The sequence below is a fragment of the Colwellia sp. C2M11 genome, assembly GCF_018860915.1.
In the GTDB taxonomy this organism is placed as follows: domain Bacteria; phylum Pseudomonadota; class Gammaproteobacteria; order Enterobacterales; family Alteromonadaceae; genus Colwellia.
In genome coordinates this window covers 1-57,671 of sequence record NZ_JAHKQD010000019.1, presented here as the reverse complement: position 1 = coordinate 57,671, position 57,671 = coordinate 1, and the positions used below count along the sequence as shown (strand labels likewise).

At 37.2% G+C, this 57,671-nt stretch carries 44 protein-coding genes (1 of these 44 running past the window's edge); 38 read left to right on the top strand and 6 right to left on the bottom strand.

Annotation, left to right across the window (positions count from 1 at the left end):
- The 6 genes from galU to KO509_RS06850 all read left to right on the top strand — a co-directional run.
- Positions 1-709, top strand: the 3' portion of a protein-coding gene (gene galU / locus KO509_RS06875; RefSeq protein WP_215972550.1) for a UTP--glucose-1-phosphate uridylyltransferase GalU. Its footprint begins 191 nt before the window's first position; the window shows 709 of its 900 coding nt (coding positions 192-900); the start codon falls outside the window, past its left edge; the stop codon is at positions 707-709.
- A gap of 119 nt (positions 710-828) precedes the next feature.
- A complete protein-coding gene (gene pgi, locus KO509_RS06870; protein WP_215972549.1) occupies positions 829-2,511 on the top strand; it encodes a glucose-6-phosphate isomerase in 1,683 nt (560 codons plus the stop codon).
- 272 nt (positions 2,512-2,783) lie between these two features.
- A complete protein-coding gene (locus KO509_RS06865) occupies positions 2,784-3,167 on the top strand; it encodes a response regulator (RefSeq protein ID WP_215972548.1) in 384 nt (127 codons plus the stop codon).
- A 136-nt stretch (positions 3,168-3,303) separates the two neighbouring features.
- Positions 3,304-3,849 (top strand): adenine phosphoribosyltransferase, encoded by a 546-nt coding sequence (gene apt, locus KO509_RS06860; protein ID WP_215972547.1) that lies wholly within the window; start codon positions 3,304-3,306, stop codon positions 3,847-3,849.
- 6 nt (positions 3,850-3,855) lie between these two features.
- Positions 3,856-6,081 (top strand): DNA polymerase III subunit gamma/tau, encoded by a 2,226-nt coding sequence (gene dnaX / locus KO509_RS06855; protein ID WP_215972546.1) that lies wholly within the window; start codon positions 3,856-3,858, stop codon positions 6,079-6,081.
- Between the two features lie 107 nt (positions 6,082-6,188).
- Complete coding sequence (locus tag KO509_RS06850; RefSeq protein ID WP_215972545.1) at positions 6,189-6,515, top strand: YbaB/EbfC family nucleoid-associated protein; 327 nt, start codon at positions 6,189-6,191, stop codon at positions 6,513-6,515.
- Between the two features lie 450 nt (positions 6,516-6,965).
- On the opposite strand, the gene KO509_RS06845 is transcribed toward KO509_RS06850, so the two are convergent.
- A complete protein-coding gene (locus tag KO509_RS06845; RefSeq protein ID WP_215972544.1) occupies positions 6,966-8,135 on the bottom strand; it encodes a hypothetical protein in 1,170 nt (389 codons plus the stop codon).
- Positions 8,136-8,584: 449 nt separating this feature from the next.
- Between KO509_RS06845 and KO509_RS06840 the strand changes: the two genes are divergently transcribed.
- Both KO509_RS06840 and KO509_RS06835 read left to right on the top strand, forming a co-directional pair.
- Positions 8,585-9,619, top strand: coding sequence for a YHYH protein (locus KO509_RS06840; protein ID WP_215972543.1), 1,035 nt, complete (start codon positions 8,585-8,587; stop codon positions 9,617-9,619).
- Positions 9,616-9,930: a hypothetical protein gene (locus tag KO509_RS06835; RefSeq protein WP_215972542.1), complete on the top strand. Its 315-nt coding sequence runs from the start codon at positions 9,616-9,618 to the stop codon at positions 9,928-9,930. Before KO509_RS06840 ends, KO509_RS06835 begins: the two co-directional genes overlap by 4 nt.
- A 96-nt stretch (positions 9,931-10,026) precedes the next feature.
- Here the strand turns inward: KO509_RS06835 and KO509_RS06830 are convergent, their stop codons facing one another.
- On the bottom strand, positions 10,027-10,917 hold the full coding sequence (locus KO509_RS06830; RefSeq protein WP_215972541.1) for a DNA-binding response regulator: 891 nt from the start codon (positions 10,915-10,917) through the stop codon (positions 10,027-10,029).
- Entirely contained in the window at positions 10,910-14,278 is a 3,369-nt protein-coding gene (locus KO509_RS06825) for an ATP-binding protein (RefSeq protein WP_215972540.1), read from the bottom strand. The genes KO509_RS06830 and KO509_RS06825 overlap by 8 nt, the downstream gene beginning before the upstream one ends.
- A gap of 340 nt (positions 14,279-14,618) precedes the next feature.
- Here KO509_RS06825 and KO509_RS06820 point away from each other — a divergent pair, with 340 nt between their 5' ends.
- From KO509_RS06820 to KO509_RS06745, 16 genes are all read left to right on the top strand, one after another.
- Positions 14,619-15,557: a porin gene (locus KO509_RS06820; protein WP_215972539.1), complete on the top strand. Its 939-nt coding sequence runs from the start codon at positions 14,619-14,621 to the stop codon at positions 15,555-15,557.
- Positions 15,558-15,675: 118 nt separating this feature from the next.
- Positions 15,676-16,959, top strand: a complete 1,284-nt coding sequence (urtA, locus tag KO509_RS06815) for an urea ABC transporter substrate-binding protein (RefSeq protein WP_215972538.1) — start codon at positions 15,676-15,678, stop codon at positions 16,957-16,959.
- A gap of 189 nt (positions 16,960-17,148) precedes the next feature.
- Entirely contained in the window at positions 17,149-18,795 is a 1,647-nt protein-coding gene (urtB, locus tag KO509_RS06810) for an urea ABC transporter permease subunit UrtB (RefSeq protein WP_215972537.1), read from the top strand.
- 62 nt (positions 18,796-18,857) lie between these two features.
- Entirely contained in the window at positions 18,858-20,030 is a 1,173-nt protein-coding gene (urtC, locus tag KO509_RS06805; RefSeq protein ID WP_215972555.1) for an urea ABC transporter permease subunit UrtC, read from the top strand.
- Positions 20,030-20,893, top strand: a complete 864-nt coding sequence (urtD, locus tag KO509_RS06800) for an urea ABC transporter ATP-binding protein UrtD (protein WP_215972536.1) — start codon at positions 20,030-20,032, stop codon at positions 20,891-20,893. The genes urtC and urtD overlap by 1 nt, the downstream gene beginning before the upstream one ends.
- A complete protein-coding gene (gene urtE / locus KO509_RS06795; protein WP_159821339.1) occupies positions 20,893-21,588 on the top strand; it encodes an urea ABC transporter ATP-binding subunit UrtE in 696 nt (231 codons plus the stop codon). Before urtD ends, urtE begins: the two co-directional genes overlap by 1 nt.
- A 116-nt stretch (positions 21,589-21,704) precedes the next feature.
- Positions 21,705-22,661, top strand: a complete 957-nt coding sequence (locus KO509_RS06790) for an urease accessory protein UreD (RefSeq protein ID WP_215972535.1) — start codon at positions 21,705-21,707, stop codon at positions 22,659-22,661.
- A 57-nt stretch (positions 22,662-22,718) separates the two neighbouring features.
- Positions 22,719-23,021, top strand: coding sequence for an urease subunit gamma (gene ureA / locus KO509_RS06785; RefSeq protein WP_215972534.1), 303 nt, complete (start codon positions 22,719-22,721; stop codon positions 23,019-23,021).
- A gap of 64 nt (positions 23,022-23,085) precedes the next feature.
- Entirely contained in the window at positions 23,086-23,403 is a 318-nt protein-coding gene (locus KO509_RS06780) for an urease subunit beta (RefSeq protein ID WP_215972554.1), read from the top strand.
- A 1-nt stretch (position 23,404) separates the two neighbouring features.
- Positions 23,405-25,108 (top strand): urease subunit alpha, encoded by a 1,704-nt coding sequence (gene ureC / locus KO509_RS06775; protein ID WP_215972533.1) that lies wholly within the window; start codon positions 23,405-23,407, stop codon positions 25,106-25,108.
- Between the two features lie 73 nt (positions 25,109-25,181).
- The gene (locus KO509_RS06770) at positions 25,182-25,640 is read left to right on the top strand and encodes an urease accessory protein UreE (RefSeq protein ID WP_215972532.1); all 459 of its coding nucleotides are present in this window, start codon (positions 25,182-25,184) and stop codon (positions 25,638-25,640) included.
- Entirely contained in the window at positions 25,630-26,367 is a 738-nt protein-coding gene (locus KO509_RS06765; protein ID WP_215972531.1) for an urease accessory UreF family protein, read from the top strand. Before KO509_RS06770 ends, KO509_RS06765 begins: the two co-directional genes overlap by 11 nt.
- Positions 26,368-26,483: 116 nt before the next feature.
- Positions 26,484-27,095, top strand: a complete 612-nt coding sequence (gene ureG / locus KO509_RS06760; RefSeq protein ID WP_215972530.1) for an urease accessory protein UreG — start codon at positions 26,484-26,486, stop codon at positions 27,093-27,095.
- A 114-nt stretch (positions 27,096-27,209) separates the two neighbouring features.
- A complete protein-coding gene (locus KO509_RS06755) occupies positions 27,210-27,398 on the top strand; it encodes a hypothetical protein (RefSeq protein ID WP_215972529.1) in 189 nt (62 codons plus the stop codon).
- 667 nt (positions 27,399-28,065) lie between these two features.
- Positions 28,066-31,188, top strand: coding sequence for a TonB-dependent receptor (locus KO509_RS06750; protein WP_215972528.1), 3,123 nt, complete (start codon positions 28,066-28,068; stop codon positions 31,186-31,188).
- A gap of 544 nt (positions 31,189-31,732) precedes the next feature.
- A complete protein-coding gene (locus KO509_RS06745; protein WP_215972527.1) occupies positions 31,733-32,614 on the top strand; it encodes an NAD(P)-dependent oxidoreductase in 882 nt (293 codons plus the stop codon).
- A 1,069-nt stretch (positions 32,615-33,683) separates the two neighbouring features.
- On the opposite strand, the gene KO509_RS06740 is transcribed toward KO509_RS06745, so the two are convergent.
- Entirely contained in the window at positions 33,684-34,418 is a 735-nt protein-coding gene (locus KO509_RS06740) for a FadR/GntR family transcriptional regulator (RefSeq protein ID WP_215972526.1), read from the bottom strand.
- 341 nt (positions 34,419-34,759) lie between these two features.
- Here KO509_RS06740 and KO509_RS06735 point away from each other — a divergent pair, with 341 nt between their 5' ends.
- From KO509_RS06735 to KO509_RS06710, 6 genes are all read left to right on the top strand, one after another.
- Positions 34,760-38,053 carry a TonB-dependent receptor gene (locus KO509_RS06735; RefSeq protein ID WP_215972525.1) on the top strand — a complete coding sequence of 1,098 codons (3,294 nt, stop codon included), beginning with the start codon at positions 34,760-34,762 and terminating at the stop codon, positions 38,051-38,053.
- Positions 38,054-38,147: 94 nt separating this feature from the next.
- Entirely contained in the window at positions 38,148-40,412 is a 2,265-nt protein-coding gene (locus tag KO509_RS06730) for a chondroitinase-B domain-containing protein (protein ID WP_252727429.1), read from the top strand.
- A 12-nt stretch (positions 40,413-40,424) separates the two neighbouring features.
- Positions 40,425-42,677 carry a heparinase II/III family protein gene (locus tag KO509_RS06725; RefSeq protein WP_215972524.1) on the top strand — a complete coding sequence of 751 codons (2,253 nt, stop codon included), beginning with the start codon at positions 40,425-40,427 and terminating at the stop codon, positions 42,675-42,677.
- A 12-nt stretch (positions 42,678-42,689) separates the two neighbouring features.
- Positions 42,690-43,085 (top strand): cupin domain-containing protein, encoded by a 396-nt coding sequence (locus tag KO509_RS06720; protein ID WP_159821326.1) that lies wholly within the window; start codon positions 42,690-42,692, stop codon positions 43,083-43,085.
- Between the two features lie 2 nt (positions 43,086-43,087).
- Positions 43,088-44,386 carry an MFS transporter gene (locus tag KO509_RS06715; RefSeq protein ID WP_215972523.1) on the top strand — a complete coding sequence of 433 codons (1,299 nt, stop codon included), beginning with the start codon at positions 43,088-43,090 and terminating at the stop codon, positions 44,384-44,386.
- Positions 44,387-44,470: 84 nt separating this feature from the next.
- A complete protein-coding gene (locus KO509_RS06710; RefSeq protein ID WP_215972522.1) occupies positions 44,471-45,415 on the top strand; it encodes a sugar kinase in 945 nt (314 codons plus the stop codon).
- A 77-nt stretch (positions 45,416-45,492) separates the two neighbouring features.
- Here KO509_RS06710 and KO509_RS06705 read toward each other — a convergent pair whose 3' ends face one another.
- Complete coding sequence (locus KO509_RS06705) at positions 45,493-46,110, bottom strand: hypothetical protein (protein WP_215972521.1); 618 nt, start codon at positions 46,108-46,110, stop codon at positions 45,493-45,495.
- A gap of 245 nt (positions 46,111-46,355) precedes the next feature.
- On the opposite strand from KO509_RS06705, the gene KO509_RS06700 reads away from it, so the two are divergent.
- The 7 genes from KO509_RS06700 (at position 46,356) to KO509_RS06670 (ending at position 55,498) form a co-directional block, all read left to right on the top strand.
- Complete coding sequence (locus KO509_RS06700) at positions 46,356-47,177, top strand: M90 family metallopeptidase (RefSeq protein ID WP_215972520.1); 822 nt, start codon at positions 46,356-46,358, stop codon at positions 47,175-47,177.
- Between the two features lie 182 nt (positions 47,178-47,359).
- Positions 47,360-49,303, top strand: coding sequence for an AsmA family protein (locus tag KO509_RS06695; protein ID WP_215972519.1), 1,944 nt, complete (start codon positions 47,360-47,362; stop codon positions 49,301-49,303).
- A 101-nt stretch (positions 49,304-49,404) separates the two neighbouring features.
- Positions 49,405-50,073 (top strand): DsbA family protein, encoded by a 669-nt coding sequence (locus tag KO509_RS06690; protein WP_215972518.1) that lies wholly within the window; start codon positions 49,405-49,407, stop codon positions 50,071-50,073.
- 201 nt (positions 50,074-50,274) lie between these two features.
- Positions 50,275-51,879 (top strand): ABC-F family ATPase, encoded by a 1,605-nt coding sequence (locus KO509_RS06685; RefSeq protein ID WP_215972517.1) that lies wholly within the window; start codon positions 50,275-50,277, stop codon positions 51,877-51,879.
- 4 nt (positions 51,880-51,883) lie between these two features.
- Positions 51,884-52,744 (top strand): PA4780 family RIO1-like protein kinase, encoded by an 861-nt coding sequence (locus tag KO509_RS06680; protein WP_215972516.1) that lies wholly within the window; start codon positions 51,884-51,886, stop codon positions 52,742-52,744.
- 256 nt (positions 52,745-53,000) lie between these two features.
- Positions 53,001-54,125: a DUF3083 family protein gene (locus KO509_RS06675; RefSeq protein ID WP_215972515.1), complete on the top strand. Its 1,125-nt coding sequence runs from the start codon at positions 53,001-53,003 to the stop codon at positions 54,123-54,125.
- Positions 54,126-54,337: 212 nt separating this feature from the next.
- Entirely contained in the window at positions 54,338-55,498 is a 1,161-nt protein-coding gene (locus tag KO509_RS06670) for an AraC family transcriptional regulator (RefSeq protein WP_215972514.1), read from the top strand.
- A gap of 83 nt (positions 55,499-55,581) precedes the next feature.
- On the opposite strand, the gene KO509_RS06665 is transcribed toward KO509_RS06670, so the two are convergent.
- On the bottom strand, positions 55,582-56,292 hold the full coding sequence (locus KO509_RS06665; RefSeq protein WP_215972552.1) for a DUF642 domain-containing protein: 711 nt from the start codon (positions 56,290-56,292) through the stop codon (positions 55,582-55,584).
- Between the two features lie 234 nt (positions 56,293-56,526).
- Here KO509_RS06665 and KO509_RS06660 point away from each other — a divergent pair, with 234 nt between their 5' ends.
- Positions 56,527-57,273, top strand: a complete 747-nt coding sequence (locus KO509_RS06660) for an AsmA family protein (protein WP_215972513.1) — start codon at positions 56,527-56,529, stop codon at positions 57,271-57,273.
- Positions 57,274-57,671 lie beyond the last annotated feature (398 nt).

Here is a 57,671-nt window from a genome sequence, read left to right as displayed (position 1 = left end):
CATTGAAAATCATTTTGATAAATCATTTGAGCTTGAAACAACATTAGAAAAGCGTGTTAAACGTCAATTACTTAAAGAGATTCAAGCGATCTGCCCTAAAGATGTCACTATCTTGCATGTTCGCCAAGGGGAAGCAAAAGGGCTTGGGCACGCGGTATTAAAAGCACGTCCTATTATTGGCGAAGAGCCATTTGTGGTTGTGTTACCTGATGTTATTTTAGATGATGCTTCTGCTAATTTAAAAACAGAGAATTTAGCTGCAATGCTTAACCGTTATAAAGACGTTGGCGGTTATAGTCAAATTATGGTTGAACCTGTACCTATGGAGCAAGTTAGTAGTTATGGTGTGGTTGATTGCGGTGGCGTTGATTTAGCACCTGGTGAATCACAACCTATGACCGCGGTTGTTGAAAAACCTGCAGTTGAAGATGCGCCCTCTAATTTGGCGGTTGTTGGCCGTTATGTATTATCTGAAAAAATATGGGAATTATTAAGAATCACTCCTCCTGGTGCCGGGGATGAGATTCAATTAACTGATGCCATTGCGATGTTAATGGAAAAAGAAACGGTTGAAGCTTTCCATATGACTGGTAAATCACATGATTGTGGTTCTAAACTAGGTTATATGAAAGCGAATGTTGAATATGCATTACGACATAACGAGTTAGGTGTTGAGTTTACTGATTACTTGAAAAGCTTGTCGTTATAGTTCGCGCTGAAATTATTAAATGCGAAATAGTTATTGATGTCGTTATTGGTTAGATATTTCGACATCAACTCTAGCTTTAATTTTAACGTTAGCTAATTCAGGGAGCACGGTGACGTCATATGGAACTTTTCAATAAAACTATTCAAAAAAATGCAGAGCGAGCGAAAAAACGTTCGATTTTTTCATTATTCGACTTACCTATCGACGCTGCACTTGATTCATCAGCTAGTTTGCCAAACCGAGCTGATGAATTTTCAGTGAGTGCGGCTGATCTTTATCTCGATTATTCTAAACAAAACATTACTAAAGCAGAGTTAGAGCAGCTGATTTCCTGGGCTGAAGCTCAAGGGTTAAGACAGAAAATGCAATTAATGTTCAGTGGCGAAAAAATAAATAATACTGAACAACGAGCTGTTTTACATACCGCATTGCGCGCACCTGAACAGGAAAAGAAGCAAGTTTTAGGTGAAGCAGCTAAGCAGGTAGAAGCGACTGAGCAGCGTGTGGCTGAGATTGTTGATGAAGTACAAAACGGACAACGCTTAAGTGCTAGTGGAGAAAAGTTCACTGATGTATTAGCTATTGGTATTGGTGGCTCTTATTATGGTATTAAAGTTGGTTTAAGTGCTTTGCAGCCTTATCACTGTACTGGTTTAAAGGTGCATGTTATCGCTAATGTTGATGGCAGTGCTGTTACTGAAAAACTTAACTCTCTCAATGCTGCGACAACGCTCGTTGTTATTATTTCTAAAACCTTTACCACACAAGAAACCTTGTTAAATGCGAAAGCGATTAAAACCTGGATGCTAACGCAACTAGGTGATGATAGTGCAATTGCAAAACAATGGTTTGCAATAAGTAGTAATGTTGAAAAAGCCCAAGCGTTTGGTTTAGAGTCTAGCCATGTACTGCCTATGTGGGATTGGGTTGGTGGACGATTCTCTGTTTGGTCTGCGGTTGGCTTACCTTTAGCGTTAGCTATTGGTATTGAGCACTTTAATGCCTTTAAAGAAGGAGCTTATCAAATGGATAAGCATTTTCAAGAAAGTGACTTCTGTGAAAATATGCCGGTACTAATGGCATTACTGGGTTTATGGAATCGTAATGGCTTGGATTATCCGAGTTTAGCGGTTTTACCCTATGATCATGCGTTAAGAGCCTTACCTGGATATCTGCAACAGACTGATATGGAAAGTAACGGTAAGTCAGTTTCTAACCAAGGAGAAAAGCTGGCTTGGAAAACGGCACCTATAGTTTTTGGACAGGAAGGGACTAATGGGCAACATGCGTTTATGCAATTGATGCATCAAAGTGATGAAATTATCCCGACAGACTTTATTGTTGCTTTACAAGGCACAAGTTTGTTAGCGGAACATCATAAAGTGCTCGTTGCTAACTGTTTTGCACAAAGCGAAGCATTAATGCAAGGTAAAAATATCGAGCAAGTAAAAGCTGAGTTAGCTAATAATGGTATGAATGAAGCAGAAATTACTGCTTTAGCACCACATAAAACCATGAAAGGAAATACACCGAGTAGTACTTTGTTAATGAAGTCATTAACCCCAAAATGTTTTGGTGCGATACTCGCTTTGTATGAGCATAAAATTTTTGTACAAGGGATGTTATGGCAAGTGAATTCTTATGACCAATGGGGTGTTGAATTAGGAAAACAATTAAGTAAGCAGGTACTCACTTACATGGGAGGTGGAGTTGAAGTTGAGAACGTAGAGGAGGGCATAGATAATAGTATGTCATCATCAAGTCTTAAGTTAATCACACTTTTTCTAGATAAAAATAAATAAACACGATAAGTAGCTTGCTCTTTGTAAACCAGTAAGAGGGCTATAGAGCCGAGTAAACATGGCTCTAATTAAACCAACATAACGTTTAATATAACCCAAAATAAATAAAACAACATCTTGTAACCGAATAGTTACACTAGAATAAAACTGTCATAATACTAGGCTTTGTTATTATCTTTATTTAAGGTAAAATACGCTTTGTGAAAGGAAGCTATATCTTTGTAGCGTAGTCCGAAATAATGACTAATTGATATATAGGCGTGAAGTTTTTTATGAATATTTTAGTAGTCGATGACAACAAAAGTGTACGAGAAAATATTAGTAAACTATTAACATCAGTTGGGTACACTATTACTACCGCAGTTAACGGTCTAGATGGCTTTGAAAAAGCGCAAAAAGAATCATTTCATCTTTATATTATTGATCACCTTATGCCATTAATGAATGGGGCTAACTTAACTAAAAATCTTAAGCAAACACCTTTTTGTGCATCAACACCTGTTTTGTTTATGACCACACAAAATAAGCAAAGTGTGGAAAGCCTACCTGAGTTTACTTTATTTAATGATGTTATTACTAAACCTTTAAATGAAACTAAATTTATCTCAACGGTAAAGTGTTTACTGGGGAACGTTCGCACCCAAATAGCATTGTAATAATGCTCGATTGAAGCTGCGATAGCGTTTTAATAGTGTGATAAATAATGGTGTAAACAATATCATCACTATAAATATTGCCTGAATTGTTTTATTCTTTGTCATTATTAAATTTTTACTTGGTATAAGAACAGTAATGACTGAACAACAATTAGCACAATTAAAATCTGCTATTAAAGCAATCCCTGATTACCCTGTGGAAGGTGTTTTATTCCGCGACGTTACTAGTTTACTAGAAAATGCAGAAGCCTTTGCATTAACCATAGATCTACTCACTGAAAAATATAAAGACCAAGGATTTACCAAGGTTGTCGGCACTGAGGCTAGAGGGTTCTTATTTGGTGCGCCTTTAGCGCTAGCACTAGGTGTAGGTTTTATTCCTGTTCGTAAACCTGGCAAGCTTCCAAGACAAACCTTTGCTCAAGCTTATCAACTTGAATATGGTGAAGATGTCTTAGAAATTCATCGTGATGCGTTAAGTGTCGACGATAAAGTATTAATTATTGATGACTTACTTGCCACCGGTGGCACTATAGAGGCGACCACGAAATTAATACGTCGCATTGGTGCTGAAGTGAAAGATGCAGGTTTTGTTATTTCTTTACCTGACTTAGGAGGTGAAAAACGATTGGCAGCAATCGGCCTTACTACGTCATCTCTTGTGCAATATGCTGGTGAATAAAATTATATGAGTTATCAAGTTTTAGCAAGAAAATGGCGTCCTAAGTGTTTTGAGGAGCTTGTAGGGCAAGAACATGTAGTGACTGTACTTGTTAATGCTTTACTGCAACAACGTTTACATCATGCGTATTTATTTACGGGAACACGAGGTGTAGGTAAAACCACAATTGCCAGAATTTTTGCTAAAAGCTTGAACTGTGAAACGGGTATTACAGCAACGCCATGTGGAAAATGTGATACCTGTTTGGAAATAGATCAAGGTAGATTTGTTGATTTACTTGAAATTGATGCTGCCTCGAAAACCAAAGTAGATGACACTAGAGAAATTCTAGATAACGTACAATATGCACCAACACGTGGCCGTTATAAAGTTTACCTTATTGATGAAGTGCATATGCTGTCGCGTAATAGCTTTAATGCGCTATTAAAAACGTTGGAAGAGCCACCTGAGCATGTCAAGTTTATTCTTGCGACTACCGATCCGCAAAAATTACCGGTTACAGTGCTATCGCGTTGTTTACAGTTTCATTTAAAAGCACTTACCGTTAAACAAATTGAAGGTAAACTTACCGAAATCTTAGGTTATGAAAATGTTACTCATGCTAGTGGTACCTTAACCTTATTGGCTAAAGCAGCTCGTGGCAGCATGCGCGATTCTTTAAGTTTAACTGATCAAGCAATAGCACAAGGGCAGGGCAATATAACCTTGCCTAATATTCAAGAAATGTTAGGTGGTTTAGATCAAAACTGGGTGTATAAAATTGTTATCGCGTTATTAAAACAAGACGGGGTAAGTTTAATGGCATTATCCCAAGAAATAGCAAGTTATGCGCCTAGCTATAGCCGTTTATATGCTGAGCTTATACAGCTTTTTCATCAAATAGCGATATTACAAATTGTTGACCAACATTTTGATTTACCTGCTGAGCACGCACAATTACTGAAAAAGTTTAGCCAGGCAATGTCAGCCGAAGATGTGCAACTTTTTTATCAAATTTGTGTGAATGGCCGTAAAGATTTGCCTTATGCATCAGATGAACAAGCAGCGTTTGATATGACATTATTGCGTTTATTTGCGTTTAAACCTATGCAAAAGTCGTCGTTACAGCCAATAGAAGCGAGTTCGCTTAACCAAACTGCTCCTTTATCTGATATTAAAGATTTAGACGACGTGCTTACGGAAACACCATCAAATGATGAACAAGCTTTAGCGCAACAAATGCATGAAATAGAGCAGCAGGCCGTTGATATTCAGCAAGCTGGGACAGTACCATTCTCGCAGCAAGCAAATGAAGTGATTACTGAACCAATGCAAGCTGAAGTACCACCTGTTGCGGTAGCTAATGTTGTTGAAAATAATAGCTATGTTCCGCAAGATGATATGTCACAAGGTTTAGCCACGCAAAATTTTGTTCCACAAAGTATTGAAGAAGGAATAGTGCCAACACCAGAGAGTCATATTCCTGTGCAAGTACATGAACAAGAAAACCAATATCAGGAACCCGTGGTTCAAGCACAAACTCTCAATGAACAACCTATGCACGTAGATCCTGTGAACACAGCAACTGCGCCAATAAAAACAGCTGATACACCAGTATTTGATAGTCCGGTAAGTTCAGTGTTAGCGACTCGTAATATGCTACGAAGCCGCAAAAAGCAATTGGATAAGCAAGGAAAAAAGTCTGATGGCGCCATAGCGCGTCAAGTTGATACCGACAATAATACAGACTTAGACAGTGCTGATTCAACTAATACAGCCATTAAAACGGATATTGAAAAAGTAGTGCTCCCGAAACCAGCACAACCTTACCAAGCGGAAAGTATTGATCCTTCAACTATTCGCAAAGCGAATCAAGTTGATCAATGGGCGCATATGATTGACTCCATGGAGCTTACAGCCCGATTAAGGCAGTTAGCAATTCATGCGACTATTGATGAGAATTCGACAGATAACAATTTAATTTTATGTTTAAATCAAGCGACAAAACATTTATACACTGATATTGCACAGCAGCAACTACAGCAAAGTATCAGTCAGTTTTTATCACGTGATATACAAGTGACTATTAATATTGTAGAGCAAACAGTCGCAGATCCTTATCAAATTCAATCACATATAAATGATAAACGTTATGATTATGCAAAAGATTTACTAAAAAAAGATGAAGTGGTACAAGGCTTAGTGCAACACTTTCAAGCGACCTTGGATGAAGATAGTATTACGCCAATTTGATTTTTTTGTTAATAACACCTTTTAAAATGTTGCTTTGCCACCATATTGGTATAATACGAGTAACAAATATTTTTAACCATTTTTAAAATAACTTATCGGAGATAGTAATGATGAAAGGCGGTATGGGCAATTTGATGAAGCAAGCCCAACAAATGCAAGAAAAAATGCAAAAGGCTCAAGAAGAACTTGCAAGAATGGAAGTGGTAGGTGAGTCTGGTGCAGGTATGGTTAAAGTGACTATGACTGGTAGCCATAGTGTACGTAAAGTTGAGCTTGATGATAGCTTAATGGAAGATGACAAAGATCTTATTGAAGATCTACTTGCTGCTGCAGTAAATGATGCTGTGCGTCGTGTAGAGGAACAAAATAAAGAAAAAATGGGCGCATTAACTGGCGGTATGCAATTACCACCAGGGATGAAAATGCCGTTTTAGGTTTATGGTATGAGGCGCTATATTTTTATATAAAACCCATAATAAGCTTATAAAAAAACCGACTTTTATGTCGGTTTTTTCTTCTTCAAATATCGCACCAAGAATAAATTGATTTTCATCACCGTAGGGGCGAATTTATTCGCCCGATAAAGAAAGTGCCCTACAAAGGCGTTGAAAATCATCATTGTAGGGGCGAATTTATTCGCTCGATAAAGAAAGTGCCCTACAAAGGCGTTGAAAATCATCATTGTAGGGGCGAATTTATTCGCCCATTAATGAGGTATAACATAATACGGCGTTATTGGTGTGTATTGTGTTCAGGCGACAGAAGTCGCCCCTACAAACGCCCTTACAAACGTCTCTACAGCAAATAACAAATGAACAATTTGAAAATCCTCACCGTAGGGGCGAATTTATTCGCCTTTTACATCATAACTTTATGCAGAAAGGTTAAATCGCTTCTAATGATAGCTCGAGCATGGTGCGAATTTGCTGCACTATTTTCGCTTCAATCTCTGGTTCAAATTGTTGAATTCTAGGCGTATGTATATGACCTGTTGGGATATTCGAGTTGAGCTGATCTCTTAATCTTATACTACGATATGAAATTTCATTTGATAAATAACCACCACCTGAGCCGTTAACCGCGATATGACCATTAAGTTGTGACAGGGTATGAGGCTCAATATCTTTTGGCTTGAGTGACTCATCAATACTGGTGACTTTATGATTATCAATGACTTTATAAGGGCCTTTAGCAAGCTGCATTTGCTTTATAGGAAGACTAAAAAGCACAAATTCTTCACCAGGTAATGGTTTATTATGAAGTTTGGAAATGATGGGGGCTTCTTTAGTACCGCCGGAAAGAATATTTAAATTATCGGGTGCTGTTACACTTCGGCGTTTGCCAGGAAAACGCTCTAAATCAAATTCTTTACGCCCCATACTCACGGTTACAATCATATCTACATTATTTAGTGCGTAATAGGGCGCAAGCAATGATTCGATGAGCCCTTCATCAAAATCTTTATAGCGAACAGGGATCATAACGGTGTTAATTTCAGCTGTAATACCTTGATAGGTTATTACTTGACCATCAAGCTTTAATGCAGCAATACCTGAAGGGTTACTTTGGTTAATATTTTTATCAAGCAAGAATGGGTCGAACCCGGTTAATAATATTTTTTTATGAGTGGCTTGCGTATACTCAAGATCCATTTGTCCTCTGGAGCCTTGTTCAAACAAGGTTAATAAAGCCTGTGTTTGCTGCATAGAAAGCTCGAATGATGGCGAATTTGAGCGAATAACTTTACTTGCAAGCAGTCGAGCCCAGTATAAAGGACGATCGTCGAGTGTTGCTGCCGATTGTACTTTGTTTTTTGCGTCTAACCAGAGCTTTTGAGCGTGTAATATTGTTATGTTCTTAGCCTTTTGATAACTATCAGCTTCTTGCCATGCGTGTTTAAAATCATCAATATTAGTGGTAAAAGTCTTCATTACCTCGGGCATTTTAATTGTTGCATTTTCAATACGTAATTCTTCAACTGTTAATTGTTTTGCATAAGTGGCGTTACTTAGCAGTAAGGCCGTTATGGTTAGTAATATTTTCTTTTTAAACATAATATTCCTATTGTGACATGATGACTTTTAAAAATGGCAGCTGACGAATTAGGATAGCTGGCTGATTATGACAGTTAGCATAGCAACTTTATCGCGTAGCAGCTTAACGCGAGCAGTACCTTAAAAACTCAGGAGTAATTACTTTCTAAATGCTGCCAGTATTGTTCGCTAATACTATAAAGTAAAAATAAACATTAGTCTTATAACAATAAACAAATGTATAGATAGTGAGCAGATAGGGGGATTTTGATTGCAGTGCTGTCAATGATTTATAAGTAAGATAAAAGCATAATGTTACGGGCATAAATATTACTACAGGCCAATTGTGGTGCTATACAAAGCATAGTTCGTTAATAAAAAAATAGTTAATTTTATTATTTTTCTTGTTTTGCATATTCTTTGCACAATCATTAGATATCATTATTTAAACAAATAATGAGAGCGTCCTTATGCGTAAAATTTATATCCCCCAATCTTTTGCAAAAAAAGCAGTTACCTTGTGTGTTCCTGTCGTTAGTAGTTTATTGCTTTTTAGCTGCGGTAGTAGTGATTCACAAAATGAAACTGAAGAATTAACGCAAGTTGTTGTTGAAGATGATAATGAGTCAGGCAATTATTTAGTTGATACTACCAGATTTGAAGCCTCGTTAACTGAATCGGTAACCGAAGTCGCTTGTACGTTATCAAACGGTGAGGAATCGACTTGTTACTCTATTACGGTGAGTGGCTTTCCTTCAGATAGAACGGTGCTAGGGCCATTTTGTCCAGAAACGACTTCCACTGAAGCAGCCGATGCTGGCAAATGGTTTGATGATGGTGTGTTATATGATCTTACTGGCGAGTTTATTACTAATTTAGATACCTTTTACGGTGATAGTACTTGGCAGTTATACAATGAAGCCACCGGTGAAGTTAACATTACCGATACACAAATTGCATGCGAAGCGGCTGCAAGACCAGATGTCGCTGAAGAATATAATAACTTTTGTGTGCAATGTGAAATTAGTTATTACAGCGGTGATGATGGTGAAGGTATTTCGTCGACCTTTTTAATTCCAACAACACCTGTGCCACGAGATAGTCCTGCGTCAGTTGGTCGAGATAGCATTGGTGTGGCATTTAATGGCGTAACCTTGGATGCTGCTGCGCCGACGGAAGCTATTTTGGGGGCTTATACTATTGCTGCATTTGACGATTGCGTTGGTCATGTAAATCCATTTGCGGGTTACCATTACCATGGTGCTAATCATGGTGAAGGCTCTTGCCCTGCGGTTGCCTTTGAAGCTGACGGTCATGGTGGTGCTTTTGGTTATGCACTTGATGGTTACGCAATCCATACAATGTTAGATGAAAATAATGAAGAAGAGAGTGATTTAGACTCTTGTCGCGGACATAGCGATGATGTTCGTGGTTATCATTATCACGCTGCCGGTCCTGGAGAAAACTTATTTATTGGTTGTTTCAACGGGGAGACAGCACTGTGATCAAATTGATTAACTTATGTCTAAGCCTGTTTATTATTACGTTATGTAGCAGCAAGCTGGCAAGTGCTCATGACTCTCATACTCATACGGCACCTTGGCAGGCCTGTGAAAATATGCACAAAATAGAACAATGTTCTTATACTAATGGTGATGGTGACTTGTTTAAAGGTACATGTCAGTTATTTAATGAAGTTCTTATGTGTGTTAGAAATCAACCAATTATTCATGTTGAGGATCTAGCCAAAGACGCACAAAGTACAAATAAAAAAACACATCACCATGAAACGTTAAGTGATAACGGAGTTCATTAACTGTCGATTTAGCTATCGATTTAACTATCGATTTAACTATCGATTTAACTATCGATTTAGCTATCAATTTAGTGAAGATGTTAGTCGTTGGAGTATTTATTCTGCTTCTAGAATACGAATAGATATTGCTGCTGCAGATGTGCGGTTTTCAACGCCTAATTTCTTATAAATTTGCTCTAGGTGTTTGTTTACTGTCCTAGGGCTCATTGTTAAAATTTGAGATATTTCCCAGCTAGTTTTACCGTAAGAAACCCAATATAAAACTTCAGATTCACGTTTAGTAACAGGGAGCGCTTGTTGTAAATCGACGGGGGACTTATCTTGTTTGGTTTTAACTATACTTAATAAGTGCATATCTTCCTGTTGACGTTCATAAAAAATAGTTACCGCTTCACTAAAGTTTTTAATAACTAAATTTTTCTGATGATCACTAGATAACCATGCTTCAATTATAGGGGCTAATGTTGCCCATGGACTGTTATCAATAGTTGATATTTGGTCAATAAACTCATGAACATAGGGAGTAGCCCAAGATAATCTACCTTGTTTACTCACACAAAAAACATTTTTACCTGCATGATCTAAAGCGTTTTGCGCGCTTAATGCTTGTTTTGCTGTTTGTACATGTGTTTTTATGCGGGCAATTACTTCGTCGGGAGATATCGGCTTAGTCACATAATCAATACCGCCAGCTTCAAACCCTTTAACAACATCTTCAATATCTGTAAGGCCAGTCATAAAAATAATAGGTGTATGAGGCAGTAATTTTTTTAGCCTTTTACAGGTTTCGAAACCATCCATTTCGGGCATTACCGCATCTAATAGAATAACGTCGGGCTCTACTTTATCAATAATAGCTAATGCCTGAACACCGTTTAATGCCACTAACGCGGTATAGCCCTGGGTATTTAAGGCAGCATTTAGCATACCTAAGGATTCAGGTGAATCATCAACTACCAGAACAATATCGCTAATTTTACTACTCATGTTTTAACTCATTTAAATATTGAATAATTGCAGGGAAATTACACAGCTCAATATACTCTTTTAATTGTATGTCGACCACGGCAGGTAAATAATAGTGTTCTTTTAATTCTAACAGTTTTTCTTTAAAGCCTGATAAATATCCAATTTCGGCCATAGCGATTAATGCTTGATACTCTGACTCTTTTGCTAAAGGCTTAGTGCCATATTTAACATTTTCAGTCGATTTATCAGTTGGCTGTATATCTTGGTATTGCCAATTTAACTCTAAAAAGGTACCTATTTTTCCTAATAAAGTATCAAGGTTTACTGGTTTGGCAATGTAATCATTGTGGTAACCTTCAGCCTGTAAATTGAACTCGGCGTCTCTGGCATTAGCTGATACCATAATAATTGGCATTAAATACCTGCTTTCGCGTAACTGTTTTAACATTGCCCAGCCATTCATTACTGGCATTTGCACATCAAGTAAAATTAAATCAATATGATTTTTTTCCAGTATATCAAAACCTTCATTGGCATCTGCAGCACTAAAAAAGGTAAAGCCTAAAGGAGATAGTAAATCGTGCATTAAACGTCGTTGATTTTCATCGTCATCAACTACTAAAATATGTTGTCGGCTGCCATCATAGCCAATAGCCTTGGTTTTAGCATATTCAGGTTCACTTTGTTTTCGACTAATTGATGATAGCATTAAGCGAAATGTGAAGGTTGAGCCTTGACCTAAAGTGCTCGCTAAGGTTATTTCCCCGCCCATTAACTCCGCAAGTGAGCGGGAAATGGTTAAGCCTAATCCTGTACCGCCAACGGCTTGTGAATGAGAATTTCGTACCTGCTCAAACGGCTTGAATATCAACTCTTGGTTCTCTTGAGAGATACCTACGCCGGTGTCAGTGATACTAAAACTGGCTACTTGGCTACGATAACTCACTTCAAATATTATTGAACCTTGGGCGGTATACTTAATGGCATTAGAAATTAAATTAATCAGAATTTGGCGAAAACGTTGTTTATCTGCTGCAACATAATCAGGTACAGACTCTTGGGTAATGTAATGAAATTTGATGCCTTTTTGGTTTGCTTGCATTTGAAACATATCAACTAATTGTTGCAAAATAGCCTTCAAGTTAAATTCATCTCGTTGCAGAGTGACTCGACCCGCTTCAATTTTAGATATCTCTAATAATCCTTCAATTAAATCCGCTAAATGCTCCCCATTACGCTTTACAATCGCTAATGTTTCACGCTGCCTTGCAGGAAGCTCTTGATCTTGACTTAATAATTGTGCATAACCTAATAATACATTTAATGGCGTTCTTAATTCATGGCTTAAGCCAGCAAGATAACGACTTTTAGCATTGTTGGCGGCTTCAGCTATTTCTTTGGCGTCTTGCAGTGCTAATGCTGTTTTTTCATGGGCGTTCGATTCGTCAGCTAATGCTTTGGTTTGCGAGCGTAATTCTCGCATCGCTAAAACATTACTGCTACGGGCTAATATAAATAGCCAACTGACTACGCCGATAATAATAACGAGCACAAAAAATATTTTAATCAGGGTATTGGCAAAAACAGCTCTAATTTCATTATTTTCCATTGGCAGTTGGACATAAATAAGAAAAATAATAGCTGCGCCAATACAACTCAGGGCAATGGTGACGGCAATAAAGTGTACTAATGGAGTCGACAGTTTACTTAATAAGGCATCACTAAAAAAACGCTTAAATAAACGATAAGACTGTTTAGATAATGTTGCTTCTGTGCGGCATTGGTCGCCACAGCGTACATCTAAAGAGCAACATAAAGAACAAATGGCTTTGCCGTAGGCAGGACAAAAGGTCATGTCTTCTTGATCAAAACTATTTTCACAAATATGGCATTGGGTAATACTGGTTATTTCGTCTCTGTTCTCATCAATTAAATAGAACTTACCTTTAGTTAACCAGCCTATCAATGGCACTGTGATAAAGGGTAAGCCACAAGCAATAAACGAAGCGAGTGCTTTTACTGTTTCACCATACCAGCCAAAATGTGCAGTAAAACCAACTACCGACGCTATTAACATTGAACCAACGCCAACAGGATTAATGTCGTATAAATGTGAGCGTTTAAATTCGATATGTTTGGGGCTTATGCCTAAAGGTTTATTAATAACTAAGTCTGCTACCACAGAATTGAGCCAAGCCAAGACTAATACTGAATACACTGACAGCATACTTTCAATGGTTTGGTAAATGCCTAACTCCATCAGTAATAAGGCAATAGCAACATTAAAAACCATCCATACAACACGACCAGGGTGGTTATGTGTAACACGGGAGAAAAAATTAGACCAAGCTAAGGAGCCGGCATAAGCATTAGCGACATTAATTTTTAATTGTGAAATGATGACAAAAGAACAAGAAAACAGAATAACTAAATCTACATTATCAAAAACATAACCAAAGGCTAGTTGATACATGTGAGCAGGGTTACTAGCCACATCAGCGGGAATACCTTGTTGTAAAGCAAGATAAGCCAAAAATGAACCAAGTAATAATTTTAAGGCACCAAATATAATCCAGCCAGGCCCCGCGGCAATAAGTGCGCACCACCAGCGCCAAGCATTCTTTTTAGGTTTTTCAGGCAAAAAACGTAAAAAATCGACTTGTTCACCAATTTGCGCAACTAAGGCAAGTAATACTGCTGAGGCGGCACCAAAAAGTAAAATATCAAAAGATCCGCCTTGCTCTCCCGCTAGCCCGTTAAAGTTAAACCAGCCTTGCAGTTGGCTATCTTCATGGCTGAAGACAAAATACAAAGGCAAGCATTGCAGAACAACCCATAATGGCTGAGTCCATACTTGAAAGCGACTGATATAGGCAATGCCATGTGTGACTAATGGAATGACCACTACTGCACTGATGATATAGCCAATACTGAGGGGAATGCCAAGTGAAATTTTTAGTGCCATTGCCATTACGGCGGCTTCGAGAGCAAAAAATATAAACGTAAAGGACGCATAAATTAAGGAAGCGATGGTTGAACCAATATAACCAAACCCCGCACCTCGACTGAGTAAGTCAATATCGACACCATATTTAGCGGCATAATAGCTGATCGGTAAACCGGTAAAGAAAATAACCAATACGACCGCTAGAATAGCCCATACAGAGTTGGTAAAACCATAGTTCAGTGTGATCGCGCCTCCAATAGCTTCTAAAACCAGAAAAGAAACAATACCAAGTGCGGTGATAGCAATTCTACTGAGTGACCATCGTCTTGCTCGCCTTGCGGTAAAGCGCAAAGCAAAATCTTCCATCATCTCGTTAGCAACAAGCTTATTGTAGATTCTTCGCGTTGGTAATATTTTTTGATTCGACTGCATATAAAAATAACTTACTCATATGGTTGGTTTACATAAAACCGTTTTTATTTTGCTATGCCCAATTAAAGCAGCTCAAGGAAAATAGTGAAAAATAAGCTTTAAGGTTAACAGATCAACGTAAAAAATCGTATCTACAGTTTTACACGCGAGCGCCATCATACATAAATGCACTAAAAAAAATATGCGTAGTTATGCGTAGTCCTTTGCGCGCTTTTGCGAATATTAGTCCTTGACGATAACCGACATACTAAACCCAGTTCAAGATATACATGAGTTGAGAGTTATCAACTAAAAAGATAACCAAAACACGTTTATTCATTTTTTAACATGGAAACTTAGCATGAAATTATTTACTAAATTAACACCCGTAGCTGCGATATTACTACTTTCACTTGGCGCGACATCAGTGCAAGCAGAAGAGAAAAAAGATCCATTAAGCATCAGTGGTTTCATTGATATGTCTTATTACGCTACTGATACAGATGGTGGCGAGTCAACGCATGATGCTGGCCTTGATCAAGTAGAAATTAATGTTGGTTATGATTTTGGCAACAAGTTAACCGCTAATGTTGATATTGAATATCAAAATGCTGATGAAGGTGTCGATCTTGAGCAGGCCTTTATTACGTACGCGTTAACCGATAACTTTAGTGTTAAAGCCGGTCGTTTTTTAAGTTACTCAGGTTGGGAAACAGAAGAGCCTACTGGATTATTTCAATATTCTGGTACTGGCTATGCCAAATACTTTTATGGTTATTATCAACAAGGCGTTTCAGGGCTTTATAGTGGCGATAAATTTGCTGTAGCTGTGTCGGTTGTAAATGATTTGGCTGGTCCACAATCAACAGATTCAGAACATCCAGGTATTGAAACTATGCTGGCGTTAATGCCAACAGATGAAATTACCATTAAAGGTTTTTATTCAAAAGATGGCGATGTTGAATTAATTAACACCTGGGCCAGCTATTCAAAAGACGCATTAACTTTGGCTGTGGAATATAACACTGCTGAAGACAGTGCATTTGAAGGCAGTGACGCAAGTGGTTATTTAGTGATGGCTAACTATGCCATAACTGAGAAAGTTGGCTTAACACTGCGTTACAACGACTGGGAAATTGAAGACGAGAGTGGCGCAATGTTTGAAGACGCAACAGGTATCACTATTTCACCAAGCTACGTAGTAAATGACAACTTATTAATGGTGTTTGAATACCGTATGGATGAAGTGAACGATGTTGATGTGAACTCATTCGCTGTTGAAGCACTGATTACTTTTTAGTAAATGCTTAAGACAAAGAGCGAAGTAATCGCTCTTTAGAAAACTTTCCACGTTAATGCGTACCGATATTTTTAGTACGCCTTATTCGAAATGAAAAACAAAAATAAAGGATAACAAGATGAAATTTAAAAAGCTGATTTTAGCCAGTTCAATTATAGCGAGTAGTTTAGTTGCGCAAGTGACTATGGCTGCAGATACCATCAAAGTGGGTGTATTACATTCACTTTCAGGCACTATGGCTATTTCTGAAACAACATTAAAAGATACCGTTTTAATGATGATTGAAGAGCAAAACAAAGCCGGCGGTTTATTAGGTAAAAAACTAGAAGCTGTTGTGGTTGATCCTGCTTCTAACTGGCCATTGTTTGCGGAGAAATCACGTGAATTATTAGCGAAAGACAAAGTTGATGTTATTTTTGGTTGTTGGACGTCAGTTTCTCGTAAGTCGGCATTACCAGTACTTGAAGAGTTAAACGGTTTGTTATTTTACCCAGTGCAATATGAAGGTGAAGAATCATCTAAAAATGTTTTCTATACCGGTGCTGCGCCGAATCAACAAGCGATTCCTGCAGTTGAGTATTTAATGGATGAAATTGGTGCGACACGTTGGGTGTTAGCAGGTACTGATTATGTTTACCCACGTACAACAAATAAAATTTTAGCAGCATATTTAAAGTCTAAAGGGGTTAAAGACGAAGATATTATGATCAGCTATACACCATTTGGTCATTCTGATTGGCAAGGTATTGTGTCAGATATTAAAAAGTTTGGCTCTGAAGGTAAAAAAACAGCGGTTGTTTCAACGATTAATGGTGATGCAAATATTCCTTTCTATAAAGAGCTAGGTAACCAAGGTATTTCTGCGGAAGATATTCCTGTTGTTGCTTTCTCTGTTGGTGAAGAAGAGCTTTCTGGTTTTGATGCTAAACCACTTGTTGGTCACTTAGCTGCTTGGAATTACTTCCAAAGTGTTGAAACTGATGAAAATGAAGAATTTATTGCTAACTGGAAAAAATATATTGGTGATGACAAACGTGTCACTAATGACCCAATGGAAGCGACTTACATCGGTTTTAAAATGTGGGCAAAAGCAGTAGAAAAAGTTGGTACTACAGATGTTGATGCTGTTGAACAAGGTCTTATTGGTATTGCTGTACCTAATTTAACAGGTGGTATTGCGGTAATGAATGCGAACCATCATTTATCTAAGCCGGTACTTATTGGCGAAATTCAAGAAGATGGTCAGTTTGAAGTGGTTTCAGAAACACCGGGTACTGTTATTGGTGATGCATGGTCAGACTTTTTACCAAGTTCAAAAAACTTGATTTCAGATTGGACAGCGCCAGTAAAATGCGGGAATTTTGATGTAACAACCGCTAAATGTTCAGGACAAAGTTTCTAAGCTCCGTTGAACCTTACTCAGCTACCTCCTCTTTTGGTAGCTGGGTTTTTTTATTCTATTAAGAGCGATAAGCCGCTGGCACATTTTATACTCAAAGCACTTTTAACCTAAACCAAGCGCAGGTTAGTGACAGAATTCTTTGAGTATAAGTATAAATTGTCTGTTTTTAAAATTAAGAAGGAATACGCAATGAAGCGACTATTCTCTGTATTACTTAGTTGTATTATATCTTGGCAAGCACTTGCCAATACACAAGATATGAGTACGGTTGAAAGTACTCATACAGACTCAACGTTGTCACAATTAGTGAATCAATTACCCACAACCAAACTCAACAAAATGTCACCTTTGTTGGAAAAAATAGCAGAAACGCGTAACGATAAAACTCGCGGTGTATTAAAAGCGATGATGGAAGGAGATCTTTATTATCTAAAAACGGATAAAACGGTTGTACTTGCATTAAAAGAAGAGTCTCTTTACAGCATTACGAATATTTTAACAGCAGAAGCGTTAGCGCCCGTTAAAAAGTCTAAACTTAGAAAGGTTAAAACTAACAATAGATTACGTGGTGATATTCGTAGTTTTATTGCTAAAATAGATTTAACAGATCCAAATAAAGCGGTGCGTGAGCAAGCGGTTAAGCAGTTACTTGATAATTCATCAAAATCTGGCCTTGCGGCTATACAATCGTTAATTACGACCGAAACAGATGATGAGGTTCGTGAATTAATGCATGTTACTTTATTGCTGAATCAATTAAAAACAGGTACTCATCACGAGGTCATGGCTGCTATTACTCAGCTTGAAGATACCTTAGAGCCATCAGTAAATAATACTATGGTTAAGATGTTAGCAGCGTTGCCTACTAACAATAAAACCCCAGAGCAAAAAGCGTTAGCTGCAAGTTTAACGAAAGTCATTAGTAGTATTGAAGATAAACGCAGCTTTTTCGGCATTATTGAAAATATTTTCTTTGGTTTAAGTTTAGGCTCTGTTTTATTACTTGCAGCTATTGGTTTAACCATCACCTTTGGGGTTATGGGCGTTATTAATATGGCTCATGGCGAAATGATGATGCTAGGCGCTTATACTACTTATGTTATTCAACTAGCTTTTCCTAACTTAATTGAATATTCGTTATTAATGGCAGTGCCGGCTGCATTTTTAGTGTCAGGTTTTGTCGGTATTATTATCGAACGTGGCGTTATTCGTTATTTGAAAGGGCGTCCACTAGAAACCTTGTTAGCAACCTTTGGTATTTCATTAATTTTACAACAATTAGTTCGAACGATTTTTTCTCCTCTTAACCGCCAAGTACAAGCGCCTGAATGGATGACAGGATCTTGGGTGATCAATCCCGTTTTTTCATTAACGTATAACCGTTTATATATCATTATTTTTTCATTAATGGTGTTTTTTACCTTACTACTTATTTTGAAAAAATCGTCATTAGGTTTACATGTTCGAGCGGTTTCACAAAACCGAGATATGGCCAGAGCATTAAGTATTAAAAGTGATAGGGTTGATGCGATCACCTTTGGTTTAGGCTCAGGTATAGCAGGTGTCGCTGGCGTAGTATTAAGTCAGTTAACCAACGTAGGCCCTAACTTAGGTCAGGCTTATATTATTGACTCATTCTTGGTTGTTGTCTTTGGTGGCGTAGGTAACTTGTGGGGCACTTTAGTTGCAGCGATGTCTTTGGGATCAATTAATAAGTTCTTAGAGCCGGTAGTTGGTTCAGTATTAGCCAATATTATTGTGCTAGTTGGTTTAGTGTTGTTTATACAAAAACGACCTAAAGGATTATTTCCTCAAAAAGGGAGGGCGGCAGACTAATGACTAACTCAACTAACTCAGCGAACGCATTAACTGAAAATTACGCAAAAGAACCATTTTCAATGCAAAAAATATTCAAAACCTTAAGCCATTTACATGTTGTTGTTGGCACTTTATTTATTGCCACACTCTACGTCACAATATGTAATTTATTTTTTGCAGAAGGATCTTTTTTCCATGTCAGTGATTACACCGTCAGCTTATTTGGTAAGTATTTATGCTATGCCTTACTAGCGTTAGCAGTTGACCTTGTTTGGGGATATTGCGGCATATTAAGTTTGGGACATGGTGCATTCTTCACTTTAGGTGGTTATGCCATGGGGATGTACCTTATGCGTCAAATTGGCGACCGAGGTGTCTATGGAAATCCTGATTTACCCGACTTTATGGTATTTTTAAGCTGGACCGAACTTCCTTGGTTTTGGGCTGGCTCTAGCAGTATTGTGTGGATGATCGCCATGGTCTTTATTGGTCCTGGTTTACTCGCTTATATCTTTGGTTCAATGGCATTTCGCTCACGGGTAAGTGGTGTTTACTTATCTATTATGACGCAAGCGATGACTTATGCCTTAATGCTAGCTTTCTTTCGCAATGAAATGGGGTTTGGCGGTAATAATGGCTTAACTGATTTTAAAGAAATAGCGGGTTTCTCCTTACAAGATCCACACACCAAGCTCAGTTTATTTGTGATCACCGCTGTCGCTTTAGGCATTGGTTATTGGATCAGTAATTTTATTGTTAACTCTAAAATGGGCCGTGTGGTTACGGCGACTCGTGATGCTGAAAGTCGCGTTCGTTTTGTTGGCTATAAACCTGAACATTATAAAGTATGGATATTTGTTGTTTCAGCCATGTTGGCGGGTGTCGCTGGCGCCTTATATGTACCACAAGTTGGTATTATTAATCCGGGCGAATTCTCACCGCTTAACTCAATAGAAATGGTTATCTGGGTGGCGATTGGCGGGCGTTGTACTTTATACGGCGCAATTATCGGCGCGATTGTGGTTAGTTATGCAAAAACACGCTTTACGGCGATTATGCCAGAAGCATGGTTATTTGCATTAGGCGGGCTTTTTGTCTTAGTCACGTTATTGTTACCTAAAGGGATTGCCGGTTTACTACCAAACCTTTTTGATAAATTATCTATGTTTAAAAGTGCTGAGTCAGAAACGTTAGCAGTAAAAGAAGTAAATGATCAAAATAAGACAAAAACAACAGAAGTGGAGGCTAAATAATGATTGTTGATAAATCAGGTAGTCCGCTTACCGCAACAGAAAACATTAAGCCAGATACGCGACACGGCGTTATTTTATATGTGGAAGATGTCAGCGTAAGTTTTGAAGGCTTTAAAGCGTTAAATGATTTGAATTTATATATTAACGACGGTGAATTACGCTGTTTAATTGGTGCTAATGGTGCAGGTAAAACAACCTTGATGGATGTTATTACCGGCAAAATTCGCCCTGACAAAGGCAAGGTGAATTTTGGTCAGCAAATTGATTTACTGCAATTAGATGAGTCTGAAATTGCTAGGGCAGGTATTGGACGTAAATTCCAAAAGCCAACGGTGTTTGAAGCGTTAACTGTATTTGAAAATATTGAACTAAGTTTAGCGGGTGATAAAGGTATTTGGACTTCTTTATTTCATAAATTAAGCGGCGAACAAAAAGATAGAATTGGGGAGATTCTACAAACCATTGGTTTAGTTAAAGAGGCTTATTATCCTGCGGGTCGTTTATCACACGGTCAAAAACAATGGTTAGAAATAGGCATGTTGTTGGCAGCTGAGCCACGTGTATTATTGGTGGATGAACCCGTTGCCGGTATGACAGGACAAGAAACTGAACGTACAGCGGAATTATTGACTTCGTTGGCTGGTAAGCATTCAGTTATTGTGGTTGAGCATGATATGGCCTTTGTTCGCTCTATTGCTAAAAAAGTAACGGTTTTACATCAAGGCTCAGTGCTTGCTGAAGGAACAATGTCAGAAGTACAGGCTAATCCAGAAGTTATCAAAGTTTACTTAGGTGAAGATGATGGACAAGATAATACCGCTGCAAATAATGTGGCTGAGCAGGAAGTAGGAGCACAAGCATAATGATTGAGTTAACCTCAGTAGATCAAAAATACGGCGGCACACAAATATTATGGGACTTAAACCTTAACATTAAGAAGGGCTCTCGTACCTGTATTATGGGGCGCAATGGGGTAGGTAAAACGACCTTGTTACAAGTTATTATGGGTATGTTGCCGATTAGTGCAGGTAGCCTTGTTATCAATGACAAAGATATGGCGAAAAGCTCAGTGGAATCGCGTCCAGAAATAGGTGTTGGCTATGTACCACAAGGGCGTCATATTTTTCCGTTGTTAACCGTTGAAGAAAATTTAAAAATAAGCCTTAATTGTAAGCGCCAAAAAAGCAAGATAATCCCTGAGCATATTTATGAGTTGTTTCCGGTATTAAAAGAAATGCTACATCGCCGTGGTGGTGATTTGTCGGGGGGACAGCAGCAGCAACTTGCGATTGCCAGAGCATTAGTTTTAAATCCTGATATTTTAATTCTGGATGAGCCGAATGAAGGTATTCAGCCTAATATAGTGCAATTAATTCGTGATGTGCTATTAAAATTAAATAAAGAGCATGGTATTACCATTGTTTTAGTCGAGCAAAAACTGCCTTTTGCTCGCGCGGTGGGTGAAGAGTTTGTACTAATGGAGAAAGGTCATGTTATTGCAACAGGCCCAATGCCTGAATTAACCGATGAGCTAGTTGGTAAATATTTAGCCGTTTAATTGTAAAGCGTTAATCAAGTCACTGTTTTATCGAGTAATACACTATACTTCTGGGCGTTTTTAGTCATAAAATAGAAAACGCCTATAAAGTACGTTGAAAAGTAGCCACAATAAAAATGACAGAAAACATTGAAGATAAATCTAATACCTTAGCTCCAAGCGCAGAAAAGAATGTCATCAATAATGTAGCGACTATCGCTCATGTCCCTAAAAATGCATGGCTTGCTAATTTATTTCTAGAATTCAGCTTAACAGCTAATGGTAGTCAGCTTACGCGTACTAAGCGACAAGGCCCGTTAACCGTACAAAAAGCGTTTTACCCAGAAGGGCGGGATTGTGCGCATATCTATTTATTGCATCCACCAGCGGGCATTGTGTCTGGGGATGAACTGCGAATTAAGATTCAAGTTAATGAGCAAGCCCATAGTTTAGTGACCACTCCGGGGGCTAATCGTTTTTATCGTGCTCGTGAAGATCTTTCTATTGGCGACTCTAAACAAGTACAGTATTGTGAGCTAAGACTTGCTACTCAGGCTAAATGTGAAAACTTTCCATTAGAAACTATTGTTTATGAAGGTGCCGATGGCTTTAATACCGTTGATGTACATTTAGCAAAAGATAGCGCTTATTTAGGTTGGGATATTACTTGTTTAGGTTTGCCTAGTGCTGGTCACTTATTTAAACAAGGTAGTTACACACAATTAAATCGTGTGTATTGTGAAGGTACATTAATGTATCACGATAGAATAGCGATTAAGCCTGACAATGATATACATCAGCATGTGGCAGGTTTAAATAACCACAGTGTCTTTGCGACCTTTATGGCTTACGCGCCTGATGAGCTGCTCAGTGTTGCTGATAATAAAATTCTTGTAGAACAATTACGTGAATGTATGCTTGAAGCGGGCGCAGAGCACAAAATTAGTATTAGCCAAATACGAAAATTATTAGTGATACGTTATTTGGGGCAGCATGCGGAAGAGTGCAAGGCACTTTTTATTCAGTTATGGCAAAAGATAAGACCGCTATACCTTAGTAAAGAGGCTAATATCCCACGTGTTTGGCATACTTAATTTATAATATTATCGCTAAATAAATAGTTATCAATTTAACATAAAGCAGAGAAACGTATGGATTTATTACCAAGAGAAAAAGACAAGTTATTGCTCTTCACTGCGGCACTATTAGCTGAGCGACGTTTAAAGCGTGGCGTAAAATTAAATTACCCTGAGGCGATGGCTTATATTTCCATGGAAATTGTTGAAGGTGCCCGTGATGGTAAAACCGTTGCTGAAATGATGGATTATGGTCGTACATTATTAACGCGTGACCAAGTGATGGAAGGTGTTGCCGAGTTAATTACCGATGTACAAGTTGAAGCAACATTCCCTGATGGAACTAAGCTTGTTACCGTTCACAACCCAATTATTTAATCGATTGATAAAATTGATTTATTTAGTTGATTTTAGTTAAACGTTAATCATGAGAGAAGCCATTATGATCCCTGGTGAAATAAAAACTGACAGTGGTAACCGCGAGCTCAATGTCGGCCGTGAACAATTAAAAATAACCGTTGCCAATTCGGGTGATCGCCCGATTCAAGTTGGCTCACATTATCATTTTTATGAAGTGAACAGTGCACTTAAATTCGACCGAGAATTAACGCGAGGTTATCGTTTAGATATTACCTCAAGTACGGCTGTTCGCTTTGAACCCGGTCAAGAACGTGAAGTGACTTTAATCGCTTATCGTGGCAAACGCCGCGTATTCGGCTTTCGTGGTGACATTCAAGGCAGCTTAGAGGGAGAAGTATAATATGGCGACTATTGATAAACATTCCTATGCACATATGTTCGGACCGACCACTGGTGATCGAGTTCGTTTGGCAGATACCGACTTATGGATAGAAGTAGAAAAAGATTTTACGGAATACGGCGAAGAAATCACCTTTGGAGGTGGTAAAGTTATTCGTGATGGAATGGGACAAAGCCAAGCATCCTGTGCTGACACGGTAGATTTGGTTATTACCAATGCCCTGATTCTTGATCATTGGGGCATCGTTAAGGCCGATGTTGGTATTAAAGATGGCCGTGTTGCTATTATCGGTAAAGCGGGTAACCCTGATATTCAAGACAATATTGATATTGAAGTAGGCCCAGGCACCGAAGTTATTGCCGGTGAAGGACAAATACTTACTGCGGGTGGAATTGATGCACATATTCACTTTATTTGCCCGCAGCAAGTCGATGAAGCCTTAATGTCTGGCGTTACTACCATGATTGGTGGCGGAACAGGCCCTGCAACAGGTACTAAAGCGACTACTTGTACGCCAGGCCCTTGGTATATTCATAAAATGCTACAAGCCACTAATGATCTCCCGATGAACTTTGGTTTTCTCGGTAAAGGTAATGCGAGTTTACCTATTGCCCTTGAAGAGCAAATTGAGGCGGGCGTTTGTGGTTTAAAACTTCATGAAGATTGGGGTACAACACCTGCAGCAATTGATAACTGTTTATCGGTAGCTGAACGTTATGATGTGCAAATTGCTATCCATACCGATACTTTAAATGAGTCGGGTTTTGTTGAAGATACTTTGGCAGCATTTAAAGGTCGTACTATTCATACTTATCATACGGAAGGCGCTGGTGGTGGACATTCACCTGATATTATCCGTGCATGTGGTGAATCGAATGTATTACCTTCGTCAACTAACCCAACAAGACCTTATACGGTTAATACTATTGATGAGCATTTGGATATGTTAATGGTTTGTCACCATTTAAATCCATCAATTCCAGAAGATATTGCCTTTGCAGATTCACGTATCCGTAAAGAAAGTATTGCCGCTGAAGATATTATGCATGATTTAGGTGCTATCAGTATGATTTCGTCTGATTCTCAAGCAATGGGCCGTGTTGGTGAAATGATCACGCGTACTTGGCAAACTGCCCATAAAATGAAGCAGCAGCGTGGACCTTTAGCGCCTGATACTGAACGCAATGATAATTTTCGTGCCAAGCGTTATATTTCAAAATATACCATCAATCCAGCGATTAGCCACGGTATCAGCCATGAAGTTGGCTCAATTGAAGTAGGTAAATTAGCTGATTTGGTATTATGGAAGCCGGCATTTTTTGGGATTAAACCGGCGACTATTTTAAAGTCTGGCATGATTGCGGCAGCGCCGATGGGGGATGCCAATGCATCGATTCCTACGCCACAACCGGTTTATTATCGTCCTATGTTTGGCGCGCACGGGAGTGCGGCAGCGCAAACATCAATGACTTTTATGTCTAAAGCTTCAATTGATGCTGGTGTACCTGAAAAAATAGGTATGACACGCTTAGTTGGTGTTTGTAAAAACACAAGAAATATTGGTAAAGACGATATGATTCATAATGATTGGCAACCAAAAATTGAAGTAGATGCACAGACTTATGAAGTGCGCGCTAATGGTGAGCTATTGACCTGTGAGCCAGCAACTTCATTGCCTCTCGCACAATTATACTGCTTGTTTTAATTGTTCTTCATTGAACAAAGCATTAGCATTAATCGTTAGTTATTAAAGAATATTAGCAAGGTTAGGAAAATACATGTTACAAGCATATGAACGTTTAGATCATACTCATAGTGAAATAGCCGATTCAATTACATTAGATCAAGACACGCGAAAAAAAGCCCGTATTAAAGGCAAAACGGATAATGGTTTAGATATTGGTATTTTTATGGAACGTGGTCACCCCTTGTTAGTGGGTGAAGTATTAAAAACTGAATGTGGTTTATTTATAGAAGTTAAAGGCGCGAATGAACCTGTAGCAACCGCAACAGCAACCGATTGGTTAACATTTTGTAAAGTGTGCTATCACTTAGGTAATCGTCATACGTCATTGCAAATTGGTGAATTATGGGTGCGCTTTAAACCTGATTATGTATTAGAAGAGCTTGCGGAAAAGTACGGTTTAACCATTGATCATACGCCAACTATTTTTGAACCTGAAAATGGTGCTTATAGCAAAGGCAGTCATGGGCACTCACATTCTCATGCACACTAGTACGTACACTAAAGCTTTAGACGCTGAGTTATTTGGCAAGCCACAAGCTGACCCAATTCAACTGAATAGGCTTTTACAGCTATGCAGTGCTAATCTGCCAGTGGGAGGTTTTTCGTTTTCTCAAGGGCTAGAGTATGCAGTGGAAATGGGCTGGTTAGTGTCACCTGAAACAACCGCTAGTTGGATAAACATCAATTTAGCAGAGTCTATTGCACAAACTGATTTAGCCGTTTTAAAACGATTATTTATCACCTTAAGCAATGACGATTTAGTTGGTTTTAGTACTTGGAACACACAGTTAATTGCATGTCGAGAAAGTCATGAGTTGTTATTGGCTGATTTAGCGATGGGTAAAGCGTTAATTCGACTAATTAAGCAACTTGATAGTATTGATACAACGCCTTACCAAGTAATAATGGATATACAAGAAATTAGCTTTGTTAGCGCTTTTGCACTTTGTGCGTATGTTTTTAAGCTGGATTTAATTTCAGCACAAAGTGGTTACTGTTGGACATACATTGATAACCAAGTTGCGGCTGCTACCAAGTTAGTGCCACTTGGCCAAACCCAAGCTCAAAATTTACTCTTTGAGTTAACTGAAAATACACAGACCATTATTGAAAAGTCGAACAAGGTAACCGATGAAGATATAGGTACTAGTTTACCGCACTTAGCGATGGCAAGTGCTTGGCATGAAACGCAATATTCACGACTGTTTCGCTCGTAGTAATTGTTTGTAATTAACACTTATTATTTGAACACATTGTTTAAAGTTTACGATGTTGGAAGTGCAATCATGGTTAACAATACAATTTATTTAAAAAGACATTAAGAGAATATAGAATGAAAAAACAAGTTTTACGTATTGGTGTTGGTGGTCCTGTTGGCTCAGGAAAAACCGCTTTATTACGCGAGTTATGTTTAGCCTTACGTGACAAATATAATATGGCGGTTGTAACTAACGATATTTATACCCGTGAAGATGCTGAGTTTTTAACTAAAAATGATGCGCTAGCAGCAGATAGAATAATGGGGGTAGAAACCGGTGGTTGTCCTCATACTGCTATTCGTGAAGATGCATCAATGAACTTAGCCGCTATTGATGAGCTACAAGCATTACATTCAAATTTAGACTTTGTGTTAATTGAAAGTGGTGGTGACAACTTAAGTGCTACTTTTAGTCCTGAGTTATCTGACTTAACTATTTATGTTATTGATGTCTCTGCAGGCGATAAAATACCTCGTAAAGGTGGTCCTGGTATTACTAAATCGGACTTATTGATTATTAATAAAATCGATGTTGCTGAGTTAGTTGGTGCTTCACTTGAAGTGATGGACCGAGATACTAAGAAAATGCGCGGCGATAAGAAGTTTATTTTTTCTAATATGAAAACCAAGCAAGGTTTAACCGAGATAATCGAATTTATTGAAAAAGAAGGTATGTTGAAAATTTAATTTTTGATGATCTGATTTTTACACAGTTAGTTTTTTGATAACCCTAACTGATAGCTTAAAGTTAAGCTATCAGTTATTTATTTTTACTTATTCTCATTACTTTAAGGATTTATTATGAACGTTTTAACAGTATTTATTAGTTTTTTAAGCTTATTTACCGCACAAGCATTTGCACATACAGACCACGCATTAGGTGATGGTTCACTGCACACTTTTTATCATATTACTTTTTGGGTTGTTTTTGCGCTAGTGGTATACAAAGGGTATACGTGGTTTAAAAAGAAAAACGCTCAAAAAAATTAATTTATATAAGGTTGTTGAATAAATAGAGGATAAATTAATCATCTACTATCTATCAGCAACCTTTATTTTCTCTATTAGGTCTATTTTACTACACTTATCTGTGCCTTATTTTCTTCTTTTATTATAACTTGTACTCTCATCTAGCAAGCCCAATAAATAATCTTATACTTACCATTAATATGAGTATATTCCCTCTTTAAGTGTTCATACCAATTGGTATAACCACCTTGTAATTTACAATACTATTGTTACTATTTTCTATTTGTTTTTTAAGTTATTGATTGTCTTATAAAAACAAGGTTAAAACCATGTTTTTTAATTTATATTACTGATTACAAAGGGAAATTTTTATTTTTATTACAAAGGTAATAGCTTCACTCTACACTATTAAATTCTTCGTATATAAGTGCAATTACTCTAATAAATAAATTGATGAATAAAAATTAATTTTTTTTATTTGTTTTATTTCAATTGGTTATGATTGCTGCATTACCAATAAGCAGTGTTTATATTGAATATACAGAATATTGGTAATAATAGATTGTTGACAATATTTTGGTTATTGGTTAGTTTAAGTTGTTGTCTAATTAAAATTATAAAAGTTCAATAAATAAAAGCCCAATAAAATTTGAACAATTATTAAACCAATAATATGAAGGCGGGGAATATGAAAAACATAATAACTACTAGAAAAACAAAGTTAGCTGCTACAGTTCAACAATTGTTTACCGGTAAAAGCATTCGCAATAACTTATCTGTTGCTTGTTTAGGCTTGGCATTACCATTTGCTGCAGTTGCAGCTGATGAGCCAGCTAATGGCGTACAAAAAGAAGCAGAAATTGAAGTTATCTCTGTTACGGGGATGCGTGGTTCACTTACTAGTGCGCTTGCGCAAAAACGTGATACAGATAACTTAACTGAAGTTATTATGGCAACAGATATTGGTAAGTTGCCAGATCAAAACTTAGCTGAGGTACTTGAAAATGTTACCGGGATTCAAATCACCAGAACAGCCGGTATTGGTACTGGTGTGCAAATTCGTGGTAGCAACGCTAACCGAGTTGAAATAAACGGAGCTTCTACTGTAGGTTCAGGTGCTGGACGTAACGGCATGAACTTTGAAGATCTTTCTGCAGCTATTATCGCTGGGGTTGAAATCACTAAAGCACCAGAAGCTAAAACTACTGAAGGCTCTATTGGTGGTACAATTAACTTACGTACTATTCGTCCGCTTGAATTAACCGAAACGTTAGGCTCACTTCGTGTACAAGGTGAAGATAGTAGTCTTACTACCGATGGTGTTCAACCAAGAATATCGGGCGCTTATGGTGATAATTGGCAGCTTGACTCTGGTGGTAAAGTTGGTTTTGTTGTCAGTGGTAGTTTTACAAAACAAGAAGCAACTTCATTTCGTCCTCGTGTTGATCGCGATGGTGGTCTTGTAGAAAATGCTAGTGCTGATGTTTATAGAGGCTTTGGCGATGATCGTCAACTAGAAAATGTAGCGACCGATAGACCTGTAGCGCAAAACTTTGATTTTCTTGGTATTCAATTTTTGAACCAAGAATTAGAAAATTTTGAATATGAAACAACAAATTTAGCAACGACATTTGAATATGCACCAAATGATAATATGAAGTTTTTTGTTGATGCCATTATTACGAGTCAAGAGCGTCGTCAAGAAAGTACGCGTGTTCAAGCTTCAGGTGTAGGTAGTGTACTTAACTATAACTTACCTGATACCTTTGAAACAGTAAACTTTGGCTCACTTGATGGTGTTAATTTAGGCAGCATTCAAGCAGCGACTACAGGTACAATTCAGCCATTTTTAAATGTACATGATTCTGATCCAAACCTGCGTTTTAACAGCGATACTGGTGCGCGTGTAACAGATACTGAAGTATTTAGAATTGGTGGTGAATGGCAAGATGATAATTTATTTATCAGTGCAGAGGTTTCATATGCCAGTTCAGAAACATCGACACCATCATTAAATTCGCAATTAAACTTTATTAACCCTAATACTCCGCTTTCTGATTTAGACGCTGATGGTAATATTACCAGTGATACTGATAATGATAATGCTGTACCGTTTGCTTATGACCTTACCGGTAATTCTTTAGCCTTTGGTATTGATTTCGACTCGCCATTCGCGCCAAGTGTTGATGACTTGCTTGATTACAACAATGTTGTTTTGGATCAGGTTGATATCTCGCAAAATACTAACGAAAACTCTGATACAGCATTTCGTGTAGATTCAACTTATTACATTGATGATAACATCGTCACTTCTGTTGATTTTGGTTATCGTTATAACAAAACTAAACACAGTGCAGTGACCATTTCAGATCGAATTGGTGGCTTTAGCAAAATGATTGATAGCCCAAATGGTGCATTATTCCAAGAGCTACTTGTTCCGGGGCCAAGTCACTTTGGTGATGCTGATGGTCGTGAGTTAGCACTGCGTAATTTCTTAATTATCGATCCAGATCGTGCATTTAATGATCCAGATGGTGTTATTGAAATATTAGAGCAGGCGATGCTAGAAAATGCTGCGGTAACTGGTGGTTCACCGAGCTTACCTGATTTAACACCTAGTGATACTGCTGCTTTTGATATTGAAGAAGAGTCTCATGCATTATATGCACAAGCAAACTTTGAATATGAAATGATTCGCGGTAATTTTGGTGTACGTCATGTATCAACCGATATTGCTTCAACAGGTAACACGGTAAGTAATAATGTTGTAACACCAGTAACAACAACGGCTGATTACAGCTATACTCTGCCTCGTTTAAATTTAGTTGCAGACGTAACTGACGATGTTGTTGTGCGTTTAGGTTGGGGTAAAGATATTTTACGTCCTAACTTTGGTGACTTAAATACGTCCGTTTCATTTGGTACTAATGAAAACCAAGCATTAGAATTAGGTAATGCGGGCTTAGAGCCAGAGGAAGTGACTTCATTTGATATTTCAGCAGAATGGTATTTTGCTGAAGCGGCTGTAGTAAGTATCGGTTACTTTAAGAAAGATCGTACTAACTTATTTGTTACCGCTTTGGATAGTGCAGCACTTGATGGTAATGGTTTACGCGATACAAACCCTGCATGTTCAGGTGGTGGTATCTGGAATCCGTCAGTTCAACCTAATGTTTTAGGTGACCCAGATACTGAAGGTTTATGTGTGGATCGCCAATCTAAATTTAATGATTCAGCGACTGTTACACAATCAGGCATTGAATTGGCCTTCCAATATGATCTATCAAGTTTTGAAGATGATTTAGGTTGGGCTTCAGGGTTTGGTGTTGTAGCTAACTATACAATCCAAGATTATAGCGGTGGCTCTGCAAAATTTACTTCAGCAACCCGTGGTACAGATATCTTTAATGCAATCAATGGTATTTATGATGATCAAGAATTTGTAACCTATTCGTCTGCTCAGGGACTGCCTGATTTCTCTGAAAATGCTTATAACTTTACGGTTTATTATGAAAAATATGGTCTTTCAGCAAGACTACGTTACACATGGCGTGAAGCGTATAGAACTGAAGATACAGCAGCTGGTGCAAGCTTAAACTCGACACTAGGTTTCCCTGTTGTTACACATGACAGAGGACAACTTAATGCGAGCATAAGCTATGACGTAAATGACCAATTGAACCTAGGTGTTGAAGCCGTTAATTTAACTGAATCTGATATTACTCAATCTTGTGTTAATGAAGGTGCTTTATTATGTGCTCAAGGTATCACTGACCGTCGTATTACTTTTGGTGCTAGCTACCGTTTCTAATTTATTTTAGACCTAAATTAGCTTTTACAAACTAGTTTAGGTTTTATTAAAGTATGTTAGTTTTGGTTATATATAACATGTAAATTATATTTACAATATAACCATTTTTGGTAAGTTTTAATGAAAGCGTAATAATGAAGAAGTAGATTATTAATCATTAAATATTAACAATAACGCAGTATTTGATTTAGGTTAGATACTGCGTTTTTTATTGAGAAAATGACTATATATTTCATCCGAACCTCATTAAATAAACCTTCTTGTGTTATTACCAATTATTGTAAATTGGTTGACATGCTGAATGCCATTGGTTAGTATTAAATTGTTCCTGATTGTTAGGCATATTAACTAACCAGTTAGTTGGTATTAAATAGTCACAGTATTAATCTTTTCAGTGACTCAAAGTTATGCAGATATACCACTTTTGGTTTGCACAATAGATTCTAATCAAAGTTGTTATTTGGTTTTAGATTAAATAGTAATCTGAGTTTAGGTGAAGAGTTTCACACTCAGATAAACATAAAAATATTTTTAGGAGTTAGATATGACAAAACCTACTATAGGTTTCATCGGCCTTGGCCTTATGGGCGGCAACATGGTTGAAAACTTACAAAAACGTGGTTTTCAAGTAAACGTTATGGATCTTAACCAAGCTGCTGTTGATGCGGTACTTGCTCGTGGTAATGCTACGCAATTTACTTCTGCTAAAGAATTAGCTGCTGCTAGTGATGTAGTTGAATTTTGTCTTACAACTTCAGCTGTTGTTGAAAAAATTGTATATGGTGAAGATGGTGTTTTAGCTGGTATGAAAGAAGGTTCAACTTTGATTGACTTCGGTACTTCTATCCCAGCATCAACAATTAAAATTGGTGCAGCCCTTGCTGAAAAAGGCATTGGTATGATCGACGCTCCTTTAGGTCGTACTCCTGCACACGCTAAAGATGGTTTGTTAAACATCATGGCAGCTGGTGATATTGATACTTTTAATAAAGTTAAACCTTTACTAGAAGAGCAAGGTGAGAATGTATTCCATCTTGGTAAATTAGGTGCTGGTCATACAACTAAGTTAATTAATAACTTTATGGGTATGACAACTGTTACAGCGATGTCACAAGCTTTTGCTATAGCAAAACTTGCTGGTGTTGACGGTCAACAATTGTTTGACATTATGTCTGCAGGTCCATCTAACTCGCCATTCATGCAGTTCTGTAAGTTTTATGCAGTAGATGGTGAAGAGAAATTAGGTTTCTCTGTTGCAAACGCAAATAAAGATCTTGGTTACTTTAATCAAATGGTTGCTGATCTTGGTAGTGAGTCTTTAATCGCTCAAGGTACTTCTGCAAACCTACAGGCAGCTGTTGATGCAGGCCTTGGTCAAAATGATGTGCCAGTAATTTTTGATTACTTTTCTAAATTAGAGAAGTAATTAGCGATATTTAGCAAAGTAATTTTGATGGGATAGTAGCTTGTATTACTATCTTTTAGCCTCTCATCTGAGAGGCTTTTTTTTGTCTAAAACAACCTACTTTTTAAATATTTTTAGTTATCCTCAATATTTAGTTATCCTTAATAATAAGCCATTCTGAATGATCACCGTCATCCTGAACTTGATTCAGGATCTCAAGTTTTATGCTGCTTTACGAGGAAGATTCCGTATTAAGTGACCAACGGAATGACAGGGGAAGGGCAACGGAGTGACGACGAATGTCGCCTGTTCTTATTAGGCGAATAAATTCGCCCCTACGGTGATGTCGGTCACCTTCGCCTAACAATGTTTTTTTAGGGCGTATGTAGGGGCGACTTCAGTCGCCTGTTATTATTATTAGGCGAATAAATTCGCCCCTACAGTGATGTCGAACACCTTCGTCTAACAATATTTTTTGTTAGGGCGTGTGTAGGGGCGACTTCAGTCGCCTGTTCTCATTAGGCGAATAAATTCGCCCCTACGGTGAGGTCGATCACCTTCGTCTAACAATATTTTTTTAGGGCGTATGTAGGATGAATGTAGGGCGTATGTAGGATGAATGTAGGGCGTATGTAGGGTGAATGTAGGGGCGACTTCAGTCGCCTGTTCTTATTAGGCGAATAAATTCGCCCCTACGGTGATGTCGAACACCTTCGCCTAACAATGTTTTTTTAGGGCGTATGTAGGGCGTATGTAGAGGCGAATAAATTCGCCCCTACGGTGATGTCGATCACCTTCGTCTAACAATGTTTTTTGTTAGGGCGTATGTAGGATGAATGTAGGGCATATGTAGGATGAATGTAGGGCGTATGTAGGGGCGACTTCAGTCGTCATTCTGAACTTGATTCAGGATCTCAAGCGTTATGCTTCGTAGTGTATGGATTCGCTATCCTACGTACTATTCAACCACACGCATGGGATTCCGTATTAAGTGACCAACGGAATGACGTGTTTAAAACTTCAAAGGTAAATAAAGAGAGAAAAGAGTTGCCGGCATAGGTAATTACCGGCAGAACTGATAAATTATACTTTAGATACTGGCAGCGTTAGGTATCGAATAGAGGCCACGTTGCTCACTGTTTTTGCGCTTTATTTCTTCTAATGCTTTAGTTTCAGCTGCATCAAATAGTGTATTAATAAGACGGTTGAAATGCCCATGCATTGCTTGGCGTGCTTCTGTTGAGTTACCTGATTCTAATGCATGATAAATAGCTTTATGTTCAGCTAGTGTCTGTTCATTATCGCGACTACAAACACTATTATAATCATCAATAATAGCAGGTGTAGAAGAGCGTAGATCCCATAAATTTTTAACTGATAAAATCATGGCAGCATTACGAGTACTCTTCGCTATAATGCTGTGAAATTCTTCATCAGCAGCAGCAATGTTTTTCTCGTTTTCCATATCAACGAGTGTTTTATATAGCTGTTTTAATTCAGGTTCTGTTATCGTCGTTGCGGCAATAGCAGCAACTTCACCTTCAATAAGTGCACGGGCTTGAGTTACCTCAAATGCATTTACTTTTTCAGCAGCACCAGCAATATTATCAGACTCAAGTACATAAACACCGGATCCTGTTTTTACTTCAATACGGCCTCTTACTTCTAACGCAATAATAGCTTCTCTGATAGTTGGTCTACTAACATCAAAAGTTTGAGCGAGTTCTCGTTCTGGCGGTAAACGACTTCCGGCAGAATAAGTGCCCGAGTCTATAGATTTTTCTATGTTTTCGACAATACGCCAAAACAGCCTGCGATTGCTCATAATGATTCCTTAACAAAAATTATAATGACTCATAAGAGTTATCTGTCCCGTTATGATAGCGATTTATATGGCTTTTGGCAAAAGCAAATCGGTAATTATTTAACAGTATTTGTTATTTTTGGTATAAAAAAGCGAGAAAGTTACTAATAGTATTGGTATTACATGCTTTAATATTTGTAATTGAATTGGTAAGTTAAGTTGGTAAAGTAAACTGGTTGACACAAAGGGTGTTAATTGGTTATATTTAAATTGATTGCAAACTAATATAATCAGAAAAAATAGTAGCAAAAACTTATAAAATAAAACACATGAAACAAATAAGCCATTAGGGGAGATTAAAGGTGGAATTAAATAAAATCAGCTCGGCTCTTAAAGCTAGTAATATAGTAAATAACAGAGGGAAAGCCGCATTACTTACATCTGCTTTTCTGACATTACTTAGTGCACCAGCTTTTTCTGAAGAAGCTCAGGCAATAGAACAAAATAAAGCTACTAGCGCAGCTGAAGCCACAAAGAAATCTGCTAACATTGAGGTGATTGAAGTCACAGGAATGCGTGGAACTATGACGCGTTCACTTAGTGAAAAAAAGCATAATTCGGCAATTGTAGATGCTATTGCTGCCGCAGATTTTGGTGATTTACCTGGTCTTTCTTTATCTGATGTAATTGAAAATGTATCAGGCGCTTCAGGTCACCGTTTAAAAGGTAGCCAAAATGAAATTTCAATTCGTGGCTTAGGCTCTTATTGGGGCTACTCAACCTTCAATGGTCGTACTATCACTAATGCTGGTGCTGGCCGTGCTGTTAATTTTAAAAAATTCCCGTCTAATTTAGTTGATAAAGTTACCATTTATAAATCGCAACAAGCGAATTTAGTTGAAGGTGGTACTTCAGGTACTATCGATGTTGGCTCTCTTCGTGCAGTCGATTACGGAAAAAGTAAAACCACGGTAGAAGCACAAGCTGATTACAATGACTATTATACTGCGGCTGATAATCAGTCAGCGTGGGGTAATAAGTTCACTATTTCAACAGTACATAGCTTTGAAACTGATTCTTTTGGAGCAATGGGTTTTAGTTTAGGTTATGTCGAAAGTAACTCTGCTAACCCAGAAGAAAATTATGGTACAAGCTCAACATTAGCTGCTTGTAGCTTTAGGGCTGCAGATGGTTCACCGCTTACCACTAATAATGGTGATAATGAGCGTTGTGGTGATCGTGACTTAAATAGCAGTAACAATAACTTGCCTGATAATGACTCTATGGTAAGTCCTGGTCGTTCAGCTGATTTGGTAACTTTAGGTCCAAATGCTGATCCTGAAAGATTTGGTGTTAATGGTGCAGATCACTTAGCTAAATTTGATCCAGATTCAATCTTTTTTATTCCAGATGATTCATATTGGCGTACAGGTACTGATAAAGATGAACGTCGTAATATCGTTGGTACTTTTCAGTGGGTTCCTAATGATAAATGGGATATTAACTTCGATTATGCATACTCGCATTTAGAGTATACTGAAGATCGTATGGAGTTAGCCCAGGAGCGTGGCAAAAATTTAAATGTTGATACCTTAATTATTGGCGATAACGGCACTTTACTTTATGAAGAAGGCGAAGGTAAGTTAACGCTACAAGGTGAAAATCGTAATCAAGTGGATAAATACGATGGTTACGGTCTTAATATTGATTTCACACCAAATGACAACTTAGTATTATCGTTTGATGCTTCTTATTCAAAATCTTACCGTTACCGCTTACGCCAACGTGCCAAGTTCCGTCATGAATCAACAACAGCTTATTCATTAGATTCAAGAGGCACTGTACCTAAATTATATCTTGGTGATAATGAGCAAATTGAAAATGCTAATTTCTTCTATAAAGCTGAAGGTGGTGAGTTAGTTCGTAATACCGATTATGCTGGTGCTGCATTTGACGTCAGTGATATGGCGAGCTTTGTTGGCTCTGATGGTGGTGCTTATTTAGAGTATGGCCGTGAAAATGATGAGCGTGAAGATGATATTTGGGCTGTGAAGTTCGATACTCAATATTCTTTTGATGATTACAAAGTTATTTCATCTATAGAAATGGGCGTTCGTTATTCAAGTGAGCATTTATATGATTATTCAGAAATAGCTACCGCGTTAGAAGTCGATACCGGAGAACGTCGTCCTATTGATGATAACTGGAATTCAGATGATCATGTAGATAGAGATGGCGCTAATAACGACTTTGATAGTTTATATCCTGAAGAGCATGCTGAAGCAACTGCTAGAGCACAAGCTTGTGGTGATAATGGTCATAGTCTTGAAGGTTTCTTTGGCTCTGAAGGTGGCGCTGCCGATGCAGGTAACTTCTTAACTTTTGATTCTCAATGTATAATCGGTGCGTATTTAGGGCAAGTAGGTTTTAATACCCCTGAAGGCAATAATCCTGATGTTGGCTTTTATGATATCGGTGAAAACCCGAATCAAATTGATGGTCAGTTAGTTGATGTTACAGAAAAAACCGCTGCTGTATACATGATGGCAAATTTAGACACTGAATTTGCAGGATTACCGGTAACTGGTAATGTAGGTGTACGTTATGTACGTACAGATACTGATTCTAAATCTTGGGGCGAAAAACCAATTCTAACGCAAACATTTAATGAAGATGGTGTTGAGCAATGGAGCTATTCTTTCGAAACGGCTCAGTTGTTTTTAGATGATTCATATGATGAGTGGTTACCAAGTTTAAACCTTACTTTTCATTTAAATGATGAGTGGTTACTAAGAACAGCAGCGTATCGTTCAATGTCACGTTTTGCTTTGAATGCTATGTCAGCAGGTCAAACAATTACTGATTGTAACTCTGCAGATACGAGTGAGAGTGCTCAATGTGGTGGTTATGACGAGCAAGTAGTTAGTGCGACAGCTCAAGGTAACATGATGAAACCATTTACCGCGAATAACTTTGATTTATCGTTAGAGTGGTACCCAAGTCTTGATATGGCTGTTACTTTAGCCGGTTACTGGAAGAACTTTACTGGTGGCACTAATTTAGTGATAGAAAACCGTGTACCAACAGTAACAACTGTAAGTGCTGATGGTACAACGAATGAAGTAGAATATTCACAGTCGATCCCTTATAGCGTAAACCAAGTCTCAGATGATGAATCGACAATTAAAGGCTTTGAATTAACCTTCCAAAAGCATTTCTCTGAATTACCAGGTGTTCTTAGTGGTATTGGTATAAAAGGTGCGTGGAACCATGCCATTTCTGACTTTAGAACGGAAGAGCCGGCAAACTGGGGAATTAGCCCAGATGCAAACATTATGGGGTTCTCTAAAAATGTTGCATCAGGCTCAATCTACTGGGAAGGTGATAACTTATCTATGCGTTTAATGTATAAATATCGTTCACGCTATTTCCAACCAAATAATTTACCTTTCCCTCACAAAAGTCACCGTTGGGTCGAGGATAGTGATTATTTAGATGCGGCTATTAAGTATAAAATTAGTAGCAATGTCTCAGTATCATTAAAAGCACTAAACTTGTTAGAAGAAGCACAAGTTATGACTCGTGGAACAGGAACAGTCTCTGATTATTCTTATTCTGGTCGTAAATTCTTCTTTGGCGTAAAAGCAAGCTTTTAAGCCTAATCTATAAATATATCTAGTAAAAATGGAGTTCTCTTTGCGTTAGGTAATTGAGAACTCTACATTTTAAGCTCTAGTTTTTGAGGTAGTTATGAACAAGTCTAAACATTTCCCACGTGTTATTTTTTCAACTTTAGTGATCTTAAGCACTGTTTTTTGTCAACAAATTATGGCGAAATCATGGGTTGTTAAATCGCAAGTTGAATATAAAAGTGCGCTTGATAAGTTATCACCAGGTGATGAAATAATTTTGTCTAATGGTACTTGGAATAATTTTGAAATTCTATTTGAAGGTGAAGGAACGAAAGAAGAACCGATCACGCTCAAAGCAGAAACCAAAGGTAAAGTTTTTCTTACTGGTCAATCTAATTTGAGATTAGCGGGAAAGCATTTAGTTGTTAAAGGTTTGGTGTTTAAAGATGGTTATACACCAAGCAACTCAGTTATCGCATTTAGAAGTACTAAAGATAACTTGGCCTACCATTCACGTGTAAGTGAAGTGGTTATTGACCACTATAACAATCCGGATAAAAGTGAATCAGATTATTGGGTAGCTTTGTACGGTAAGCACAATCGTTTTGATCATAGTCACCTTGAAGGAAAACAAAATAAAGGTGTAACAGTCGCTGTACGTCTTGATAGCGAAGAAAGCCAAGAAAACCATCATAAAATTGATCACAATTACTTTGGCCCTCGCCCTATCTTTGGCTCTAATGGTGGTGAAACATTACGTATCGGTACAAGCCATTATTCGTTATCCAATTCATTTACTGTCGTTGAAAATAACTATTTTGACCGCTGTGATGGTGAAGTAGAAATTATCTCAATTAAATCAGCACAAAACACGATTCGTAATAACGTGTTTTTTGAATCAAGAGGGACATTAACGCTACGTCATGGTGATGGTAACTTAATTGAAGAAAACGTGTTTTTTGGTAATGGTGTTGATCATACTGGCGGTATTCGTGTCATTAATAAAAATCAAATTGTTAGAAATAATTACCTTGAAGGCTTAACTGGTTATCGCTTTGGTAGTGGTTTTACGGTAATGAATGGTGTTCCTAACTCTAAGATTAATCGATACCATCAAGTGAATAATGCACTAGTAGAAAATAACAGTTTTATTAATGTTGATCATTTGCAATTAGCAGCAGGTAGTGATGCAGAAAGAACGGCAGTACCAATTAACTCTACAATGCAAAATAACTTAATTTTCAATGAGAATGGTCAACAACCTTTTACGTTATTTGATGATGTAAGTGGTATTGCTTTTAAAGGGAATATTGCTAATACCCTAGTGGATGAAAAAATTGCATCAGGCGTTAAACAAGAAAAAATCGCGCTAGCACGTGCTGACAACGGTTTACTTTACCCTGTCAATAAAGCACTTGCGGCTAAAGGAGCTAAAAAGTCTCTAACACCAACGTTAAAGTCGGCAACAGGTCCTAGCTGGTATGCTAAAAATGAAGCATTAGTAGCTTTTGATTCAGGAAAAATCGTACAAGTTAAAGATGAAGCTGATGCTTTATTTAATGCCGTATTAGTTGCCAATGAAGGTGATGTACTTGTATTGGCCGATGGTCAGTATGATGTAAGAAAAATGATCGACGTAAATAAAACGTTAACGATTAAAGCAAAAAATAAAGGTAAAGTAACAATAACTTTCCAGCGCTCAACGTTATTTCAAATTTCTAATGGCGGTAGTTTAACACTCGATGGCTTAAATATTAGTGGCATGAATAGCCCTGATGCTGCAGGTAATACGTTAATTCGTACGCAGAAATGGGGTATGGTTGATAATTACCGTTTTGTTTTACGTAATAGTAATATTAGTGCACTTGATACTAACCATTCATTTCATTTCTTTGATTCAGGTAAAGGTGCTTTTGCAGACTATATTGAGTTAACCGATAATAACTTTACACAGGTTACTGGTGATATTCTTCGCTTAAATAAAGAAATTGAAGACCTAGGTATTTATAACACTGAGTATGCCATTTTAAAGAATAACACCTTTAAAAATGTCGATGGGGCTTTAGTTAACTTATATCGTGGCGGTACTGATGAAAGTACATTTGGTCCTCACCTAGAAATGACAAACAACAAGATAGAAAATAGTGGTAAAGGAAAACGTAATAAGTCTGCTGCAAGTCTTTATTTACATGGCGTACAAGTTGTAAATATCGACACTAATACTTTTAAAAACTCAGCGCCTATTATTATTGAACATACTGTTGGCGAACCTAAAACGTTGATTAAAACCAATACGTTTAACAACACGACTTCACCTAGCGTACAAGAGTTACACGCTAAAGGCCCACATACTGCAGTGTTAGTTAATAACAAGCAATTATAATAAGAGAAACCTATGTCTATATTTTCTAAAGTATTAAATGTAAGACCAGTAGTGTCTGTGTCGAAGAGTTGGATAGTAGCATTGGTTGTGTTAGCAAGTGTTAGTGTTAACTCGTTAGCTATTGCCAAAACAAGTCCTAACTTAGTGATAACTACAGCTGATGTTGAAAAAATGCGTACAGCTATTACTCAAGAAGGGCAGTTTAAGCGCACTTTTACCGCTAAAAAATCTTCTGTGGATGAACAAATAAAGCAAGAGATAACGATACCGTTACCAAAAGATGGTGGTGGTGGTTATACCCACGAGCGTCATAAAACAAACTACAAGTTAATGTATGATGCTGGTGTGATGTATCAATTAACAGAAGATAAAAAATACGCTAATTATGTGCGTGATATGTTACTTGGTTATGCACAGCTATACCCTACGTTACCACCACATCCAAAAAGAAAAATAGGTAAACAAAACCCAGGTAAATTGTTTTGGCAAAGTTTAAATGAAGCTGTTTGGTTGGTTTATACCAGCCAAGCTTACGATTTGATTTTGGCTACGTTATCAACAGATGAAAAAGCAAAAATTGAAGCTGGACTATTTCGTCCTATCGTAAAGTTTCTTTCGGTAGATTCACCTGAAACATTTAACAAAGTACATAATCACGGTACATGGACTACAACGGCCGTGGGTATGACAGGTTATGTTTTAGACGAGCCAGAATGGGTTGAACAAGCGCTTTATGGTTTAGATAAATCAGGAACAGGTGGTTTTTTAAGGCAGTTAGATGAGTTGTTCTCACCACAAGGTTATTACAATGAAGGTCCTTATTATCAACGTTATGCCTTAATGCCGTTTGTTACTTTTGCGAAAGTAATACAAACCAATCAACCTGAACGTAAAATATTTGAATACCGAGACGGAATCGTATTAAAAGCAATTGATACAACGATACAGCTAAGTTATAACAAATTGTTTTTTCCTATTAATGACGCAATTAAAAGTAAAGGCATAGACACTATTGAGTTAGTGAATGGTGTTGCGGTTGCTTACGGTTTAACAGGTGATGCAAGTTTACTTGATATTGCTAAACAACAAGATCAAATTTTATTAACCGGTGACGGTTTGAAAGTTGCTCAAGCGCTTGATAATAAATTAGAAAAACCATATAAATTTAATTCAGTTGCCTTCGGTGATGGTAATGACGGTAATGATGGTGCGTTAGTTATTATGCGTCAAAATGTCGGTGGCGAACAAGCTGTTTTATTTAAGCCTGCTGCGCAAGGGTTAGGTCACGGTCATTTTGATAAGTTAACTTGGCAGTTTTACGATAGAGGTGAAGAGATTGTTTCAGACTATGGTGCAGCTCGTTTCTTAAACGTTGAAGCTAAATATGGTGGTCGTTACTTACCTGAAAACCTAACTTGGGCTAAACAAACTATTGCTCATAATACTGTTGTTGTTGATGAAAAATCACACTTCAATGGTGTGACAGAAGTGGGTAATGCTAATCACCCTGAACTAGTGTTCTTTGCTAAGAATGATAACGTAACTATTAGCTCAGCATTGATTGATAGTGCTTATGAAGGCGTCTCGTTAAAACGTACTATCGCTTTGATAAATATTCCGAGTGATAAAGCTCAAGATTTATCACTGGTTGTAGATATATTTGATGTAAACTCAAAGAATAAACATCAGTACGACCTACCTTTACATTACAAAGGTCATTTAATTAGTACTAACTTTGATCTAAATACTCAGTTAACCAGTTTGCCTGCATTAGGTAAAGAAAATGGCTATCAACACTTATGGTTAAAAGCTCAAGCACAACCTAAAGCTGGTCTAGCTCAAATTACTTGGTTAAATGATAATGGGCGATTCTATACAAATTCATCTATTATGGATGGTGATGCATCATTTATGTTTACTCAAATTGGTGCGAACGACCCATTCTTTAATTTACGTAATGAAAATGCGTTTATTAACCGTAAGGTTAAAGCGAACAACCATACTTTTGTTAATGTATTAGAGCCTCATGGAGAATATAACCCATCGAAAGAGTTCACTATAGGTGCGGTAAGTCAGCTTCAAAGATTATCACATAAAAAAGACAACAATATTGATGTTGTTGAAATTGGTTTTTCAGGTAACAGACATTACTTATTAGCGTTCAATTCAGCTGAAACAGTAAAGAAAGACCATAAAAATGCATTTACATATAACGGCAAAAAATATGAGTTTAATGGCCGTTTTGAATTATTAAAAATTAAATAGTAGGGGAAAAAAATGAGCAAAGGTGAAGTTTTTACATTTGGTAATGAAGCAGAAATTGAAGACATTGGCGGTGGACTAAAGCGTCAAATGTTAGGTTATAACCATGAATTAATGGCCGTTAAAATTTGGTTCGCTGAAGGCGCAATTGGTTACAACCATGCTCATAGACATTCACAAGTTACTTATATTGTTGAAGGTGAATTTCACTTTAATATTAATGGTGTAACTAAGATATTAAAAGCGGGTGATAGTTGTTTCATGGCACCTTACGATGATCACGGTGCAACGTCTCCTACAGGTGGTATTTTGATTGATACATTCAGTCCGCCACGTGAAGATTTTTTACCTGAAGGCACATTTGATAATTTAGATATTGAAAAAGCCAACAGCAAACCGGTAGGGAAATAGGTATGAAATTAAAAAACCTACGTTGGTGGGTAATTACTTTAATTGCCCTAGCCACAGTAATTAATTATATCGATCGCTCAGCACTTAGTGTGTTATGGCCTGATATTGTTGAGGAATTATTTCCTGATGAGTCGGCTTTAGAGCGTAAACAAATTTATGCAAACATCTCTATTGTTTTCATTTTATCTTACGCTTTTGGTCAAGCGATCTTTGGCAAAATATTTGACTGGGTAGGAACAAGATTAGGTTTTGTCTTGTCTATTGGTATTTGGTCTTTGGCAACAGCCGCGCATGCTATGGCACAAGGGGTACTTAGTTTTAGTATCTTCCGTGCAATATTAGGTGTCGCTGAAGCAGGAAACTGGCCAGGGGCAGCTAAAAGTAATGCTGATTGGTTTCCTACTAAAGAACGTGCCTTAGCGCAGGGAATTTTTAATTCAGGTGCCGCTATTGGTGGTATTATTGCTATTCCTTTAATTGCTTATTTAACCGTATTTTTTAGTTGGCAGATGGTTTTTGTTGTTATTGGTTTAGTCGGTCTATTGTGGCTTATTCCTTGGATAATATTAGTGAAAGCGCCACCAAAAAATCATCCTTGGATCACTGACGAAGAACGCGAGTATATTCTAACAGGTCAAAAAACTGTTGATTCTGAAGGTATATGTGATGAAAACGAATACAACCCATCAACAGCTGAATTACTTTCTCGTAAAGAAAGCTGGGGCGTGATCATCGCTTCTGCAGCAATCGATCCTATTTGGTGGTTATTCGTTTTTTGGATTCCTATTTACTTGAATGAAGTTTATGGCATGGACGTTAAATCTATTGGTATCTATGGTTGGGTGCCGTACGTTGGTGCTATGTTTGGTGCTTGGTTTGGTGGTCTTCTTGCGCAAAATCGTATCAAGGCTGGCTGGACTACAGATAAGACACGTAAATTGACGATCACTTTAGGTTGTCTAATTATGTTACCAGCATTGTTAGCAATGGCTAATCCTGGTGGACCAACGATGGCTGTTATTATTATGGCTGTAATTTTATTTGGTTTCCAAACAACTATTGGTAATGTGCAAACACTGCCTAGTGACTTATTTGGTAAAAAAGCCGTTGGTACGCTTTCTGGTTTCTCTGGTATGGCAGCTAAGTTAGGCGCTTTAGGATTAACCGCTCTTGTACCTATTTTAACGGCTGATGGTAATTATACCCCAGCATTTGTTATTGGTGCATCGTTAGCGATTATTGCCATTGCTGCTGTTTGGATTCTTATCCCCAAAATTGAACCGCTTAAAAGCAATAAGTAATTGAGTTATTAAGTAATTAATTTATACTGATTCCAATAAGAGAATCAGTATAAATTTAGTTTAAATAAGAATAAGGCTTTATAAATGAAAAACATTTTTTTATTCGGTGAGTGTATGATTGAGCTGATGACAGCTTCGCAAGAAAAGTCATCAAGTACCATTAAACAGTCATTTGCCGGTGATGTTTTTAATACAGCAGTTTATTTAAAGCGTACTTTTAGTGATATAAAAGTAAACTTGGTAACCGCTGTTGGAAAAGATAATTTTAGCCAAAAAATGGTTCAATATTTTGAAGATGAGCAAATTGGAACGGATTTAGTTTTTCAATCAGAAACTAAAATACCAGGCTTATATTCAATTCAACTTGATGATAAAGGTGAACGCAGCTTTACCTATTGGCGCAATGATTCTGCGGCTCGCCAGGTTATGCAGCATATCGATGATCAAGCAATAAGCCAGTTATCAGAAGGGGATATGTTCTTCTTTTCAGGTATTTCTTTAGCGGTTGTTGAACCTGAAGCACGTGCTGATTTTTGGTCTATGATAGAAAAATTAAAATCTGCCGATGTTAAGATTGTTTTTGATCCAAATTATCGAGCTAGAATGTGGGATACACCTGGACAAGCGAAAGAGCAATTTGAATTAGCTTTTAGTGCAGCAGATGTTTTATTGCCAGGAGTTGACGATTTTGAGCAACTTTATGGTATGACAACATCGCAAGAGGTTTATGATTTTTGTAAACCGTATCAGTTTGATGAGTTAATCATCAAAAATGGTGAAATGGGGATTATTTGTTATTTAGGCGATCTTGCTTATGAGTTCTTTATCACCCCTGTTGATAACGTAGTTGATACAACGTCTGCTGGTGATTCATTTAATGGTGTTTACCTTGGTGCAAGAGCTAATGGTTTAAGCCTTAGTGAAGCGATAGAGCTTGCTTCTAAGTCGGCTGCATTTGTGATTCAGCATCATGGTGCTATTGTTGAGCCTAATGCTTATCAAGCGTTCATTACAGATTTGCTTAACTAACTCAGGCGATAATTGATTGCAGTGAAGAAACGGGGCTAAAATAATTTTATTTTAGCCCCGTTTTTTTATAACTATTATTAATCTTTATAGCCCCAAGGTGCAGCAGGCGGAGTGACCGGTTTAGTTAAATCAAAATCGACTCTAAACTCTCTGCCATCCCTGATCAATCTATACGTAAACTGGCTTGGATAAATAAACATTTGCCATGTATTACCTACTGATTGAGGAATACCTTGCTTTACAAAAAGCTCTTTAGAGTATTGGTCAGCAGGGAATGATTGCACTTCAGCCCAACCAGCGTCTATTGTATGACCACCATACATGGTTGAAACATCATTAGTGCCATCTTTGTGACGATGATCGTGCTTTAACGATAAACCCGAACCTGTTTTCGTGATAATCCAAGTTCTTGAAGCGTCGTCGCCAACATGAAATGGTATTTGAAGCTGAGAATCAGTACATTTTCGTACATGCATAATGAGTTTTTTATTGGCAAAACTATCGCTGTTTGAGTTATCTTCAGTCACTTTTCCTTCAAACGCTTGTCCACAATATTGGCTAATATTAGTGAAATAGTCATCATGAGACTTGATTGAAACAAGCGGTGCTTCTGTTACATTGGCAAGAGCGCTTTGCTGTACTAATACTAGTGTAAACGTCGCTTTTAGTAATGATTTTCCTAATTTTATAAACATAATTTATTCCTTTTAATTCATACAAGTGAGCTACTATAAAGAATCGATTCTATAACAACAAGTGCTTTTGAATGTGGGATTTTGCTCACTGAATGACTGTCGACTTATTAGTCCTTATTATTGTTGCACTTCAAACTTGAAACTAAGGGGCAGCTTTATTATTAAACTTAATTAATGACTGGTCTGCTTGATATTTAGCTCTTTTGTACCAATCTCATAATAAAACCATTCATTGACTTTTTATTATGCTGTCTTATTTATTACCAATCTTTATTGGTGTCTTGCTTATAGGTTACTCAGTTGGTAAACCTTATTGGCGCAATTATCAACGTAGTAGAATAGCTAGCATGCCATTTAAAAAAGAGTGGCGAAAAGTCATCCAGAAAAGAATGCCTTATTTCAGACAGATGCCTGCTGACTTGCAGTTACAACTTAAGCAACATATTCAGGTGTTTTTAGCTGAAAAAAACTTTATTGGCTGTAATGGCATTCAAATAACAGATGAGATCAGAGTAACGGTTGCAGCTCAAGCTTGTTTATTGTTACTTAATAGAAAAACTAATTTTTATCCTAAACTACAAACAATACTTGTTTACCCTCGTGCTTTTGTTAAAAATCAACAAAGTAAAGATGCGAGTGGCGTACAATTTACGCAAAAAACAGTGTTAGCGGGTGAGTCATGGGACTACGGTAAAGTTGTTCTATCTTGGCAAGATACTCTTGATGGTGCCAAAGTACCTGATGATGGTCATAACGTTGTGATTCATGAATTTGCACATCAATTAGATCAAGAAAATGGCCGTGCGAATGGTGCTCCTATTCTAGAAAAAGGTCAAAATTACCAGTGTTGGTCTGATGTTTTTTCGGCACAATTTGAGCAATTGAAAAGCAATGTAGCCACTGGTACGCCTTCACTTTTTGATTATTATGGCGCAACAAATCCCGCAGAATTTTTTGCTGTGGCCAGTGAAGTGTTTTTTGAAAAAGCGCAACAGTTCCATGCTGAGCATCCAAAACTATACCAACAATTAAAGCAGTATTATCAAGTAGATCCTATCCACTGGTAATCGTTTTTACAATACATTGTTAAGAAGCTTACTAGATTCAGAAGATAACTATTTAATAATTAATGCTTAAATTAATCGTAATACTTTATTTCATTTTAATCGCTGACTTCCATACACATGTTTACTATAGTAGTAGCAATTTGATTAAATTTATTTCTAACTCAGCGAGAATTATATAAATTATGCGAATATTTATAAAAATAATAACCATCATTATAGCTATTATGGTTTTATTAGTTGTAGCTGCGACACAACTAATATCGACAGAAGATATTGTTAAACAAATGAGTATAAAAGTAGAAGAATCAACGGGTCGTACTTTGTCAGTAGATGGAGAAAAATCATTAAGTTTCTTCCCGTCATTATCTTTGGTGCTTAATGATGTACGTTTTGCTAATGCTCCTGAGGGATCAAGGCCTGATATGGCAACACTTGACCAGTTAAATATTCATATACCTTGGTTATCAATATTCTCTGGGGAACTAAATGTAGATAAGTTTGTTATTGTTAATCCTAATATTTTGTTAGAAACATCAGCGAAAGGAAAAGCTAATTGGCAATTTGATATTGCTGATAATAATGCGAGTGAACCAAGTGTAAGCAAAGAGCAGACTACAGACGTTGCATTGCCTGACAATTTTGATATTAGCCTTGGGCAAGTTGAAGTTCAAGGTGGTAAGCTCACTATGGTAGATCATCAAAATAATACAACACAAACAATTGAACAGCTAGATCTGGCGGTATTATTACCTTCTTTAAGGCAACCGCTTAATTTATCAGGTAGTGTTCGCTATATGGATAAAGTATTTGAACTTGAATCAAGTATAACCACACCTGCTAAAGCGATTAATAACCAACCATTTACCATTAAACTGGCGTTATTATCTGAGCTTGCCAATGTGAACTATGAAGGTGAAATAAAAGCACAAGGTCAGGATATTAGCGGAAAACTATCAATTGCAGGTGATTCAGTTAAAGCCTTATTACAGTGGCAAGGTATGCCATTGGCAGCTAAAGAAGAGGCATTTAATCAATTCTCTTTAGCGACCAGTATGCATTTTGCTAGTAATAAGCTCACGCTAAATGATATCGCGGTTGAGCTTGATAAATTAGCTTTTACCGGATTGGTTGATATAACATTATCTGAGCCCTTAACAGTTAATGGGGCTATTGATTTAGGTATATTAGACCTTAACCCATACTTGCCTGAAAGCGCCTTAGCTGAACAAGCGACGACTACTAATGATACAGCCGAAGTTAAGAGTGAACCCTTAGTGTGGGATGACAGTGAGATTGACTTATCTGCCTTAGGTTTAATTAATAGCGATATAACGATTCAATCGCGTCAACTTTTTGTACAAGATATCAAGTTAGGTGAGAATAAGTTATCGGTTAAAACACATAACGCAAAAGCGACCATTAACCTAATAGACTTTCAAGGATATCAAGGACAAGGCTCAGGTGTGATAGAAGTTTTAGCGAATAAAAAACCTTATCAAATCTCCACTAAATTCGAATTAGCAAATATCAATGCAGAGCCATTACTTACCGATGCAATTGGTTTTGATAAGTTATTAGGTAAAGGGCAATTAGCTTGGAATTTATCTACTAAAGGCGTTAGCCAGCGAGATTTTATTAACCAGCTTAATGGTGAACTTAATTTTAGTTTTATTGACGGTGCGGTGAAAGGTGTTAACTTAGCCGCGATTGCTAAAAGTGCGACAAATATTATGTCGGGTAACTTAGCCGCGGTCAGTTTAGATAGCGATTTTAGTAATGCAGAAAAAACTGATTTTGCGGCGTTACAAGGAGATTTTATATTAACTGACGGGATAGCTAAGACCGAGAGTTTATCCTTAAACAATCCTTTTATTCGCGTGTCAGGTACGGGTGATATTGATTTACCAAACACCAAAGTTAGCATGCAAGTTATTACTGAAATGGTGGCCTCTGTTCAAGGACAAGCGGCACAAGACTCAAGTTCAGGTATTAAAATCCCGATTAAAATTTCTGGCCCATTTCATGATGTGAAAGTACGCCCTGATATTAGTTCAGAAGCAAAAGAGAAGGTAAAAGACAAAGTTAAAGATAAAGTTAAAGATAAACTAAACAAGTTATTTGGTTAATTATCTATTTTCACTTACAGCACTAACCCTAGTTATAACGCTTTTGCTGTAAGTGAATAATCACACAATCAATTTGGTATTAAGCTGTTATGAGCACAACAATGAACACTATCTTATATTATATTCACGATCCAATGTGTAGTTGGTGTTGGGGATATCGTCCAGTTTGGAACGCTTTGAAGCTTAATTTACCTGAATCCATTCAAGTAGAATATGTTGTTGGCGGCTTAGCGCCAGACTCTAACACGCCAATGCCTGCTGAGCAGCAAAAGATGATTGAAGCGCATTGGCACACCATTGAAAAAAAATTGGGCACTGAGTTTAATTTTGATTTTTGGCGCAATAATACGCCGCGTCGCTCTACATATAATGCTTGTCGAGCGGTTATTGCTGCGCATAATCAAGGCTATCAATTGCAAATGATTGAAGCGATCCAAAAAGGGTATTATTTACGAGCTTTAAATCCTTCAGATAGTGATATTTTAATAGATTTAGCAAGGGAGTTATCTTTACAAGAGTTACCCACAAAAGGAGGCACTAGAGACGGTAAATCGTCAATAATTTCCTTTGATTTATCGCGTTTTACGCGAGATTTCCAATCAGAAGAAACTCAGCAAACTTTACTCAATCAAATTCAGTTTGCGAGAACATTAACCAATCAAGGTTTTCCTTCGCTTGTACTTGAATATGGTGGTGCGCGATATCAGGTTCCTATTAATTATCAAGACTATCACGCCACTTTAGCAACGATTAATAACGTGCTTGCTTAATAGGGGATTCGCTTTTGATTTAACAATAAAAATGAAAATAAAGTCATTTTTGAGTGCGAAGGCGAAAAAACAACCAATTAAATTCAATATAGTGTATAGACTGCAAGGATATTGCTGTATAATACGCGACCTTATTATTTGGACTCTGCTTGTTATTTTAATCGGCATTCTATCTCTGTTGGCACTACCTAGGAACTTCTTTTGATCACTACATCTAACATTACAATGCAATTTGGCGCAGAGCCTTTATTTGAAAACATATCGGCTAAATTTGGCAATGGTAACCGCTACGGTTTAATTGGTGCAAATGGCTGCGGAAAATCTACTTTTATGAAAATATTAAGTGGTGAGTTAACGCCAAGCTCTGGTAATGTGTCTGTGAGCACTGGCCACAAAGTAAGCACTTTGGGACAAGATCAGTTTGCTTTTGAAGAAAACAACGTGATTGATACTGTAATCATGGGTGACGCTCCTTTATGGAAAGTAAAACAAGAAAGAGATGCTATTTACGCACAAGCTGAAATGAGCGAAGCAGACGGTATGCGCGCTGGCGAATTAGAGAGTGAATTTGCCGAAATGGATGGTTACACTGCTGAAAGTCGTGCGGGTGAAATTTTATTAGAAGCTGGAATTGAAGAGTCTTTCCATTTTGGCTCGATGCAACAAGTTGCGCCAGGTTGGAAGTTACGTGTATTACTTGCTCAAGCATTGTTCGCAAACCCTGATATTTTGTTACTTGATGAGCCAACCAACAACTTGGATATTCATACCATTAGCTGGTTAGAAGGTGAATTAAACAAACGTAAATGTACTATGATTATTATTTCACATGATCGTCACTTTCTTAATTCAGTATGCACGCACATGGCTGATATTGATTATGGTGAATTACGTATTTATCCAGGTAATTATGAATTCTTCTTAGAGCAGTCTAGCTTATTACGTGAACAGTTATTATCAGGTAATGATAAAAAAGCAGCTGAAATAGCTGAATTACAAGACTTTGTTAACCGTTTTGGTGCTAACGCGTCAAAAGCGAAGCAAGCAAGTTCTCGTGCTAAGAAGATGGATAAAATAAAGTTAGATGATGTTAAGTCATCAAGTCGTATAACGCCTAAAATAGCTTTTGCTCCAGGTAAAAAAATGCACCGTCAAGCGTTAGAACTTGAAGAGTTAGCTCATGGTTTTGAAGGTGAAAATTTATTTAGCAACGGTAATTTATTATTAGAAGCCGGTGCTAAATTAGCTATTATTGGTGAAAACGGCGTAGGAAAAACTACGTTATTGCGCTGTTTAATGGGGGAGTTAGCGCAAAAAGAAGGCGTTGTTAAATGGTCTGAAAATGCTTCTGTAGGTTATTGCCCGCAAGATAGTAGCTCATTTTTTGATAATGACTTAACATTAATGGATTGGATGTCGCAGTGGCGTAGGCCTTGTCATAACGATTTAAGTGTACGTGGTATGTTAGGTCGCATGTTATTTACTGATGATGACGCAAATAAAAAAGCACGTAACTGTTCTGGTGGTGAAAAAAATCGTTTGTTATTTGGTAAATTGATGATGGCTGATATTAATGTACTGATTATGGATGAGCCTACTAACCATATGGACATTGAAGCGATTGATGCATTAAATAATGCGTTAAAAGATTTTGAAGGTACGTTAATTTTTGTTAGCCATGACCGTGAATTTGTTTCAAGTTTGGCAACACGTATTATCGATATTAAAGATAAAAAATTAGTTAGTTTTGAAGGTTCTTTAGACGAGTATCTTGCTAACCAGTTAAATAATCAAAAGGTTGCTTAAGGTTTTGAAAACTCCCAAGCGTATTCAGCCACTTGTTGATGATGGCTTAGTAGACGAAGTTATTAATCAGTTAATGAGTGGTAAAGAAGCGACTGTTTTCATGGTGCGTTGTGGCGATGAAATTCGCTGTGCTAAAGTTTATAAAGAAGCTAATAAACGTAGTTTTAAAAAAGCAGCTCAATACCAAGAAGGCAGGAAAAGTCGGAACAGTAGACGTGCTAGAGCTATGGAAAAAGGCTCTAAGTACGGTCGTAACCAACAAGAAGAAGCATGGCAAAATGCTGAAGTTGATGCACTCTACACATTGGCAGAAGCTGGTGTTAGGGTGCCACACCCTTTCGGTTGTTTTGATGGGGTTTTGTTGATGGAGCTTATCACTGATGAAGCGGGTGATGTAGCACCACGATTAAATGATGTGGTTATGTCAAAAGAGCAAGCGATAGAAGACCATCAATTAGTGATGATTTATGTTTTACGCATGTTATGTGCTGGTATTGTTCATGGTGATTTATCAGAGTTTAATGTCTTAGTTGATGAATATGGTCCGGTGATTATTGATTTACCACAAGCGGTAGATGCGTCGGCAAATAATAATGCTAAAGCAATGTTAATACGTGATGTAGAAAACATGACTAATTATTATGGTCAATTTGCTCCTGAGTTATTATTAAGCAAATACGCACAAGAAATGTGGGCTTTATACGAAAGCGGTGAATTAACATTTGAGACTCAGCTAACGGGACTCTTTCAAGAAAGTGAAGTGTCTGCTGATGTCGATAACGTAATTGAAGAAATAAAAGCGGCGTTTCTTGAAGAGCAAGATCGTATACAACGGATAGCTGAAGCAAATGAAGTTGATGAGTAATTTGTAGTAATCATTAGTATAAAGCAATCAATAGAACATCAGACTGAACATATCAAGACGTATTATCAATGATACGTCTTACTATACCTGCCGATATTATTTATATTTTTGGAGTAATTTAACAACAAAAGTAACATTAGTATTATTTTTTATTGTATGATAATGACAGAAAAATAAACAAGTAAAGGAAGGAAAGCACAAGAAAACGTTAGATTTTTGATGTGCTTTACTATTATTAGTGTGTTGGGGAGGAAAAATGAGAAGAGCTTCATCTATTTTAAAAAAACATCGTGCCGGCGAGCGCGTTTATTTACCAAATGATTCACGTGATAATCAATATATCTTAGCTGAAATACCGCTGACAGATAGCTTAATTGAGAAAATTAGCGGCACAATTGATGAAACGTTAGCGAAACCCTATCAACGTTTTTACCAAACGTTATCTCATAAAATTTTTGGTGTTGTTGAAAAATATGATTTATCACATGTTAACTTTGTCGCAAACAATCGCTTAGTACGCGTAAGATATAGTGGTGAGCAGAGAGTATTGCATACCGAGCAGCAATCATATTTCTTTTATTGTCCGCAGCATAACAGCACTTTTAAAGGTTATTACGACGGTGCAGTGCGTGTAAGAAAGATAAAAGTATTATTTTTAGCAACAGGTGAAGAACTAAGAAGTAATGCAGGTAAATTTCATAATACTGTTTATCAGGCGGTGAAAGAAATTTCTACTACCCTTGGCTTACCCGAAAATGAAATTAAATTACGCGATCATCAGCATTTAACCTTTGACGTGTTTGCAAAAGAAAAAGGCGCTAGTAATACCCTTAGCCATACCTTCAGAGAAATAGCAGAACGCTATGAAAGTCAAAATCAAAATATTGATAGCAACCATACCTCCATTACTTATGCGATTGCTAGTATACCTATGGCACGTCGTTTATTGAAAGGAACAGATATTGATTATTTGTCTGACTCGCCTTTCACTGAGCTTTATCAAAAAATTGAACAAGCTTTTAAAAACTCATGTAATAGCAACAAAATTAATCAAGCGGCACTTATTGCTAACGGTGTTTCTCCTTTTGTACGTTACGATGAAAGTGAAGTCGCAGAAATTAGAGGTGAGTTAATTTCTATTGGTATTAACCCCAATAATTCAGAAACTCGTTTCTGTATACACTGGGACGCAGATAAATTAGTTGATACCTTGCGTATTGTTTTCATTGCCGATAAAAGTGATGAAACGCATAATAACTATGGTAAGTTTGTGAACCAAACAATTAGCGCAGTGAAAGCTTTTGCTGATGAAGTTAATTGGAAAAAAGAAAGCGACGATATTATGATACGTATACATCAGCATCTTATGTTGCAAGTGTAATCATCATTAAACTATAACTGCCATAATTTATTAATTGCTATAACTTATTAATTACTAGAGTTGATTAATAACTAGACTTAATTAATCTATGTGCATTACTAGTATCATTTAACCCAGTGTTTTATTTAAACACTGGGTTTTTGCTTTTTATGACTATCCAACGTAGAGTGTATTACACACCATTTATCGTTAAATTATAGATGCCGTACGAGATGAATGAATTAGAACACTCGCTCCCCTTAACAGAAGCTGTTAATACTTTATTAGATGAGAGTGAAGTACCAGCCTCGCTAACATTAGAACAATGTTCTTCATTACTGGCAATGAGTATGACTTCTTTTCGCCGTAAACTTGCCCAAGAAGAGACGAGCTATAAACTTATCCAGAGTAAGTTTTTGAATGAACTTTGCGTAAGCACTTTGTTAACGAAAAAAATTAAGATTGATGATTTAGCTATTAAGTTGGGTTATTCCGAACGAGCTACTTTTGAGCGTGCTTTTCGGCAAAAATTTGGCGTAACGCCATCGCAATTTCGAGTAGTATCGTTAGTTGATAATGACTGTAGTTGTCATAAAAAACTGATAGAGATTGCGGAAGATATCCCTCCAATGTCAAGTAGTTGTAAGGAGTTGCTGGATGCAAAAGAAAGTGATGAGCTGGACGTTCAAAAAACGGTAGAAATTGTTAGTAAAGATGCTATTTTTTCTGCTCGTATTATGGGCCTTGCCAGTAAAGCGATATACGGAAAAACACCTAATAACCTTTCTGAAGCTATTAGTCGAAATTTAGGTATTAATACGGTTATTAATGTTGCCATTATTTATGCGGTGAAGGACGCGTTACAAGATAATGTAGATCCTATTATTATTGAGCAATACAGCGAAATATTTTTAATTGCGCCTAAGTTTTTTCAACTTATTCGTAAGTCGTTAAGCTCAGCAGTTGAATTTGATATCCCTTTAACAGAGCAAGTATTAACGTTTGCCCTGCTAGGCGTATTTTTACTTGCGCATAAAAGTGCCTATAAACATGAATTGATGCTGTATTCCTTGCGTGGTATTTCTGATCTACAGTCGCTTAACTGTCATCTTAGGGAGTTAATGCAGATTAGTATTTACTCGTCATCATCATTAATGTTGTCAATGTGGCATATTGATGTCAGTTTAGTTAAACAACTAAACCATATAGAAAAAATTAGTCAGGTAAATGGAAAGCGAAGTGAGCAAGATGAATTGGTATTATTTATGTTGTCGTGTTTGTATTTTTCTGCAACTGGCCATGAAGACTTTAGTGAGCTGTCAGACAAGGCGGAACTATTAAATATTAAAGGTTTTGCTGATATTAAAGAACAAGTATTTGATTGTTCTTTATAGTGTGTTTATTTAAGATTATGAGCTTCCTCAGTCAATAGACAGAAGGGGGTGCTATTCACTGAGAAAGTCATAAAATTCGCGTTTTAACTTGCTTTTTGTTTACGTACTACTAAGAAAGCAAGTGCTGTTAAAAAAAGAGCGATCATAGATGGCTCAGGCACAGCTGTTGATTGTTTTAAAGATACATTGTCGATTAAACCACCTAATGTATTTTGTATACCAGAAGAGCCAAAACTTAAATTCATTGACTCAGCTTCTGCTGTAAACAATATAGATTGTAGGGCCCAATCAGGTGTTAAACTTACCGTACTGTCGGCAACTAAAACAGCATCAATATCTATACTAAAGTCTTTAGCGGCGTCATACCAAAACACATTAATACCATTGTCATTAAGAATATTGGTTCTAGGCTTGTAATAAAATTCTAATAGATAATTTTGACCTACTGTTAATGCATTGATGGTTTGGGTCATAACTGAATTAGAGGTACCTGCATGTGAATCTAGCTCTACGTGATTTGAACCATCTTGTGATTGGCTAATGATACCTTTTTGTAACTCTATGCCACTGCCACCGGAAGTGGTCCATCCTGGTAAACTAGAAAAGACATCCCATATGCCATTAGCGCTATCGTATGTTTGTAAATCGGTATTGAAAATAGTGCCCGACACGACAGAGTTATCATCATAAGTTGTTTGCTCAAAACTACCATTAGTAATTAATGACGCATTTGCAAGTGAAGTTAAACAAGTAAAAGAAAGTGTTAATACTATTTTATTTATAAATTTAGACATAGCGTTATTATCTCGTTGGCGTTGATTGATGTAGTCAGTATAGAGAAGTATAAATATTGAAAATATGGCTTAACTGTCCAATTGTTTAAAATATGATAATTAAGCTGCTTGCTCTACTTTAGCTATGACTTATACTGAATTTATTTAATCTTGGTTAGACAGAGATTGATTGAATGTTCTTTATCTCATAAGTTATCATTTGTTTAATTATTATTATGTAAGAGTGTTTAAGTTATGAAAAAATTGATTTTATTGGTAGGTGTTTTGGTGTTAATTGCGGGTGGCGCTTTTATCTTTTTAAGCGGTGATGCGATTAATGCGTTAATTAAAACAAAAATTGAGCAGGTAGGCTCAGACGTGACGGAACAATCAGTAACCGTTAATCGAGTTGACATGAAGTTATTAAAAGGGGCTGGTACCATTAATGGCTTAGTGTTAGCTAATCCGTCAAGTTATAGTGCTCCCTCAGTTTTTTCTTTAAATGAGATAACCTTAGACATTAACCTGAAAAGTTTAGGGACAGATCTTATTGTTATTGATCAAATTATTATTGATAAGCCTGAAGCCGTTGTAGAGTTTACCGAAAATGGTAATGCTAATATTAAAGATTTATTAGCGGCTATTAAGAAAAATACTGCAAGTGATAATACTGCAGTAGAGTCAGAATCAGAGCAAGCTGAACCAATAATTCGAGTAAATAAATTTGTCTTAGCGGGAGTTTCTTTAACGGTTGATTTGACAAAACTTGGTAATAAATCACACCAAGCAATATTAGCTGATATTCAGTTAAGTAATATTGGCGGTGAATCTGGTATGCCAGCCAGTCAGTTAGGTGCTGAATTGGTAAAACAAGCGTTATCATCTATTTGGCAGCAAGCTAAGGCAGAGCAAGCGGATATATTAAAAGAAGAAGCTAAAGATAAAATAAAAGAGAAAGCTAAAGAAAAGCTTGGCGGACTTCTTGATAAGCTTAATGGTTAAACTAGTCATTTATCCCAGGCTTATTATTTTATAAAGACAATGATTCTTTAAATAATGGGGATATAATACCGATGTTATTGAGGTGTATTGTGAACAGGCGACTGAAGTCGCCCCTACTACAAAACACCCAATGCAAGAATTGGTTATCATCATCGTAGGGGCGAATTTATTCGCCTAATAATGTAGGTATAACATAATACCTATGTTATTGAGGTGTATTGTGAACAGGCGACTGAAGTCGCCCCTACAAAAACGTCCTACGAAATAATTGATTATCACCATCGTAGGGGCGAATTTATTCGCCAAATACAGAAAACGTCCTACGCAAGAATTGATTATCATCACCGTAGGGGCGAATTTATTCGCCTAATAATGGGATATAACATAATACCTATGTT

Coding starts and splice junctions, on each gene's coding strand:
- KO509_RS06675 (WP_215972515.1), top strand. CDS start 53,001: ATGAGAAGAGCTTCATCTATTTTAAAAAAACATCGTGCCGGCGAGCGC.
- KO509_RS06765 (WP_215972531.1), top strand. CDS start 25,630: ATGCACACTAGTACGTACACTAAAGCTTTAGACGCTGAGTTATTTGGC.
- KO509_RS06755 (WP_215972529.1), top strand. CDS start 27,210: ATGAACGTTTTAACAGTATTTATTAGTTTTTTAAGCTTATTTACCGCA.
- KO509_RS06715 (WP_215972523.1), top strand. CDS start 43,088: ATGAAATTAAAAAACCTACGTTGGTGGGTAATTACTTTAATTGCCCTA.
- ureG (WP_215972530.1), top strand. CDS start 26,484: ATGAAAAAACAAGTTTTACGTATTGGTGTTGGTGGTCCTGTTGGCTCA.
- KO509_RS06770 (WP_215972532.1), top strand. CDS start 25,182: ATGTTACAAGCATATGAACGTTTAGATCATACTCATAGTGAAATAGCC.
- KO509_RS06660 (WP_215972513.1), top strand. CDS start 56,527: ATGAAAAAATTGATTTTATTGGTAGGTGTTTTGGTGTTAATTGCGGGT.
- urtA (WP_215972538.1), top strand. CDS start 15,676: ATGAAATTTAAAAAGCTGATTTTAGCCAGTTCAATTATAGCGAGTAGT.
- ureA (WP_215972534.1), top strand. CDS start 22,719: ATGGATTTATTACCAAGAGAAAAAGACAAGTTATTGCTCTTCACTGCG.
- KO509_RS06825 (WP_215972540.1), bottom strand. CDS start 14,278: ATGCAGTCGAATCAAAAAATATTACCAACGCGAAGAATCTACAATAAG.
- KO509_RS06850 (WP_215972545.1), top strand. CDS start 6,189: ATGATGAAAGGCGGTATGGGCAATTTGATGAAGCAAGCCCAACAAATG.
- KO509_RS06865 (WP_215972548.1), top strand. CDS start 2,784: ATGAATATTTTAGTAGTCGATGACAACAAAAGTGTACGAGAAAATATT.
- KO509_RS06780 (WP_215972554.1), top strand. CDS start 23,086: ATGATCCCTGGTGAAATAAAAACTGACAGTGGTAACCGCGAGCTCAAT.
- KO509_RS06690 (WP_215972518.1), top strand. CDS start 49,405: ATGAACACTATCTTATATTATATTCACGATCCAATGTGTAGTTGGTGT.
- KO509_RS06700 (WP_215972520.1), top strand. CDS start 46,356: ATGCTGTCTTATTTATTACCAATCTTTATTGGTGTCTTGCTTATAGGT.
- urtD (WP_215972536.1), top strand. CDS start 20,030: ATGATTGTTGATAAATCAGGTAGTCCGCTTACCGCAACAGAAAACATT.
- KO509_RS06845 (WP_215972544.1), bottom strand. CDS start 8,135: ATGTTTAAAAAGAAAATATTACTAACCATAACGGCCTTACTGCTAAGT.
- KO509_RS06670 (WP_215972514.1), top strand. CDS start 54,338: ATGAATGAATTAGAACACTCGCTCCCCTTAACAGAAGCTGTTAATACT.
- KO509_RS06710 (WP_215972522.1), top strand. CDS start 44,471: ATGAAAAACATTTTTTTATTCGGTGAGTGTATGATTGAGCTGATGACA.
- apt (WP_215972547.1), top strand. CDS start 3,304: ATGACTGAACAACAATTAGCACAATTAAAATCTGCTATTAAAGCAATC.
- urtE (WP_159821339.1), top strand. CDS start 20,893: ATGATTGAGTTAACCTCAGTAGATCAAAAATACGGCGGCACACAAATA.
- KO509_RS06750 (WP_215972528.1), top strand. CDS start 28,066: ATGAAAAACATAATAACTACTAGAAAAACAAAGTTAGCTGCTACAGTT.
- KO509_RS06720 (WP_159821326.1), top strand. CDS start 42,690: ATGAGCAAAGGTGAAGTTTTTACATTTGGTAATGAAGCAGAAATTGAA.
- KO509_RS06695 (WP_215972519.1), top strand. CDS start 47,360: ATGCGAATATTTATAAAAATAATAACCATCATTATAGCTATTATGGTT.
- ureC (WP_215972533.1), top strand. CDS start 23,405: ATGGCGACTATTGATAAACATTCCTATGCACATATGTTCGGACCGACC.
- KO509_RS06740 (WP_215972526.1), bottom strand. CDS start 34,418: ATGAGCAATCGCAGGCTGTTTTGGCGTATTGTCGAAAACATAGAAAAA.
- KO509_RS06840 (WP_215972543.1), top strand. CDS start 8,585: ATGCGTAAAATTTATATCCCCCAATCTTTTGCAAAAAAAGCAGTTACC.
- KO509_RS06745 (WP_215972527.1), top strand. CDS start 31,733: ATGACAAAACCTACTATAGGTTTCATCGGCCTTGGCCTTATGGGCGGC.
- KO509_RS06665 (WP_215972552.1), bottom strand. CDS start 56,292: ATGTCTAAATTTATAAATAAAATAGTATTAACACTTTCTTTTACTTGT.
- pgi (WP_215972549.1), top strand. CDS start 829: ATGGAACTTTTCAATAAAACTATTCAAAAAAATGCAGAGCGAGCGAAA.
- KO509_RS06820 (WP_215972539.1), top strand. CDS start 14,619: ATGAAATTATTTACTAAATTAACACCCGTAGCTGCGATATTACTACTT.
- KO509_RS06730 (WP_252727429.1), top strand. CDS start 38,148: ATGAACAAGTCTAAACATTTCCCACGTGTTATTTTTTCAACTTTAGTG.
- KO509_RS06725 (WP_215972524.1), top strand. CDS start 40,425: ATGTCTATATTTTCTAAAGTATTAAATGTAAGACCAGTAGTGTCTGTG.
- KO509_RS06830 (WP_215972541.1), bottom strand. CDS start 10,917: ATGAGTAGTAAAATTAGCGATATTGTTCTGGTAGTTGATGATTCACCT.
- urtC (WP_215972555.1), top strand. CDS start 18,858: ATGCAAAAAATATTCAAAACCTTAAGCCATTTACATGTTGTTGTTGGC.
- KO509_RS06790 (WP_215972535.1), top strand. CDS start 21,705: ATGACAGAAAACATTGAAGATAAATCTAATACCTTAGCTCCAAGCGCA.
- dnaX (WP_215972546.1), top strand. CDS start 3,856: ATGAGTTATCAAGTTTTAGCAAGAAAATGGCGTCCTAAGTGTTTTGAG.
- KO509_RS06705 (WP_215972521.1), bottom strand. CDS start 46,110: ATGTTTATAAAATTAGGAAAATCATTACTAAAAGCGACGTTTACACTA.
- urtB (WP_215972537.1), top strand. CDS start 17,149: ATGAAGCGACTATTCTCTGTATTACTTAGTTGTATTATATCTTGGCAA.